Genomic DNA, 56474 nt, shown 5'->3' with positions numbered 1-56474 from the left:
AATCGTGCCGCCGAAAGTAAAAAGATTTGAAGTAATTTCTCCTAATACAATTATTGCAGGGCAGAAATTTAAAATAAAAATTGTAGCCTATAATCATCTTGATAAGGTTATGTCAAACTATAATTTATATGGCAATACAGTTATTTTAAAATCATCAGGCTCAGGAACACTTACTCCAAACAAAGTTCCGCCATCAGAATTTGTAAATGGAGTTGCAACAGTAGAGGTAATGTATGATAAAGCAGAAAAATTTGAAATCTTTGCAACATTAGAAGAGAAGGAAATTCCTTCTAAAGAAATCAAAATTAGCGAAGAGAAAAAAGTTGAAAAACCGAAGAAAAAAGTAGTTAAAAAGAAGGAAACAAAAGATAGCAAAGGTAAAAAAAAGATTGTTGCATTAAAAGGTCAAGTTTTAGAGCTTAAAAATATCTCCCTTGTTGAAACAAAGAATGGTTGTGTATTGACTTTATTTATTCCAAATATAGAGAAACAAGGAGGCTATTATCCCAGGACAAAAAAAGTAGGCAGTACTATGTCAGTTATACTGGAAGTATATCCAGTGAGAAATAAATTAGAAACACCTGTAAAGATTGACTCAGAGTTTATAAAAGAGGTCTCTGTATCTGAGGACCAAAATAAAATTTTATTAAATATAGCTCTCAAAAAACCTCTCAAATATCGTCTTTTAAAGAAGAAGGATGAACTCATCGTAGAGTTCAGGAGAGGTTAATGGGTTTTCTTGATAAACTCAAAGAAAAATTAAGCAAGACAAAACAACATATTGTTGAAAAAATAGAAGCAGTAATCCCTATAGGAGGGAAAATAGATGAATCAACCATAGAAGAGATTGAAGAAATTCTTATTTCTTCAGATGTAGGAGTTAAAGCAACAGAAGAAATAACAGGTATACTAAGAAGAAAAATCAAAGAAGGCGGCATTAAAGACGCTTCAGATGTCAAAATAGTTCTTAAGGAAGAGCTTATAAATTTGCTTAAAAACAATACTTCTTTAAATTTGAAAAATACTCCTTCAATTATTCTTGTTGTAGGTGTAAATGGAGTTGGAAAAACAACAACAATAGGAAAACTGGGTTATAAATTTGTTAATGAAGGTAAAAGTGTTGTTTTTGCAGCTGCGGACACATTTAGGGCTGCGGCTATAGAGCAGCTTGAAATTTGGGCAAAAAAAGTAGGAGCGGATATTATTAAGCATAAAAGTGGTGCTGATCCAGCAGCTATTGCTTTTGATGCATTGGAACATGCTAAAGCACAAAACAAAGACATAGTGATTATAGATACAGCAGGAAGACTACATACAAAATCCCCTCTTATGGAAGAACTGAGAAAAATTAACAGGGTACTGAAAAAATCAATTCCTGAAGCACCTCATGAGACTTTACTTATTGTAGATGCTACAACAGGGCAGAATGCTATAAGACAAGCCTCTTTGTTTAATGAAGCTATAGGACTAACTGGTGTTGTTGTTACAAAGCTTGATGGAACAGCAAAAGGTGGGGTTATTTTTGCCATAAAAAAAGAGATAGGAATTCCTATTAAGTTAATCGGAATAGGCGAAGGAATTGATGATTTAAAAGAATTTATTCCACAAGAATTTGTAGAAGCTTTGTTTGATTGAAAATTGCGGGGAGAGGATTTGAACCTCTGACCTTCGGGTTATGAGCCCGACGAGCTACCAGACTGCTCCACCCCGCGAACAATTTTAATATAACTCAAATTTCGGAGAATTGTCAAATCTATATGAAAATAGTTATTGCTTCAAGAAACAGAAAAAAAATAGAAGAGTTAAAAAGAATTTTGCAAGGACTTGAAATTACTATTCTTTCTGTTAATGATTTTCCTGAACTTGAAGAAGTTAAGGAAGATGGATTAACTTTTGATGAAAATGCTTTAAAAAAAGCAAGATATGTTTGTCAACAAACTGGATTGCCTGCTCTTTCTGATGATTCAGGTTTGGAAGTTGAGGCATTAGGAGGCAGACCAGGTGTCAGATCAGCAAGATATGCAGGAGATGAGGCAAGTGATGATGATAACATCAAAAAACTTCTTGAAGAATTAGCAGGAGTTCCTTCAGAAAAGAGAACTGCGCAATTTGTGTGTTGCATTGCGCTGGTTTTTCCGGACGGGAAAGAGTATATCTTCTGGGGATATGTTAGAGGTAAAATCTCAGAGATTCCAAGAGGAACTCAGGGTTTTGGATATGATCCTGTATTTATACCCGAAGGATTTAAAAAAACATTTGCTGAAATGTCCCCCCATGAAAAAGATAAGATAAGTCATCGTAAAGAAGCACTTGACAAATTAAGAGATTTTTTGATAAAATTTGCCCCAATTTATAAGCAAAACTTATTATAAAATTATAAAAATTAAGTTGCTTTTTAACTCATAATAGGTTAAATTATAAACCAAAAGTTTAATTCTAACCCAAAAAGGAGGCTTCAATGAGATTAGTATTCTTGGGTGCTCCAGGAGCAGGCAAAGGTACTCAGGCAAAAAGATTAGTGGAAAAATATGGTATACCTCAGATTTCTACAGGAGATCTTCTCAGGGCAGCAGTTGCAGCAGGAACTCCGCTTGGTAAAGAAGCGAAAGCTTATATGGATAGAGGAGAACTTGTTCCTGACAAAGTTGTTCTTGGAATGGTTAAAGAGAGACTTTCTCAGAATGACTGCAAAAAAGGTTTTATTCTTGATGGTTTTCCAAGAAATGTTGCACAGGCAGAAGCTCTTGATAAAATGCTTTCTGAAATGAATATGCCTTTGGATTTAGCATTGAATCTGGATGTTCCTTTTGATGATCTTATGAAGAGGCTTACAGGAAGAAGAACCTGTAAGTCCTGCGGACAGATGTATAATGTATATTATTCGCCTTCCAAAGTAGAGGGTAAATGTGATAAATGTGGTGGAGAACTTTTCCAGAGAGATGATGATAAAGAAGAAACAATTAGAAAAAGACTTGAAGTCTACAGAGCTCAGACAGAGCCTTTAATTGATTATTATTCAAAAAAAGGAATTCTTAAAAGTGTTTCGGGCACAGGTAGTATAGATGAGATATTTAACAGTATCTGTGCAATCTTAGAAAAAAAGTAAATTAAAGGAGGGAAAGGTATGCCAGATGTAAGAATTAAAACACTGCCACCGCCACATGGTGGGAAGCTTGTTGAGAGGGTTGTCCGTGACCCTGAAATGGCAAGGAAGTTAATGCAAAAATGTTCTGCAGTTTACGACATCAAGCCTACTCTTTTTAAGGGCAATCCTGTAAGAAATGTTTACAGGGAAATTATGTCAGTATGTTATGGTTTCTTCAGTCCTGTTGAAGGTTCCATGACAAAAGCTGATTTGGAGAGTGTTCTTGAAAAAAGAAGACTCACAAGTGGATGGGTATTCCCCTATCCAATTCTTTTTGACATTTCAGAGGAAGACTTTAAAAAACTTGGAGTTGGAGCAGGTGACTGGCTCTTGCTCAGACTTAAGGGTGAACCCTTTGCAATCCTTGAAATTGAAGAGGTTTATGAGATTGCTCCTGGTGAAGTAGCAGTCAGAACTTTTGGAACTCCTGAGCATAATCCTGAGGTTGTTAAAGTTCCATTTGATCAGAAACATACAGGATATAACATTTATTGCTCATTGAATCCAATTATTCTTGCTGGAAAATATACGATAATTAATGAGCCTAAAATAAGACCACCATTTGATAGGTTCTGGTATCCACCAAAGAGATCAAGAGAAGAGTTTGAGAAAAGAGGATGGACAACAGTTATTGCTCACCAGACAAGAAATGTGCCTCATACAGGGCATGAAGCATTAATGAAAAATGCTGCATACATAGGTGATATAGAGCCTTCTCATGGTATTGTTGTTAATGCAATAGTCGGTGCGAAAAGAATTGGTGATTTTCCAGATGAAGCAATTGTAGAAGGTCATGAAATGGTTCATCTTGCTGGCTACATTAAGCCAGAGCGTCATCTTGTAACCTTCACACTCTGGGATATGAGATATGGTAATCCAATAGAGTCTCTCATTCATGCAGTAATCAGACAGAACATGGGAATTTCCTTCCATATGTTTGGAAGAGACCATGCAGCATTGGGTGAGTATTATGATATTTATGCAACTCAAATTCTCTGGTCTAAGGGCATTCCAAGCTTTGGATTTGATGCTCCACCTTATGCAGTTGAAGGTGGATTCTATCTAAGACCACAGAATATTGCTGAATTCTGGTATTGTCCAAAGTGCCTTGAATTCGCATACTCTGCAAATTGTAATCATAAAGGTATTTACTCAAGATATTCAGGAAGCTTCATCAGAGGACTTATAAATGAAGGAGTAACACCACCACCACAGATTTACAGACCTGAGGTTTATAAAGTTGTTGTAAAATGGTGGCAGAAGTTTGGATATCCATTTAATAATGAGAAGTATCTTAAAGAGAGAGAGGAGAGATTAGAAGTTGATCTCCCTCATATGGAACTTCCAGCTCACTTAAAAAAATAAAGGAGGTGAATAATGGCTAAATTTTTTGGCGTAATAATTGATGAGAAAAGATTAGCAGCTATAAAGGGAACCCCCCTTGAAGAAAAAGTTGAACCAATTTTTGGTGGAGCATTAAAGCGTTTGGTTATTGAAGTTCCTGATGAACTTGGACAGAAAGTAATTGAGCAGTTTGGTAAAGCAAGATTTGATGCAAGAGGATTCATTGAAGAAACACCTGCAGCATTCAAAAGATTAGTTTTTAAGAAAATAGTTGAGTTGAAGTCTTTAGGACCTGAAGTTATGGAAAAAGCTGTTGCAGAGATTCCATCAATTAAGGATGATGTTGCAAAGGAAGACAAAGAGCTTCCAGTTCCTGATATTGACATAAGTGATGTGCTGGAATTACAAAAAAATCCAGTGCAAAAACCAGCATAATAAAAACAAAAAAAGGAGGTTAAGCTATGCCAAGTTTTGTAATTCAAGAAAAGTGTGACGGCTGCAAAGCACAGGACAAGACTGCATGTCAGTACATCTGTCCCAATGACCTTATGACCTTAGACAGGGAAAAGATGAAGGCTTTCAACCAGGAGCCAGACCAGTGCTGGGAGTGCTATAACTGTGTAAAAATTTGCCCCCAGCAGGCAATTGAGGTAAGAGGTTATGCAGATTTCTGCCCTCTCGGTGCAAGCGTTATTCCTATGAGAGGTCAGGATGCAATCATGTGGACAATTAAATTCAGAAATGGCTCTATCAAGAGATTCAAATTCCCAATCAGACTTACCCCAGAAGGTTATTGGAATGCAGACAATATCTATGCAGGACTTCCTGATCCTGATTATGGAAAGATTAAAGGACCTGGCTACTTTAACTATGAAGCCAGAAAAGAGTAAAAATAAAGTATAAGGAGGGATAACATGGAAAAAGAGACTTGCACATTTTCATACTGTCAGAGACCTGATGTTGTTGAGGTCGAAACTGATTTTCTAATCATCGGTGGTGGAATGTCTGCTTGCGGTGCTGCATATGAAGCTGCAAGATGGGCAACACCAAAAGGAATTAAGGTAACACTTGTTGACAAAGCAGCAATGGACCGTTCTGGTGCAGTTGCAATGGGTCTTAGTGCTATTAACACCTATATTGGTGAGAACAAAGTTGTTGACTATGTAAAATATGTCCGTGCAGACTTAATGGGAATTATTCGTGAAGACCTTGTTTATGACCTTGGAAGACATGTTGACAATTCTGTTCATCTTTTTGAGGAATGGGGTCTCCCAATTTGGAAAAAGGGAGATGATGGATTTTCTCTTGATGGATTCCAGGCAAGAGATGCTGGAAAACCAGCACTCAAAGATGGTGGAGTGCCATGCCGTTCTGGAAAATGGCAGATAATGATTAATGGTGAATCCTATAAAGTAATAGTTGCTGAGGCTGCAAAAGCTGCCCTTGAATTCAACAGAAAGGCAACAGGGCAGGCTCAGAATATTTATGAGAGAGTATTTATAGTAAAACTTCTCAAAGACGCAAAAGAGCCAAATAGAGTAGCAGGTGCTATTGGCTTTAGCGTAAGAGAAAATAAAATATATCTCTTCAAGGCAAAAGCAATTCTTGCAGGCTGCGGAGGCGCAGTTAATGTATTCAGACCAAGATCAAGCAGAGAAGGTCAGGGTAGAGCATGGTATCCAGTATGGAACTCTGGTTCTGGATACTATCTCGGAATGACCGTTGGTGCTGAGATGACAATGATGGAGAACAGATTTGTTCCTGCAAGATTTAAGGATGGATACGGTCCTGTTGGTGCATGGTTCCTCTTCTTTAAAGCAAAAGCAACAAATGCTCTTGGAGAGGATTATTGTGCAAAAGATATCCCTGAATTTAAAGAAGCAGTCCAGAAGTATGGTAAATGGGCAGAGGCTCTTGGAACAGCTATCAGAAACCATCTTATGATGCAGAGCATGAAACAGGGTAAAGGACCAATCCTTATGAATACCCATACTGCAATGCAGGAACTTGCAAAACAGATGGATGCCAAGAGACTCAAACACCTTGAAGCAGAAGCATGGGAAGACTTCCTTGATATGTGTATTGGTCAGGCAGGCCTGTGGGCAGCTCAAAATGTAGAACCTGATAAAGTACCATCTGAGATTATGCCAACAGAGCCTTATCTTCTTGGTTCACATGCTGGTTGCGCAGGCTTCTGGGTAAGCGGACCTGGAGACATTCCTGGAACACCAGCTGAGTGGTTCTGGGGCTACAACAGAATGAGCACAGTAAAAGGCTTGTTCATGTCTGGTGATATTGTTGGAGCATCAGGACACAAATTCTCCTCTGGTTCACATGCAGAGGGTAGAATTGCTGCAAAAGCAGCAATTGCATTTATTCTTGATAACTCAGGATATACACCAACAATAGCAGAAGATATTAATGCTCTTGCAGCAGAACTTTATCTGCCATTTGAGCTTTATGAAAAATACAAGACCTATTCCACTGATCCAAAGGTCAATCCATACTACATCAAACCTGACATGTATCAGGCAAGACTTCAGAAAATTGCTGACGAATACTTCGGTGGATGTGGAACATGGTATATGACCTCAAAAACAATGATAGAGGAAGGTCTTAGTAAACTGCAACTTCTCAAAGAAGATGCTTCAAGACTTGCAGCAGCAAATCTCCATGAACTTCTCCGTTGTTGGGAGAATGTTCACAGAACACTCTCACTTGAGGCTCATGCAAGACACATTCTCTTTAGAGAAGAATCCCGTTATCCTGGCTACTACTACAGAGGTGATTTTGATTTTGTTGATGACAATAACTGGCGTGCATTTGTCAATTCAGTTTATGATCCAGCAACAGATACATTTACTCTTAAGAAAGTTCCATACGTTCAGATATTCCCAGACTAATACAGTTGAGTTAGGGAGGGGGATTTCCCCTCCCTTTAATTTTAAACAATTGAAAACACATGATAATAAAAATTCGTAATGCAGTTAAAACTGTATTACGAATTTTTATGTTTAAGAATCAAATAAAGGAGGCTGAGTATGAGTGCTGAAACAAATCGCATCTTGGTAATTGGTGGCGGGTTCAGTGGTTTAACTGCTGGCATAGAGGCTGCCGAGACAGGTGCTGAAGTTATTATAGTTGAAAAAAATCCTTATCTCGGCGGAAGAGTTGCCCAGTTAAATAAGTATTTCCCGAAAATATGCCCACCATTATGCGGACTTGAGATTAATTTCCGTCGTATCAAAGTAAATCCTTCAGTTACATTTTATACAATGGCTGAAGTAGAATCTATTTCTGGTAACCCTGGTGACTATACTGTAAAAATTAAACTTAATCCAAGATATGTGAATGAAAACTGTACAGCATGTAATGCATGTGCAGAAGTCTGTCCTGTTGAAAAAGATAGTGATTTTAATTTTGGTTTAAACAAAACAAAGGCTATCTATCTTCCTTTTGAACAATCATTTCCTTTAAGATATGTTGTTGATAGAACAGCTTGTCCAAAAGATTGTCCTGCTCCATGTGTTGAAGCCTGCAAATATAATGCTATTGATTTAAATATGCAACCTGAAACAATAGAAGTTAAGGTTGATTCTATTGTTGTTGCTACAGGCTGGAAACCCTATGATGCTACAAAGATAGATAATCTTAATTTTGGAAAGGTTAAAAATGTAATAACAAATATGATGCTTGAAAGACTTGCATCTAAAAATGGACCTACTGGAGGACAAATTTTAAGACCTTCTGATGGAAAACCTGTTGAAAAAATAGCCTTTGTTCAGTGTGCTGGTAGTAGAGATGAAAATCATCTGCCTTTCTGTTCCTATATCTGTTGTCTTGCCTCTTTAAAACATACTCTTTATATTAAAGAGCAGAATCCTGACGCAGAGGTGAATATCTTTTATATTGACATAAGAACACCTGGTAGATATGAGAAATTTTTCAATCAGGTTAAAGAACAATCTGGGGTTAATTTGATTAAAGGTAAGGTGGCTGCAGTTGAACAGGATAAGGATTCAGATGATGTTATTGTAACTGCAGAAGATATGCTGAATGGAGAAAAGATAAGAAAGAAAGTAGATATGGTAGTTCTTGCCACAGGGATGCAGCCAGAGGGCATTGAAATAAAAGTTCCGGGGCTTAAATATGCAATAGATGGCTTTGTGGTTGATGCTGAAGGTATATACTCTGCAGGTTGTGCAAAAGCTCCAATGGATGTGGCAGGTTGTGGAAAGGATGCAACATCTGCTGCCCTCAAGGCAATTCAGACTGGAGTAAGGAGGTAATTATGGAAAAGAAAATAGGTCTATATATCTGCAAAGGCTGTGGTATAGGAGAAGCAGTTGATGTTGAAAAAATTCAAAACATAGGTAAAAATGCTTTGAGAGTTCCTGTTGTACAGGTACATGATGTTTTTTGTAGCCGTGAAGGTATTGATTTAATAAAAAAAGATATTGCTGAGCAGGGTGTAAACTCCATAGTAATTGCTGGCTGTTCTCCAAGAGTTAAAACTTATGAGTTTAGTTTCCCCGGTTGTTTTGTTGAGAGAGTTCCATTAAGAGAGCTTGCTGTATGGACAATTGAAGTTCCAGAAGAAAAACAGCTTGCCGCTGAAGATTATATCAAAATGGGAGTTATTAAAGCTCAAAAAGGAGAAATTCCAGAGCCTTATATTATTGAGACTGTTAAATCAATACTCGTTGTTGGCGGCGGAATTTCTGGGATGACAGCTGCTACAGAGGCAGCAAAAGCAGGATATGATGTTGTTCTTGTTGAGAAGGAGTCTGAACTTGGCGGATTTGCAAGAAAACTTTACAAAAGAGTGCCAACTGATGATTATACAAAAGGAGTTCTTGGTGACGTCAATCTTGAGCCGCTTATAAATGAAGTTACATCAAATCCAAAAATTAAGGTTTATACCTCCTCAAAGATTGAAAAGATTGATGGGCAACCAGGAGATTTTGATGTAACAATATCTAAAAATGGCTCCACTGAAACTATAAAAATAGGTGCAATAATTCAGGCAACTGGATGGAAGCCATACGATGCTAAGAAACTTACAAAGAAATATGGATATGGTAAATTCAAGGATGTGGTAACAAACTTTGAGTTTGAAGAACTTGCAAAGAAGAATAAAGGAGTAATTAAGAGACCCTCTGATGAAAGAGTGGTTAAAACAGTTTTATTTGTTCAGTGTGCTGGGCAGAGGGATCCTGAGCATATTCCTTACTGTTCAGGAATGTGTTGCGCAACAACTCTTAAGCAGGCAAGATATGTAACAGATGGTAATTCAGATGCTACAGCAATGGTTATTTACAAGGATATAAGAACACCTGGAAAACTTGAATATTACTATAAGGAAGCTCAGAACACTCCAGGAGTCATGCTTGCAAAAGGAGAGGTTACAGGGATAAGAGAAGAATACGACAAATTAGTGGTTACTGTAGAGGATTCTCTTCTTGGAGATAAAGCAGAAATAGAAGCAGAGATGGTTGTTCTTGCAACAGGAATGGTTCCAACAACAAAAGAGCCACAGGATTATCTCATAGGACTTGCAGAGGCAGCTGCGAAAGGAGATGAAGCAAAGGCAAAATACATTGAAACAACTAAAAAGCCAGAGTTTATTCTTAACTTGGGATATCGCCAAGGTCCTGAACTTCCTTTTTTGGAAGGAGGATTTGGCTTTGTTGATTCCAACTTTATCTGTTTCCAATATGAAACCCGCAGAACAGGTATATATGCAGTTGGACCAGTTCGTCAACCTATGAATATGACTGAGGCACAGGAAGATGCAAAGGGTGCTGCATTGAAGGCAATTCAGTGTGTGGAGCATGTCGCAAAGGGAATAGCAGTTCATCCAAGAGCTTGGGATACTTCATTCCCTGAGCCAAATCTTACAAAGTGCACAGCCTGTAAGCGTTGTACAGAAGAGTGCCCATTTGGTGCAATTGATGAGGATGAAAAAGGTGTTCCATTTTACAAGCCTAATAGATGCCGTAGATGCGGAACATGTATGGGTGCATGCCCAGAGAGAATCGTTTCCTTTAAAGACTATAGTGTTGACATGATTGGAACAATGCTAAAGAATGTTTCAGTTCCAAGCGAGGATGATAGACCTCGTATTATAGTGCTTTGTTGCGAAAATGACGCATTCCCAGCAACAGAGACAGCAGCGCTTCATAGACTTAAGCTTGATCCTGCATTAAGATTTATTCAGCTTAGATGTCTTGGTTCTATGAATCTTGTCTGGATCGCAGACGCTTTATCAAAAGGAGTTGATGGAATGCTCCTTCTTGGATGTAAGTTCGGTGAAAATTATCAATGTCATTTTGCTAAAGGAAGCGAGCTTGCAAAATACAGACTTGGTAAGGTTCAGGAAACTCTTGATAGGCTTCAGCTTGAATCAGACAGAGTGCAGATGTATGAAGTGGCAATTGATGAGTACTGGAGAATTCCATCAATAATAGATGAGTTTATGGAGAAAATCAGACAAATCGGTCCAAATCCATTTAAGGGCTTCTAAGGAGGGAAGACATGGACAAACCAGTAAAACCAGATTTGAATTTTGCAAAAGAGATTATAAAAGCAGGCGGAGAGTCATTGAAAAAATGTTATCAATGCTCTACTTGCACTGTCGTATGCCCGCTTTCACCTGACAAAGCACCTTTTCCCAGAAAAGAGATGCTTTATGCCCAATGGGGAATTAAAGAGAAGCTTTTCCAGAATCCTGATATATGGCTATGCCACCACTGTGGAGACTGTACTGCATACTGTCCCAGAGGAGCAAAACCTGGTGAAGTTTTAGGTGCTGTTAGAAAATTGATGATACAAAACTATTCGCCACCGAGCTTTCTTGCTAAATGGGTATCAGACCCAAAATATCTACTTCTTATATTTCTGATTCCGCTTTTACTTTTTCTTGGAGAGATGGCTATTCTTGGATACTTTAGTGGAACTGAGATTCCCAGGGGTGAGAATGGTGAGATTTCTTACGTAGCATTTTTGCCTGCTGTTCCATGGATAGATGTTCCATTTATGGCATTAGCAGCATTTGCAATAATCTGTTTCTACAATGGAGTTAAACGATACTGGCTTGATCTTGCATCTGTAGCAGAGGTTAAACGTAAGGATATATATGGCTGTATATATGAAACTATAAAAGACGTATTGTTGCACAAAAAATTTCAACTCTGCGGTGTAAATAAAGGTAGATATACAGCTCACATTCTTGTTCTTTATGCTTTTATCGGACTGGCGATAACAACAGGTATAGCTGCTTTCTATGAATGGGTTCTGAGATGGGAGTCTCCATATCCACAAACAAATATTGTAAAAATTATAGGCAATATTAGCGGAATAGCTCTTATTATTGGAATGTTTCTGGTTATCGTCAACAGAAGTAAAAATGCTGTAAAACAGGGTATGGGAAGCTATTTTGACTGGTTATTGATTACTATAATTGCAGGAGTAGGAGTTACAGGATTTCTTGCAGAAATTTTGAGACTTGCTGAAGCGGAAACTCTTGGATATGCATCCTACATTGCTCATCTTGTATTTGTATTTGCTCTCTTTGCATATGCTCCTCATTCAAAGATGGCTCATATGGTTTACAGAGCTACAGCAATGGTTTTTGCAAAGGCTTCTTTAAGAGAAGAAGCTATTAAACAAGGAGAAGCTGCTTAATTGATTTAAAGTAGGGGCGGGGTTATCCGCCCTTTTTATTTTTCAATGTAAATTTCTTTTTCACTTATAGGACCAAGAATTGTTATTGAGAAATTTTTCTCCTTTAAAATGGAAGCTATATTTTTCAGTTCTTTAAATGAGACTGTTTCAATTTGTTTTATTTGCTGTTCAATGCTGTAAGACTCTTCAAGATACAATTCCTGATATGCTAAATTATGCATAATAGAGCTTGGTGATTCAGAAGAAAAAAGAATTTGAGATATAACTTGAGTTTTTGCTCTATCCATTTCTTCTTTTTTTAAGTTTTCAGGAATCTGTTTTAGTATTTTAAAGATTGTTTCAATTATTTTATTTATTTTCTTACGGTCACAAGCTGTATAAATACCAAATACACCTGCATCATAATAGAATGAAGTAAAAGAATAAATATTGTAGACCCACCCTTGTTTTTCTCTTATTTCCTGAAATAGTCTTGAACTAACACTTCCGCCAATAATGCAGTTAAGTAGGGTTAAAGCATGCCTGTAAGGACTTTTAAAGGGGAAAGTATCAAATCCTATGCACAGATGAATTTCATTTAAATCCTTCTCATGCACCTTAAGACAAGAAGAGAAATTTGGATTATTAATTACTGGAGATTTATTAGAAGTTTTAGCTGTAATATTTTTTTCAAGACATTCAATTATTTTTTTTTCTTCAAAATTTCCAGCACAGCTTATTATACAGTTGTTTATTCCATAGAAATTGTTATAACAGTCAATGATATCTTTTCTGGTTATTTCTGATACTGTGGACTCTTTACCAAGAATTGGTTGTCCTAAGCCATCAGGAAATGAGTTTTCCATAAAAAGATCATGAATCAATTCATCAGGAGTATCATTTATTGTTCTGATTTCATCAAGTATAACTGAACGTTCTTTTTCTATTTCCTGTTCAGGAAATAGAGGGTTTGAATAAATGTCTCCAATTAGTTCTATAGCTTTGCATATAGATGAATCAAGGACTTTTATATATAGCGCTGTAAATTCTCTTGATGTAAAAGCATTTATATCTCCACCCATGCTGTCAATTTCAAAAGATATGTCCCGAGCATTTCTCTTTGAAGTTCCCTGAAAGAAGAGATGTTCTATAAAATGTGATAATCCATTTTTTGAAGAACTTTCATGCCTGGCTCCATGCTTTATCCATATACCAAGAACAAAAGACCTGTAATAATTCATTTTATTCATTATTACAGGGAGGTTTGAGGAAAGATAAGTTTTTTTTATCATCAGAATTATGTTTTTGTGGCAGTTCTGTTTTCTATTTCTCGGAGTGCTTCTTTTCTACTGAGACGAACTCTTCCGAGTTCATCAATTTCAATTACTTTAACAGGAATTTGTTCTCCTGTTTTTAATACCTCTGATACTTTTTGAATCCTTTTATCAGCAATTTGGGATATATGTAGTAATCCTTCAACTCCTGGCATGATTTCAACAAATGCCCCGAAGTCTACTATTCTTGTTACCTTACCCATATAGATTCTTCCGAGTTCAGCTTCTTGAGTGATTCCTTTGATAATTTCAATTGCTTTTTGTGCAGCAGATTCATTAGAAGAAGCTATCTTAACAATTCCTTCTTTGTCTTCAATATCTATTTTAACTCCTGTTTCTTCTATAATTCCTTTAATTACCTTACCACCTGTCCCAATAATATCTCTAATTTTTTCAGGTTTAACCTGTATTTTGTATATTCTTGGAGCATATAAAGAAAGCTCTTTTTTAGGTTCAGAAATAGTTTCAGCCATTTTTTTAAGTATGAATAATCTTGCCTGTTTTGCTTGTTTAAGAGCTTTTTTAAATATTTCATAACTGATTCCAGAGATTTTTACATCCATCTGGAAGGCTGTTATACCTTTTTCAGTTCCTGCTACTTTGAAATCCATGTCACCATAATGGTCTTCCATTCCGAGAATATCAGTAAGCACAACAGTTTTGTCTCCCTCTTTGATAAGCCCCATCGCAACTCCTGCAACAGGTGCTTTTATAGGAACTCCAGCGTCCATGAGAGAAAGAGTTGCTCCGCATACAGTTGCCATTGATGATGAACCATTTGATTCAAGAATATCTGATACAACTCTTATTGTATATGGGAATTCATCCTTAGAAGGAATTACATAGCTCAATGCTCTTTCTGCAAGATAACCATGCCCAATTTCTCTTCTTCCTGGTGCCCGTAAAGGTTTAACTTCTCCAACACTGAAAGGTAAAAAGTTGTAATGTAGCATAAAGGTTTTAAATATTTCTCCTTCAAGAGAATCAACTTTTTGTTCATCTTCTGATGTACCAAGAGTAGTTGCAACAAGAGCTTGAGTTTCTCCTCTTGTGAATAAAGCAGAACCATGAACTCTTGGCAAGATTCCAATCATGCATGTAATAGGTCTTATTTCATCGGACTTTCTGCCGTCCGCTCTTATCCCTTTTTTTACAATTGACTCACGCATAAATTTTTTGATTACTTTATCAAAAGCATTAGTGATTTCTAATGATATATCTTTGTCAAAATTACCATATAATTTCTGCCGAAACTCTTCTGTATTTAAGTTCTGCAGACATTCATTAAGGAGTTCATCAAGGGCTTGTTGCCTTTCAACTTTTTTGGGAAGAAACAAGGCATTTTCAATTTTTCCTCCAATGATATTTAAGATTGCTTTTTGAATCTCTTCATCTCCATTAAGTGAAATAATTTCTCTTTTTGGTTTGCCTGATAATTGTTGAAGTTTTTTTTGCAGGGCTATTATTTTTTTTATATGAGTATGAGCAAATTTCAAGGCTTCTACAAGAGTCTCTTCAGAGCATTCTGCAGCTCCTCCTTCAACCATGGTTACTGCTTCTTCTGTACCTGCAACTACTAAATTAAGGATGCTTTTTTCAGCTTCGTCATTGTCAGGATTTAAAATGAATTCTTCTTCAACCATTCCAACTCTTACAGCTGCAACAGGTCCATTAAATGGAATATCAGATATGGTTAAAGCAGATGAAATCCCGATTATACTTAAAATATCAGCAATATTTTCATCTCCATAGGAAAGAACAGATGCTATTCCTTGAGTTTCATAGTTGAATCCGTCAGGGAAAAGAGGTCTTACAGGTCTGTCAATTAAACGGGAAACCAGAATCTCTCTATCAGTTGGTTTACCCTCTCTTTTAAAAAAACCTCCAGGTATTTTACCTGCTGAGTAAGCTTTTTCCTGATAATCAATTGTCAGCGGAACAAAATCTAATCCTTCTTTAGGTGTTTTTTCTGCAACCACAGTGCATAATACATATGTGTCTCCATATTTTGCTAAAACAGAGCCATTTGTTTGCTTTGCAAAAATGCCTGTTTGTAAAACAAGTTTTTTCCCTTTAATTTCAAGTTCTACTTCCACATTCTACCTCTTTTCCAGATTTATTTTCTGATACTAAGTCTTTCAATGAGTTTGCCATATCGTTCCTTATCAATTTTTTTAAGATAATTTAAAAGCTTTCTTCTTTGAGCGACTAATTTAATGAGTCCTCTTCTTGAATGATGATCTTTTTTGTGAGTTTTAAAATGTTCGGTTAAATAATTAATTCTTTCAGTCATCAAAGCAATCTGTACTTCAGGAGAGCCTGTATCAGAAGAATGCATTTTAAAACTTTCAATAATCTCTTTTTTTCTTTCAGGAGATATTCCCATTATTTTCACCACCTTTCTTAACAGGATTGATTTTAAAAATTAACATAAAATTAAGAATTTAGTAAAGTTTTAAGCCTCATTACTGACTGAAATTAGGCAGAAAAAGCCTTTCAATTCTTCAATGAGTTTTAATCTATTTTGATGACAACTTAGAATAATAACCTGATTTGAATTTGCAATCTCCTGTATTAAATATTTCATGCCTTTAAAAAATCTTTCATCATCTGAATGTGCAAATGGTTCATCCAGTATAAAAGGAATTTTCATGCCTTTGCTCAGGATGTCAGCAAGAATTAGTCTTACAGTAAGGTATATTTGTTCTGTTATACCGCCGCTGAGCTTGTTTTCAATTTCTTTTTCAGGTAAGGGATATTCAATTTCTGGAACTTTTATATTAAAAGAGAGGTCTTTGCCAAAAGAGATATGTACTGTTTTGTCTGTTATATTACTTAAAAGTTTTGAAGCTTTTTCATTTAATTTTTGAGACCAAAGTTCATGATGTTTTTTTGTAATGTTTTCCAGTACTTCAAAAGACTTTTGCAAAGCTTCTTTAAATTTTTCCAGAATTTCCAAGTTTTTTACAGCAACTTGTATATGGTCAGTTATTTTTTCTATTTCTTTTCTATGCTGTATAATTTTGTCATAATCTGCTTGTAATTTATGGATTTTATCGTTTATTTGTTCTTTAAGGTTGAGAAGTTTTTCTTTTTTTTGTTCATAGTCTTCAATATTTAAATTATTAAATTCTTTATTTCTGGAAATAATTTTTGATTCATAGAAATCTATTTCCTTTTCTGAAAGGAGAAGTTTTTTTAGCTCTTCAATTTTTCTGGAATTTTCAATAAATTCTTTAATTTCATTTTTATGTGTACTCACTTTTTTAAAAAGACTGAAGAATTCATTTTTGCTATTTATAGGAGCAGTAAAATTAGAAATTATGTAGTCTATTTTTTTAGAAATCTCGTCATGTTTTAAGTTTAAAGTTTTTATATCATGGTTTAATTTTTTATTTTCACTATTAAGTTTAAGTTGATAAAAAAAGGCAAAAAGGCAAAAAATAACTCCAATATAGAATATGTTATCTATAAAAATTCCTCCCAGAATACTGGAAATAACTGTCAGAATATTTATCAAAGATAGTTTTTTCAATAATTTTTTTATTTTCTTTTTTTTCTCTTCTTTTAACATTAAATCTTCCTGTAAGGACTGTATTTCATTTTCATAAAGAATTATAAATCGTTGTTCCTCAGGCTTTAGATTTTCAAAATTTTTGTAAAACTCAACCATGCCTTCAAATTCTTTTAATTCATCATTTCTTTTTTCAAGAATTTGGATTTCTCTCAAGTAAAAATTATTTTGTTGAATTTTCCATGTAGCATAATCACTGTCAAGTTTTATAATTTCATGATTTATATTTTCAAATTCGGAAAGTGATTCAATATAATTTTTAATAATTTCAGTTTGTTCCTCTACTAAATTTTGTAGATATGCTTTTTTCTCTTCATATTCAGTAAGTTTTTCTTTCCATATTTTTATTGCTGTATCCAACTTCCCTTTTGTATTAAAAGGAAATATCGCACCGCTGTGAATGTTATCATAAAGTGCTTCTTTTATTTTCGTTAAAGCTGAAGATGCTGATGTATCCTGAAAACCTGTATCAATAGCCTGTTCTAAAAAAGAAGTGACCGAATAGAGTTCTTTGGTATTTATTCCTGCTTTTTGAGCTAAATAAGAACTGTTAATAAAAATTTCTTTTGGAATGTTAAAAATAATTTCTCCAGGTAATTTTTTGATTATTCTTCCTTTAGTTTTAGTTTCATGTTTTATAGGATTCCCATTTTTAAATATCTGGTATCCCCTATAATTTCTTGTAATCTGAAAAAATTCATTGTCTGATTCAATTTCCAATGTAATTTTTCCATTGTTTAAAGGTATTAAAGGCTGTTTTGATGGATAAAGAGCTTCCAGTATAGATTTTGCGAGAACGGATTTACCAGCCTCATTTTTGTCAATTATCAGACTGCAAGAATGTTCAAAAATGAATTCTTTGTTTTTATAAGGTCCTATATTTTCTATTAATATTCTTTTAATTTTCATCATAAAATCTTGGTATTATCTGTTTACCAGCAAAAGCATCAAGCCCATAAATTAAAGCATCTTCAAGAATTTGTTTTTCTCTATTGTCTGCATTCTCAATAAGTTTGAGCATTTCATTAATAAATGCCCCAACGGTTGTTTCTGGTGAAGTTTCTTTTAATTTTTCAATATCAAATTTTGTAAACTCAGAAGTATCAAACAGAATCTTATATTCAGAAAAAAGCTCTTTTAAATGAATTATGCTCAAATCACCCATACCTTTGAGCTTTAAAATAAAAAGTGTATCGTCAGGATTACTGCTCTCAGAGATTTCCGAAGATATTATGTTTTTAATTTTTTCAATACCTTGAGATGTTGAAATCTCAATTTTTTTTATAGAAAAATCACTTAATTCAACGAATTCTATTTCAATAGTCGCTTTGCTGTCCTTTTTTGAAACTTCAACAATCAACCCACCTCTTTTACCATATTCAGATATTGAAGCTGGTACCATACTGCCTGGGTAGGCTGATTTTATTATTGAACCATCAGAAATTTCTGAATAATTATGATAATGTCCAAGAGCAACATAATCAAAATTAGATTTTAGGATGTCATTATCTTCAAAGGGATGCCAGATTTCTTTGCCTTGAGGAGAAAATTTAATTCTTGATGCATGAATAACTGCTATATTAATTTTAAATGGATTAATATTGAGAATTTTATCAAAAGCCTGGGTTTCTCTATTTAAACATGGTTTGCCATAAATTTTTACATCGCCAAATGAAAAAAGAGAGAATTCTGGTTTTTTAAAAATTTTTACATTTTCTTTCCATGCTTTAAGTTTTAGTATGTTAAGAAATCTTTCATCATAAGCACAGTTAAAACCTAAAAAATCATGATTTCCAGGTGAAATAATTACAGGTCTTGGATAAATTAATTCAAAAATCTCATTTAAGAACTCTATGTCTTCCCTGTAAATTTTATCATTTTCAAAAAAATCTCCTGCAATTATCATAGCATCAAGATTGTTGTCTCTAATAATATTAATTGTCTTTAATAGTGCTTTTTTGCAGTATTTAAGCCTATCTATACCTTTGATTTTTAAACCTAAATGAAGGTCTGAGATATGTAAAAATTTAAATTTCATTATTTTATTATAAAAAAATACTTGACATTATACGAAAAATTTGGTATTGTTTACATCAAATCCTTAATTTATCAATAAAAAAAGGAGGTATTAGGTATGACAAAGGCAGAATTGGTAAGCAAGATTGCAAGCAAAGCAGAGCTTACAAAGGCAGAGGCAGCAAAGGCACTGGATGCCACAATTGAAGCTGTTAAGGAAGCTCTCAAGAAAGGTGACAAGGTTACGCTTGTAGGGTTTGGGAGTTTTTATGTTTCAAAGAGAAAGGCGAGAAAGGGAAGAAATCCAAGAACTGGACAGGAAATTAAAATCCCTGCAACAAAAGTTCCCAAGTTTACAGCAGGAAAATCTTTAAAAGAAGCAGTAAAGTAATTTTTGAAAATTTATTTTAGGGGGAGTTTTCTCCCCCTAAATATTTTTAAAAGTGCAAGATTTACCTGAATTTCTTTTAAAACTGATTTTTAAGGACAAAACTCCCACAAAACAACAATTAAAAAATCTAATTTTAAAGGCTTCTGATCTTTTTACTTTTTTAGATTCTAAAAGACCTGAAGATTATATGAAAAATCAAGATTTTCTCAGAGGTTATCTCGCATATTTTGTGCCTGTTAATTTGGCAAAAATATATAGCCTTTTAAAGGAGCTTTTCAGACATCCCTTAATTTCCTCAAATAAAGACCTCAAAATAGTTGATATAGGCTGTGGTCCTTCTCCTGCAATTTTGCCAGTTTTTAAGCTCTTTGAAGAAGGAATAATTTCCTTAAGCTATGTTAGATATATAGGAGTTGAATTAGAAGAAAGGGCTATACAGTTTGGAAGAGAAATTATTGAAAGATTTAAACCTAAAAATTTGTCTATTAATTACGAATTTTTAAAAGCTGATGCAGCAGATGTAAAAACATATATTGAATTGAAAGAATTAAGACCTGACATAATGATTTTTTCAAATTCTTTGGGAGAAATATTTGATAACAAAGGACTTAGACAGGAAGATTTTATAAAATTTATAAAATATTTTACTTATCATAACGAAAGATTTAGTTTAATTATTATAGAGCCAGGAACAAAAAAATCAGCCTCAAGGCTTCACGGGCTAAGAGATAGTTTGATTAGAGAACTACACCTTTATCCATACAGTCCCTGTATTAATAACTTTCCATGTCCAGCACTTAAGGCTAACAATTGGTGCTACGAAGAAAGAAAATGGATTCCACCTGAATATCTATCTTTTTTAAGTGCAATAGGATTACAAATCAATTATCTTAAGTTCAGTTATGTGATATTAAGAAAGGATGGATTGAATATAAAAGATACTTTTCCTGAGGATGATATAGTTATAAAAAACACTTCTCACCTTCTTAAAGAAAAAGGCAAAAGCAGACTGTGGGGATGTTGGGATGGAAAACTTATTGATATTGAAAAACTAAAAAGAGATTATATTGAAGAAGATAAATGGCTCAAAATTAAAAAAGGCTGTTATTTTTCTTTTGATAATTTTATTACTCTTTCAGAAAAAAAAGTTCGTATTCCTATTTCTGGCTTAGTCAAAATTCTTTATTGTCCTGAAATTGTGTCTTTTATTTCTTTATAAATAAAACGCTCAATTGGTTCTGATTTATAAAATTTTTATTGTTTTAAATTTTTAATCAATTCCTCCACCTCAATTGCAGGCATTGTCATTAGTTGAACAGTGCCTCTTGAACCGAGTTGTACAGACATTTTCATCACTGTAATATTATCTGGAGCCTCTACGATATTTACAAAATCATATGGACCAAGAACAGCGTATTGTTGAATAATTTTAACTCCCATTTTTTCAATTTCTTTGTTGACTTCAAGAATTCTTTCAGGCTTTTCTTTTAATGTTTCTCTCCCTTCATCTGTAAGTGTACTTAAAATAACATAGTAAGGCATACAACACCTCCTGTAGTTTTTTCAATTATACCAATTTTTTTGTAAATTTTTTATAATTAAATTATGGATTACATAGTAGTATTGATAACCGCACCTAATGAAGATGAGGCGGTAAAAATATCAAAAATTCTTGTTGAAGAAAAACTTGCAGCTTGTGTAAATATTCTAAAAGATATTCGTTCAATTTATTTTTGGCAAGGTAAAATTGAAGATGAACAAGAAGTGTTGATGATTGTAAAAACAAAGTCAGAGCTTTTTGAAGAACTTGAAAAAAAGGTAAAATCACTTCATTCATATACTGTGCCAGAAATTATCGGAATAAAAATAAAAAAAGGTTCTGAAAGCTATTTAAATTGGATTAGCGAAGTTACAAAATGAAAGAAGAGGCTTACACTTCTTTAATTTGCAAAAAATTCTGTAATTACTATAAGCCCAATAAAGAAACAGAGTTGTGCGGAGGATATTTTTATCTCCGAAAATATATAACATCTCGTGAGTTATATGGAATAATTAAAATATTTCATTTAAATAATGAAAAATTGGCAAACCACGGTTTGTCCTTTATATGTGATAAATGCGATTTTAGAGAAGATGGATGTGATTTTTTTATAAATAAAAGCGAGGTTCCGTGTGGAGGATATTTAATAATCAGCAGACTATTTGATTATCTAAATATCTAAACGCAGGAGGTTGTTATGTCAAGAAGACTTGTTGACAGAGAACTAAGAAAAAGAAGACTTCGCAGAGAAAAATTAAGAAAGCTCAGAGAAAAATTCAAAGTTGCAAAGAATGAGGAAGAAAAGAAACAAATTTTTGAAAAAGTGTCAAAAATTGCTCCATCTGTAAAAATTGAAGAATTTATCGCATCTGTTAAGTAGTTTTTCTTACTTTTACTGTATTAGCATGTGCGTGCAGCCCTTCAAGGGTTGCAAGCACTTCAACATAAGGAGCAAGCTTATTGAACCCGTTTTCTCCCACTTTAATTAAAGAACTTTTCTTTACAAAATCATAAACACCAAGAGGTGAGAAAAATCTTGCAGTTCCTGAAGTAGGTAGTGTGTGATTTGGACCAGCTACATAGTCTCCTATTGGCTCTGGTGTAAATTGCCCTAAAAATATTGCTCCTGCATTTTTAAGAAGCGGCAGAAGCTTTTCAGGATTTTCAGTCATAACTTCAAGATGTTCTGGTGCTATTGTATTTGCAATATTGCAGGCTTCTTGTAAGGATTTTACAATAATTATCGCGCCGAAATTTTTGAGTGATTCTTTTGCTATGGATGCTTTAGGAAGTTTTTTAAGTTGTCTTGTAATCTCTTTTTTTACTGAGTTAACTAATTGTTCAGAATTTGTTACAAGAATGCTACATGCCATTTCATCATGCTCAGCCTGACTAAGCATGTCAGCAGCAACGAAAGCAGGATTTGCTGAATTATCAGCGATAATGAGAATTTCACTCGGACCTGCTATCATATCTATATCAACTTCTCCAAAGACAAGCTTTTTTGCTGTTGCCACATAGATATTACCAGGTCCTACAATTTTATCAACTTTTTTTATTGTTTCTGTTCCATAAGCCATAGCTGCGATTGCTTGAGCACCACCTATTCTGTAAACCTCTTTTATTCCAAGAATACTTAAAGCAGCGCAGACTATTGGATTAAGTTCTCCATTTGGAGTTGGAACGCATACTGCTATTTCTTTTACTCCTGCGACTTGAGCAGGAATAATGTTCATAAGCACTGTTGAAGGGTAGGATGCCTTTCCTCCAGGAACATAAGCCCCAACTCTCTCTAATGGTCTTATTATTTGTCCAAGAATAATATCTCCTTCCTGATACTGCCATGATTTTTCAAGCTGTTTTTCATGAAATTTACGGATTCTTTCCTCTGCAAAAATGAGAGCATTAAAGACGTCTTTTGATATATCTTTAGCTTTTTTTTCTATCTCTTTTTTACCGATCTTAAGAGGAAGGCTATGCTTATCAAATAGTTTTGTATATCTGGCTAATGCTTTATCTCCACTTTTTTTTATGTCATTTAAAATTTTTCTTACACTATCTTCAATTTTAGGTTCAGAAAATGACCTTTTTTGCAATTTTTTGACAAATTTTTCAAATATTTTTTTGTCTTTTATAATTTGCATAAGAGATTATACAAGGATTTGCTAAAAAATTACTACTGATATATAATAAACCTTCATGAGTGGAGTGATTAAAGCACTCGGACTTGTTTTCGGAGACATTGGTACAAGCCCTATTTATACTCTAACAGTTGCTTTCTTAATACTTGAGCCAACTTATGAAAATGTTTTAGGCGTTCTATCTCTCATATTTTGGACCCTTATCATACTTCCTACAATACAATATAACTTCCTTGCCATGAATCTAAGTATAAGGGGTGAGGGTGGCACAATAGTTCTCTCTGAGATATTTAAATCTCTTTCAAAATCAAATAAAACAAAAGCCTTTGTTACCTTTTTAGCTCTTATTGGAGTTTCTTTTTTAATAGGCGATGGGGTTATAACACCTGCGATAAGCATCTTAAGTGCTGTTGAAGGAACTGCTTTTATTCCAGGACTTGAAGGAATTTCGCAGGCTTCCATGGTGTTCATTGCAATTATAATTGCCTTTACTTTATTTCTCTTTCAGAAAAAAGGGACGGAAAAGGTCTCTTCAGCTTTTGGTCCAATTATGTGTATCTGGTTTTTATCTATTTTAGTCATAGGAATTCATTCAGTCTTTTTAAATCCTCAGGTTTTAAAGGCAATAAACCCCTATTATGCAGTAGAGTTTCTCATGCACAACGGATGGAAAGGCTATCTTGTGCTTGGAGAGATTATTCTCTGTGCAACAGGCGCTGAGGCAATGTACGCTGATATGGGACATCTCGGTGCAAAACCAATAAGAAAGGCATGGGCAATGGTATTTTTTGCTCTTTTTATAAACTATTTTGGGCAGGGTGCTTTTCTTTTAAAAAATCCGCAGGTTAAAAATATACTCTTTGAGATGGCTTTTAATTTTTCATCTTTTCTTTATGTGCCATTTTTAATTTTAAGTCTCTTAGCTACAGTTATCGCGTCCCAAGCAATGATAAGTGGAATGTTTTCAGTTGTCTATCAGGCTATAACAACAAGAATAATGCCAATGTTAAAAATTGACTACACTTCAAAGGAGCTTAAGTCCCAGATATATATTGGAAGTGTCAACTGGTTTTTACTTTTAGCGGTTATTTTAATAATGATTGATTTTGGTAGCTCTTCAAATCTTGCAGCAGCTTACGGACTCGCGGTTACAGGAAATATGTGCATAACAGGATTGCTTCTGGTTTCAATCTTTTTTCTAAAAAGAAATTATTATGCTATGCTGGCAAGTATTTTCATAATTTTTGTTGACTTTGTTTATTTCAGTTCCTGTTTATATAAAATTCCACATGGTGGATACTGGTCAATTATTCTTGCATTATTTCCTTTTTTAACGATGTTTATTTATATGCGAGGGCAGAAAAGACTTTACAGATTTATGATGTTTATGCCTTTAGATGATTTTATTCTTAAGTTTGAGAGAGTTTATGAAACAAATCCAAAGATACCAGGCACAGCGATTTTTTTCATCAGAGATAAAAATAAAATCTCTCCCTATATAGTTGAAACAATGTTTTATCATGGAATAATTTATGAAGATAATATATTTTTATCAATTGTAATAAGACCCGATCCTTTCGGAGTAACAGGATACTTTAAAGAAAATCTCTGTAAAGGCGTTAGAGTTTTTGAGATTCAGATGGGATATATGGAAGTTGTAAATATTGAAGAGATATTGAGAGAAAACGGGATAGATGAGAGAGCGATATTTTATGGGCTTGAAGAGATTATTGCAAGAGGTCATTGGAAGATTTTTGCTTTTTTAAAGAGAGTAACTCCTACATTTATAAGCTTTTTTAGACTCCCTTCACGAAAGCTTCATGGAGTTTTAACAAGAGTTGAAATGTAGAAATGTATGCAAAATGAACAAATTGAAGTAAGGCGATATGAAGTTTTATACTTGAAAATATGATAAGAAATCTTATTATTCTTATAGCTCTATTTATAGCTCTCTTTAGACTTGGCTCTGTAACACTTTTTGATGTTGATGAAGCAGTATTTGCAGAAGCAACTAAGGAGATGTTACAAAGTGGTAATTGGATAACGCCAACTTATAATGATGAACCACGATATGATAAGCCAATACTTTTTTACTGGTTAATGTCGCTCTCTTATAAAATCTTTGGAATAAACGAATTTTCAGCCAGATTTCCCTCTGCTTTGGCTGGATTTATTCTTTGTTTAAGCATTTTTATATTCTTAAATATTTTAAACCGAAAGCGTGAAGCCATCTATGTAGTTTTATGTTTTGCCTTTTCACTTTATTATTTAGTTTACACTCATGCAGCAGTTACAGATATGGCTCTTGCATTGTTTATTAGTTTATCTCTTTTTTCTTTTTATTTGGCAATATACAAGAACCAGAAATATATCTACGGCTTTTATATTTTTTCTGCTCTTGCTTTCCTAACCAAGGGATTAATTGGAATAGTTTTTCCTTTTTCAATTGCTGGAATTTACATTATTTTTATGGAAGGAATAAATGGTATAAAGCGAATTTTTAATTTTAAGGCTTTTATAGTTTTTCTTTTAATCTCCCTTCCGTGGTATGTTACCCAAATAGCAATAAATGGACAGGATTTTATTCAGCAGTTTTTTATAAAACATCATTTTATGAGATATACAGGAGTTATTTCAGGGCATAAAGGACCATTTTATTATTTTATCCCTGTTTTGATAATAGGACTTTTCCCTTGGATATCCTTTTTATCTCAGGGATTGAGAAATATTAGAAAGGATAATTTGAGGTTTTTTTCATTAATCTGGTTTTCATTTATCCTCATATTTTTCTCTTTTTCAACAACAAAGCTTCCAAACTATATTTTACCTGCTATCCCGGCAGTCTCAATTTTAATCTCTTCTGGAATGGCTGAGTTTAGAGAAAAACCCTCCTCTGTTCCGTTGATTATCATCGGATTTTTATCTATTTTGTTTGCTGCTGCATTTTTAATCGGAGTCAATAAGATAAGACTATATCTACCCGATTTTGATATTACATGGTTGTATGTAATTACTATTGTAATGCTTTTATTTGCAGTGGTTAGCTTTTATGGCATTTTAAAAAGAAAAAACATATTTTTATCTATGGCTTGTTTGACATTTGTATTTCTTATGATAATCTCTTTAAAAATAATCCCCTATGTAAATAAAACTCTACAAGAAAGTCTTTACAGATGCAGCCTTTATGTAAAAGAAAATTTAAAAGATAGAATAGTTTTTACATATAAAATCAACAAACCAAGCATTGTTTTCTATTCAGATAGAAAAATTCCCAAGATTGATAGCGAAGAAGAGTTACTTAATAGGATTCAAAAAAATGATAAAATAATGATTATTACCTCTGTTAAAGATTTAAGTTTTTTAAAAGACAGAGGCTTAAAGATTTTGTGGGAGGGAGAAGGGTATGCAGTTCTTGAAAAACTATAAAAAGATTTTTTTTGTTATTTTTTTAATCTTATTGTTTATCTTATTCTTTGATAAAAAAATTATGTTTTTTATAAAAGATTTTCAATCAACTTACCCAGCTATTCATTCTTTCTTTGAGATTTTAGATGCAGGAATGAAATTCTTCTATTATGGCATATTTGTGGCTACAGTGATTTTTACAATTTATGGTTTAATTACTAAAAAGGATTTTGGTAAATCTCTTGCAGTAGGGATGGTTCTTACAGGTATATTTATCCAGATTAAGCATATTTTTGGCAGGGCAAGACCTTCAGCCTCAGTTGATGGTTTCTTTAACGGACCTTCTTTTGGCTATACTTACTCTTCTTTTCCCTCAGGGCATACTACTTTTGCATTTATGGTTGCAACGGTCTTATCAAATTACTATCCAAGATGGAGTATCATTTTTTATATTCTGGCAGGTTGGGTTGGATTTGAAAGAGTTGAGGACTTTGCTCATTTCCCCTCTGATGTGATAGCAGGAACTGTTTTAGGAATAATTATAGGTAAGCTGGTATTACTTAAATTTTATTCAAAGCAAAAGCAAGGTAATGTTTAACTTTGTTTCTTATGTTCAATTTTTAAAGTTTCGTCCATATCTTTATTTGAATTTGACTCTGAGTCTGATACTGCTTTTTTGAATCCTCTTATAGCTTCTCCCAGTCCTTTACCAATTTCAGGTAGCTTTGATGAACCAAAAAGAACAATTATAATTATTGAAAAAAGAAATAAATCTTGATAACTAAGCATCTTATGCCCCCTTTAGATTTAAATCTAATTAACAATATACAACACTAATATTTAAGTTTTCAATATTTTTTGATATTGAACTTAAAAATTAAAAATACTGTGCTATTTCACAATCACCACAGGACATGTAGCGTATGTAGCAACTCTACGGGATACTGAACCAAGCAACCATCTTTCAATCTTTGACATACCTCTTTGCCCCATTATTATCATATCAAAGCCATTTTCTGAGGCGTATCTTACAATCTGGTCAGCTGGATGTCCTACTGCAATATCAGTTTTTACTTCTACTGAATGTGCTTTTGCTATTGGCAATATTTTTTCAAACTCTCTTTTGTAGTATTCAGTGGCGCTATCAATAACTGCTTTAGTTTCTACTATCTCGCCATGTTCTGGCGGCTGTGCTACAGAAAGAAGAAGGATTTCTTTATCCTTTGAAGCAAACTCATCTACGAGGCTTAAAGCAAAATTAAAAGCTTTCACAGATTCCTCAGAGCCGTCAAAGGCAACTAAAATTTTTTTAAGCATATTTAGCCCTCCTTTTTTGTCTTAGGTAAAAGATATTTTGGTAGATAAAAGGCATTTGCTATAATTGTTGGAATAACAGCACTACCAATTACTGCTGCAATTAAAAGTGAATACTGATTCTGGTCAATTATTCCGTGGGTTAAGCCAAAGAGTGCTGAGATTGAGCCAAAGGTAAGACCTGTTGACATAAGAAGAGTTGTATACATTCCTTCTTTATGTCTGAATTTAAATAGTTTAGTCACAGGATAAACTCCAGCAATTTTAGTAATCATTTTTCCACTTAATAATACCAAAAGAGCTATAGGTGCAGCAATAATTGAAGGAATTGAAACAAAATATCCAGCCCTTAAGAAATAAATTGGAGTTAAAAAACCTATTGTAAGAGTTCTAAGCCTTCTTATAAGTTGGCTATCCTTACCAACAGTTCCAGCTAAAACCATACCGATAATATAGGCTGGAAGCACTGCTTCACTACCAGACCACAGTGCAAGAGCACCGATACCAAAGAGAATAAATAGTAGGTACTTTGTTTCAAACTCTGAAGGTTTATTTCCGAATTTTTTAAATATTTTCGGAGTAATAAAGGGAACTAAAATAGCAACTACTATCATCACAGCCATAAAAATAAGAGAATTAGTGGTAAATGGAGAGAAAATTAGTCCCAGTGCTATTACTGTTCCAAGATCATTGACAAAACAAGCTGCAAGAATGACTTTTCCAAATTCTGTTTTATTAAGTCCAAGTTCAAGCATAACTGCATAAACTACTGCTACAGAAGTTGTAGAAAGAGCCACTCCTGTAAGCCAGCTTGCTTTTGCACTCCAGCCAAGAATATAGTGAGCAACTGCTGTGCATCCAAGAAAAGGAGCAATAAAGGCGATTAAACCAATTCCCATTGTCTCTTTCCAGCGAGACTTTAATACATCGGGCTCAAGCTCTGCTCCAGCTAAAAATGTAAGCATTATAGCTCCAACAGAGGCAATAAATTTAATCCAGAGGTCATTTTCTCCAATTGATATTCTTGTTCCAGCAATAGCAAGACTTGCAATTGCTCCAACTGCTATTTCAGTTAAAGCTGTGGCTAAACGGAGCTTTGTTGCAATGATTGTAGAAATCAAAGCAAGTAAAAACCAAAAAGATGCTTGAAGAAGGATCTCCAACATAATACGCCTCCTTTTCAGGGTATAACTCTACCTTTAAGGTAGGAGTTATCAGCCCCTGAAAATCAGAGGCACTTACAGGCGAACTCCATCGCCTTTTTTAAAATAAAAAATTTTGAGTTAATCTGTCAATGATAATTAAATTTTTATGATATTCTTAGCTTTTTCTAAGAATTCTCTGGCTAAAACTATTGCTTCTTTTGAATCTTCGCGATCAAAAGGAATTTCTGGATAGTAATCAGCCTCCTCTCTCATTTTTCTAAGTCTTCCAATTACTTTCCCTATTTTTGTGTCAAAATCACCAGTTTTTATATAGTATAATCCAAACATTCTTTCAACCCCTTCATGGGTCTTTGGATCAACACATTTAATAAGTAGAAGTGCTTTTGCGGCATGATAAACTGTATAGTAAGCTGACACAATACTCTTATAGTAAAACTCTTTTTCTTGTAAAATATTAGCTGCTTTTAATTCTTCTTCAGCTCTTTTGAGCTCATCCTTAGCTCTTATTAAAGCCTCTTTCTTACTTATTCTCTCAACCATAGTGTAATCCCGTCTTTTTTTATTTCTCTGAATAAACTTCTCTCTTTAAGTTCTTTCTCATTTATAAATAAAGCAGATGCTAAAACATTATACTTAAGCTCAAGTTCAGAAATGAAATCAAAAATTTCATATTTTTCTTGCTTATTAAGGGGTTTTTCTGTGATGAAAAGAAGGTCAATGTCTGATTCTTCAGTAAAATCACCTCTTGCCTTTGAACCGTAAAGAATGATTTTTTTTATTAGGGGATATGATACCCTTATTTTTTCAATAAGTTCATTTAAAAACCTTTCTTCAAAATAGTGTAAATGTCTAAGTTTGTTATTTCTTTTTAGCACCTTCATATCAAATTATAGCATAAAAGAAAAATGTAAATTTTCAAATATATTTTGATGTAACAATAGTCACTAAAATTTTACTTGACATTTTATTTATAATATGTAACAATAGTTACATTAAAATGGGAGGTGAATATATGGAGACTTTTTACATTGTAGGGATGATTATTGCTGGATTGTTTTTTGGATGGACCATTGGTTCCCATTATACTGGTGCAGTGATGGGAACAGCTTATGGAGCAAAAATATTTGATATCAGAACTGCCACACTAATAATGGCAGTATGTGCTTTGTTGGGCGCCACGCTTCAGAGCCATGAGGTTATTAAAACTGTTGGTGCAGGAATTATTCCTATTGAGTATCTTACGCCTTTCAGAGCAATGATCATGATGCTTAATGCAGCGCTCGTTACTGCTGTTAACACATGGCTTAAGCTGCCTATATCAACAGCTCAATTAGCCTGTTTTTCAATTGTTGGAGTTGGTCTTGCAATAGATGCTCCAGTCGCATGGGAAAAAACAATGCTTCCTCTTGCTATTACATGGGTTGGAACTCCACTGGTTGGATGTCTCTTAGGTTTTATTTTTACTAAAACAGTGGGAGCAGTTAAGAAAGCAGAAAAAATAAAAAGAGCTGTTCTTATACTTGCTTGCTGTTATGCCTCTTTTACATTGGGAGCTAACAACAGCGGATTGGCTGTAAGTGTCCTTTATGGAAGCGGAACTGTGAAATCTCTTTTATTAGCTGGTTTCATAGGAGGAGTTGTTGTTGCAATAGGTGCTTTAACTTGGGGTAGACCCTTACTTGAAAAAGTAGGGCTTCATATTGTTCAGCTTGAGATAAACAGTGCCATAGGAGCACAGTTTGGACAGGCAACAACAGCTTATATTGCAGCGCTACTTGGTTATCCTACATCAATGAATCAGGCAATTGTGGGAGCAATTGGTGGTGCAGGGCTTGCAAGAGGAGTAAAATACATTCAGCTTAAAGTTGTAAAGGAGATTGTAATAAACTGGTTTGTCTCTCTGATTGTTTCAGGATTCACTGCATATTTTCTATACAAAATTTTTTCATGGCTATTAGGAGCCAAATAAAATAGGAGGGATTAAAATGTTTTCCAAAATTCTTTATCCTACAAAGTTTGATGAGTTTTCCTTTCCAATTTTAAAAAGCCTCACATGTTTAAAATCAGCAGGATTGAAAGAGATTGTATTGCTTTATGTTATAGATGAAGAGGCTATTTATTATGCAAAGGAATCAGGATTGCCTGTTGATATTGAGCAGATTAAACAGTCTGCAAATGAAAAAATGAAAGAATATTTAGATTATCTTAAATCAAACGAATTGTCAGTAAAGACAAAAATAACTTCAGGTAAGGTTGTAAACGAGATTGTCAACGAAGCAGCCCTTGAAAATGTTTCCCTTATCGTAACAGGAAGACATAAAAGACATATGATTGATGAGTTATTTATTGGCTCCACCACAGATGGAGTTGTTAAGAAGTCTTCTTTGCCTGTTTTAGTGGTAAAATATCATACAATTAGGATGATTGAAGGTAAGCTCACAGAGCAATTCTGCCCAAATCTTTTCAGAAAAATCCTCTATACCACTGACTGGTCAGAGCATTCAGAACGTGCAAAAAAATACATACCCCTTTTATATAATGCAGGAGCAAGGGAAGCAGTAATTGTTCATGTGATGGAAGATGGAAGCAAGGAAGAAAATGAGAAAAAATTAAATGCTTTAAAACAGGAACTTGAAAAAATCGGTTTTAAGGTGACCTCTCATTTAATTCATGGTAAACCATACAGAGAGATTATTAATTTTGCCTCTCAAGAAGATGCTTCTCTTATTTTGATGGGCTGTCATGGCAAGGGATTTATAAAAGGGATTCTTATAGGTAGTGTTTCCCAGAGGGTTCTGGAATACAGTGATCGTTCTGTGCTCATTGTAAAATAGGAATGAGATTCCTCGTCGCTAAAGCTCCTCGGAATGACAAGAAAAGGAATGATAGATGGAGGTAATTGGAAAATATCAGAACTTGTAGTTTATTGATTCTCAATAAATTACAATTTTTTGACAGAGTCTATAATTGATATAGGAGGAAAGAATTGAAACCAGCTACCATATTTATTGTTTTACTTGGTTTTGTAAGCCTTTTTTCTGATATGACCTATGAGGCTGCAAGAAGTATCACAGGTCCATATCTTGAAGTCTTGGGTGCTTCTGCTGCCTTAGTAGGTCTAATCGCAGGTCTTGGAGAGTTTTTAGGATATGCTTTGAGACTCATCTCAGGCTGGATTGCTGACAAGACAGGTAAATACTGGAGCATAACAATCATCGGCTATATCATAAATCTTTTAAGCGTTCCTGCATTGGCTCTGGTAGGACAATGGCAACTTGCAGCACTTCTAATTATGGCTGAAAGAATTGGTAAGGCAATACGAAATCCTTCCAGGGATGCCATGCTAAGCCACGCAACAGTAGAGATTGGTCGTGGATGGGGATTTGGACTTCATGAGGCAATGGATCAGCTTGGTGCAATGATTGGTCCATTGATAGTTGCAGGAGTTTTCTATTTTCATGGAGGATACAGAGAAGCTTTCGGAGTATTACTTATTCCAGCCGCAATTGCTCTTTCAATCCTTCTTTTTGCTCGGATTCTTTATCCTTCACCAAGAGATTTAGAGATAAGCAGGCTTCAGATTGAAACAAAGGGATTAAGCAAGATTTACTGGATTTATCTCATTGCTGTTGCTTTAAATGGTGCTGGATACGCTGATTTCCCCTTGATTGCTTATCATTTTAAAAAAGTGGCAACGGTTTCTGAGCAGTGGATACCAGTTTTTTATGCAGTGGCAATGGGAATTGATGCATTGGCAGCTCTGCTTTTTGGCTATCTTTTTGACAGAAAAGGGCTATCAGTTCTTATTATTTCTGTAGCTCTTTCAGCGGGATTCGCACCTCTTTGTTTTCTCGGAGGATTTTACTCTGCTTTGATAGGGATGACTCTTTGGGGAATAGGCATGGGTGCTCAGGAGTCTATAATGAGAGCAGCGGTTGCTCTCTTAGTTCCAAGAGAAAAAAGAGGTATTGGATATGGAGTTTTCAATACAGGATATGGTTTATTCTGGTTTTTAGGTAGTGTTATCTTGGGAGTATTATATGATTTTTCAATCTCAGCTTTGATAGTTTTCTCGGTGATTTTACAGCTTGCAGCAATACCCTTTCTACTGAGGGTAAGAAAAATGTTACACTAAAAATTAAATGAAATGGCTTTTTATATCATACACTGTGCCCTCAAATCCTTCACGAGCAAGGGTTTTTATATGGAGAGAATTGAAAAAACTTGGTGCAATAAACTATCAGACTGTCTGGGTTTTGCCATATTCAAAGGAAATCATAGAGAAGGTTCAAAATCTTGAAAAAACTATAGAAAACTATGGTGGACAGGTTCTTTTAGCAGAGGGTAAGGTATTGAACAAGGAAGATGAAGAAAAAATTCTCAATGCCTTTGTTGAAGCAAGAAATAAAGAGTATCAGGAAGTAATTGAAAAATGCGAGGATTTTTTTAAAGAGATATCCTTTGAGATAGAACGGCAGAATTTTATATTTGCAGAAGTTGAAGAAAACGAAGAGGAGCTTGAAAAACTTAAAGCTTGGTTAAAAAAAGTAGAAAAAAGAGATTTTGTAAATGCCCCCCTTAAAAAGGAAGCTATTGAGAAAATTAAGAAATGTACAAGAGTTTTTGAGGAATTTTCAAAGAGAGTATATAAAGAAGCACAGAAAGAATAAAGAAATTATGGAGGATTAAATATGAAAACATGGTTTGTATATGTTTTTGGCCGGTGGATTGTTCTTTCTGGAATTGCCGGTGCACTGCTTCAGTTTGTGCTGAGCGATTACTTAAAAATTCACACCATACCCGCATTTTTACTTAATCAGTTTTTACTTGCCAATGTATTCTGGTTTGTAGACAAAGCAATATTTAAGTCACACTTCAAGATTCCTGCTTTTTATCCCCTTTGGGAGATAAGGGAAAATGTTAGATGCGCTGATTGCGGAACTGTTTGTGAGGGATATAGAGTTGTTAAAACCAAAAACTATGATAGACTTCATGACCCAGAACCAGAGTTTAGGTGTAAAACCTGTAGAGAGAAAAAATTAGAAGAACTAAGAAAAAGAGGAATAGAGGTATAAAATAAAAAAGGTGGAGGAATGTTCCCCCACCTTATAAAATGAAAGAAGATTACTGTTTCTTTTCAGCTGGTTTTGCTTCTTTCTTTTCAGCTTTCTTTTCTTCTTTCTTTACTTCCTTTTTCTCAGCTTTAGCTGCAACTTTCTTTACGCTCTTTGCTGTTGCTTTGCCATCTTTCTCGGTGTATTTTACTACAACCTTATCTCCAGCCTTTACATCCTTAATCTGCTCATCTGTTACTGCAACTGTGAGTTCCTGCTTTTTGCTTTTTACTGTGATGGTTTTGCCAACTGTGTCAACAGCTGTAACCTCACCAGTAATCTGTTTTACTTTTTCTTTCTTAGCAGGTTTCTCAGCTTTCTTTGCTGGCTCGGCTGGTTTTGCTGGCTCAGCCTTCTTTGCAGGTTCAGCTGGTTTTGCAGCAGGCTGCTGAGCAAATGCTGCTGTTACTGTGAGAGCAAATACCAAAGCCATTACTATTGCTAAAATTTTCTTCATCCTTTTTGTTCACCTCCTTTCTCTTATGTTTTTTACAAGGGATTTCAGTTTTTAGCTCTAAATAAAGAAGCAAATTACATGCCATTGTAAAAAGATTGTATTTTCAATGTTACTTTAAAATGTAAGCTCAAGATTTTTCGTCATTTCACGAAATTTTTCGTCATTTCACGAATGTTATCAGAAAGTCCAAATTTTTTAAGTCTGTACCAAAATGTATCATAACTCATGCCAAGTAACCTGGCAGCTTTTGCAATAACAAAATTTGATTTAATTAAAGCCTTTTTTATTAATTCTTTTTCAATTTCTTCATAGTTTATACCTTCGTCAGGAATGTTTATATCAAATAGACTTTTAGGTGTTACTCCTCTTAGTTCATCCTGAATGTCATTAAATGTTATTTTATCTTTTTCGCATATTATTATTGCTCTTTCAATAACACTTTCAAGTTCTCTGATGTTTCCTGGCCAGGAATAGTTTAAAAGAGCTTCCAATGCTTTGTCTTCAATTCCTGTAACTCTTTTGCCAAATTCCTTAGAGTATTTTTCTATAAAAAAATGCACAAGCTCTGGAATGTCTTCTTTTCTTTCTCTTAAGGGAGGTATTTCAACTGTTATAACTTTTAATCTATAATAGAGGTCTTCTCTAAATTTATTTTTTTCTACCTGTTCTGAAAGATTTTTATTTGTTGCCGCGATAATTCTTACATCAACTTTATTTGTATCTTTACAACCGATTCTTCGAACTTCTTTGTCCTGAAGCACTCTTAGCAGTTTGGACTGTGTTGATAGCGGAATTTCCGCAATTTCATCGAGAAAAAGAGTTCCTCTGTTTGCAGATTCTATAAGCCCTATTTTCCTCGTATTTGCTCCTGTGAAAGCGCCAGGTTCATATCCAAAAAGTTCACTTTCAATTAAAGTTTCTGGTATCGCTGCGCAATTTATAGCTATGAACGGTTTATCTTTTCTCGGTGAATTGTAATGAATTGCCCTTGCTATAAGCTCTTTTCCTGTTCCACTTTCTCCATATATAAGTACAGTTGCATTAGTTGGAGTTGCCTTTTTAACTATATCAAGAACTTGAAGCATTTTTCTGGATTTTCCAATAATGCCCTCTATTTTAAATTTTTCATATAGCTCCTTCCTCAGCATTAGATTTTCCTTAATTAGATTCATTCTTTCTTCTGCTTTCCTTATGGTAACAAGAAGGACTTCTTTATCAAGAGGTTTTGTTAGATAATCAAAAGCTCCTTGTTTGATAGCATTTACTGCAGAAGATATAGTTCCAAAAGCAGTAATAACAATAACAGCGGGTCTAAAAGGTTCTTCAGGTAGGCTGTTAAGAATTTCAATTCCATTCTGACTTCCCAGTTTTAAGTCAGTAAGAATTATTTCTGGAAAAATCTCATTAATGATTTTTGATGCCTCTTCTAAGGAAGAAGCACTGTAAACATTATAGCCTTCCTCAGAAAGTATGGTTAACAAAATCTCTCTTTGTAATGGTTCATCGTCTATTATTAGTAGTGTTGTCATTGTTGCAATTTTAAACTGGTATATAGATTTTTACTTCACTGCCATGCCCTGTTTTACTTGAAAATTCTATTCTTCCACCATGTTCCTCTATAACTTTCTTTGCTAAAGAGAGTCCCAGTCCAAGCCCTTCTTTTTTAGTAGAAAAGAATGGTTCAAAAATTTTATCTATAAATTCCTCTGATACTCCAGAACCTGTATCGGATATTTTTATTAAAAGATCATCATCCACAAGTTCTGTTTTAATGAACAGATTTTTTATATCAGAGTCTTTCATTGCATGTAAAGCATTAGTAATTATATTTAGAAAACAACTTTTTATCAAATCTACATCAAGATTAAGAGTAAAATCAATTGTGTAATCTTTGTAAATATTAACTCCTTGTTTTTCTGCTGTGGCTTCAATGATTGAAACAACATCATCTATTATTTCTATAATACTTGCAAATCTTCTATTAAGTTTTAGCGGTCTGGTATATTCAAGATATTCTGTAATAAGATTATTTACCCTGTAAATTTCCTGTTTCATGCTTTCAAGTAGTTTTGTATAATTGTTAGTATTCTGTTCTTCTTTCTTTAGTTTTTCTATAAGGTGATCAATGCTTAAATTTATAAAATTAAGTGGATTTCTGATTTCATGTGCGATTGTTCTGCTAAGTTGGCCGATTGCGGAAAGATGTTCTGCTTCTCTAAGCCTTTCCTGCAGAATCTGATTTTCCTGAAGTTTCTGAATCATGAAGTTAAAACTTTCTGCTATTTTACCTATTTCATCTTTTCTATTGATATTTAGTCTATGATGAAAATCTCCCTGAGCAACCTTTATTGCAGCTTCAGTTAAAGTATCAATTGGCTTAGTATATCTTAAAGAAATAAGATAAGTTACGATTATGCCTATGGAAAATATAATTAAGGTTGTTAGCATTCTTTTAAGTGCATTGGTTTTTAAAATTTTTGAAAAATCATCTTTATTAATTCTGAGGTGAATATATCCATATTGCACATTACCTGCTATTACAGGAACTATTACATTGTAAACATTTTCCTCTTCAAATACCGGTTCACCGAGTTCTGCCTTGATGATTAATTCTTTTTTTCTGTGTGTTATTGGTTTACCTATGTTTTGGGGATTAGTGCTTGCAATAATTTCCTGTGTATTGCTAATTATAGAAACTTCTTTTATTCCCTTTGTATTAAGCTTTTTTAAGTAATCTGTAAGTTTATTTGCCCCTCCACGAGTGACCTCTTCAACTCCTATTTGAATAGCTTTTGTAAGGTCTGCAGTTTGACTTTCTATTTCTTTTAATAGTTTTTTTTCAGTCTGAGTATAAAATGCATAAAGTGTGGACATTAAAGTAAAATTAAGCAAAAGCAAAAGCACTATCAGCTTCCACTTCAGAGAGAGCCTATCAAGGATATTCATAATCATGTATAATGTATTATAGTATGCTTTCAGAAAGAATATCATCTGTTGTTAAAAAAATAACTTATGCTGCTTTAAGAACAGGAAGGAATCCAGAGGAGATTAAACTCATTGCTGTAACAAAATCTCAACCCATTGATAAAATAAAAGAGGCATCTCAGCTTGGTTTAAGGATTTTTGGAGAAAATAGAGTTCAGGAAGCAAAAATTAAAATAGAGGCTTTAAAGGAGTTTATAGCTCAGTGGAAGATGAGCATTGAATGGCATATGATAGGGCATTTACAAAGTAATAAGGTAAAGGAGGCTGTTAGACTTTTTGAAATAATTCATTCAATGGATTCAGAAAAACTTGCGATACTAATAAATAAAGAAGCAGAAAAAGTTGGTAAAATTCAAAGAGTTTTAATTCAAGTAAAACTTTCACAAGAAGAGTCTAAATATGGAGTGAACATTGATAAGATAGAAGAATTGATGGAATTTTGCACAAATCTTCCAAATCTTAAAGTAGAAGGACTTATGACTATTCCACCGTATTTTGAAAATCCTGAAGATTCAAGACCATATTTTAAAAACCTCAGACAAATAAAAGAGATTTTATCTCAAAAAGGCTACTGTCTCAAAGAACTATCAATGGGAATGTCAAATGATTTTGAAGTAGCAATTGAAGAAGGTGCAACAATGGTAAGAATAGGTACTGCCCTTTTTGGGCAGAGACCAATTGACAGGAGGATATAAAATGATAGGTTTTATTGGAGGAGGTAATATGGCAGAGGCCCTTATTAGAGGGCTTGTTAAAGAAGGGAAAAAAAATATTATTGTATCCGAGCCAATTGATGAAAGAAGAAGATATCTTGAGAACTGTTATGGAGTAAAAACAACACCTTCAAACACTGACGTGGTTAATTTATCCGAAATTATTGTATTGGCAGTAAAGCCTCAAAATATAAAAGAGGTTCTTGAAGAAATTAAAGATGCTGTTTCCGAAAAACATACTGTGGTTTCAATAGTGGCAGGAATTCCTCTTGAATTTATTCAAAAATATCTTAAAACAGATAAATTAATCAGGGCAATGCCTAATCTTGCAGCTATAGTAGGAGAGGCAATGACTGTTTTAGCTTTGTGTGAATGTCTTGAGATGAAAATTATAGCTCCAGTTAGAGATATATTTATGAGCGTTGGGAAGGTAATAACTCTTCCAGAACATTATATGAATCTTGTTACTGCTCTATCAGGCAGTGGACCAGGATTTTTATGTTATATAGTTGAACAGCTTATAGATGTGGCAACAGAGCTTGGTTTTGCTGAAGATATAGCAAAGGAACTCATAGTCCAAACATTTATTGGGACAGCAAAGCTTCTTGATAGCGGACTGCCTCCTGATAAAATTAGGCAAAAAGTAACATCACCGGGAGGTACAACAGAAGCAGGTCTTAAGGTTTTATCAGATGGTGCTCTGAGGGGAATATTTTTTAAAACACTACAAGAAGCAACTAAAAGAGCTCAACAACTTAGTGTTGTGTAATGTTGAAATCTAATAAATTAGGAGGCTAAATGTTTATAATTGGGAATTTTTTAATTGCGATAGCAAATATTTTGGATATAATCTTAACAATTTACTCCTTTATTGTGATTATCGCAGCAGTAATTAGCTGGGTAAATCCTGACCCCTACAATCCGATTGTTAGATTTTTATATAGAGTTACAGAACCCCTGCTTCGTCCAATAAGAAAATTATTGCCTTTCAGATTGCCCGTAGATATTTCACCATTAATCCTTTTACTTATAATATATTTTTTACAGAAATTTTTGATTACAAGCCTCGTTGAGCTTGGCTATAGAATTAAAGGAGGAATACTATGAGAATTACACCACTGGATATTCAGCAAAAGCAGTTCAAAGTTAAATTAAGAGGTTTTGACATGGAGGAAGTATACTCTTTCCTTGAACTTGTAAGGGAAGAGTTGGAGGAACTTTTAAAGGAAAATTCTATGTTAAAAGAAAAGGTTGCAATTCTTGAGAATCAATTAGAGGAATATAGAAAAATTGAGCAATCAATTAGAGATACATTAATGACTGCACAGAAACTTGTTGAAGATTATCAAACAAATGCCAGAAAAGAAGCTGAACTAATAATAAAAGAAGCAGAATTAAAAGCAGAAAATATCATCAAGGAAGCACAGGAAAAAGTTGTAAAAATTCATGAAGATATCGTTGATTTAAAGGGTATTAGGAGACATTTTAAAGAAGAAATAAGGAGACTTATAGAAGGACATATGAGAATGCTTGAATTTGATAAAGAAAGAGAAGGGGAAGAAGGTGAAGTATAGTTTACTAAGAGGGATGCAGGATATCTTTTCTGAACAGATATATCTGTGGCAACACATTGAAGAACATGCCCGAAAGATACTTGAGAATTACAACTTTCAAGAAATTCGTACACCTATTGTAGAAAATGCTGAATTATTTTTAAGAAGTATTGGTGAGGATACCGATATAGTTGAAAAAGAGATGTATGTTTTTCAGGATAAAAAAGGAAGAAAGGTTGCTTTAAGACCTGAAGGAACTGCTTCTGTAGTAAGAGCTTATATTCAACACAATTTTTTTAATAATCCGCCTCCTCAAAAATTCTACTATATCGGACCAATGTTCAGATATGAGAGACCCCAAAAAGGGAGATTCAGACAGTTTCATCAGATTGGTGTAGAGTGCTTTGGAGTAAGTTCTTCTTGGATAGATGCTGAATTAATTTATATGCTTAAACTATTTTTAGAAAAATTGAATATTAATAATTTAACCTATGAGATAAATTCTCTGGGATGTAAGAGATGCAGACCTCAATATAGAAAAGTTCTTTTTAGTTTTTTAGCTGACAAAGTAAACCAACTATGCATTGATTGTAAAAGAAGATTTGAGAAGAATCCTTTAAGAGTACTGGACTGTAAAGTGCCTTCTTGTAAAGAATCTTTAAAAAACACGCCTTTGATTGTTGATTTTTTATGTCAAGATTGTAAAGAGCATTTTCTTAGTTTACAGAAAGAACTTGATGAAATGAATATATCCTATGCTGTTAATCCAAAAATTGTAAGAGGACTTGACTATTACACAAGAACAGTTTTTGAGGTGACAACCACAATGCTCGGTGCTCAGAATGCGGTAGCAGCAGGAGGAAGATATGATGACCTCGTTGAGTTATTTGGAGGTCCAACAACTCCTGCGGCAGGGTTTGCAATTGGCATGGAAAGATTGATAGAGATATGTTCAAATTCATTATTAATAAAGCCTAAAAAACCTTTTGTATATGTTGCATATATTGGTAGTAGTGTTGAAAAAGAAGCAAAAAAAGTTGTGAATTTTTTAAGAAATAATAATATACCTACAGAAACTGCTTATGAGAAACTCTCGTTAAAAAGTCAGTTAAGGAAAGCTGATAGAGTTGGAGCAAATATAGTTATAATTATTGGCGAGGATGAAATCAAAAAATCAGTTTATATATGGAAGAATATGAAGGATGGTTCACAGGGAGAAGCTTCTTTAAATGAACTATTAGAATTAATCAGGAGGAAATATGACACTGAGTAATGTGGAGAAAATTTTTGGAAACTTTAAAGATAAAAAAATTCTTGTTATTGGTGATATTATTCTTGATAGATATATTTTTGGAAAGGTAATGAGAATCTCACCAGAAGCACCTGTTCCTGTTGTAGAGGTTTATGAAGAGCAATACAGACTTGGTGGAGCAGCAAATGTAGCAAATAACATAATTGCTCTGGGAGGCAAAGTATATCTTTGTGGGATAATAGGTAAGGGTTCTGCTGGTAGAATTGTAAGGGATTTGCTTACGGAAAGAGGAATACAGCAGGATTTCATTTTTGATGATATAAGAAGAACAACAGTGAAAACAAGAATAATCGGAGGAAATCAGCAAATTGTAAGATTTGATATAGAGGACCGTAAAAGACTTGAAGGAAAAGCAAAGGAAACTTTTATTTCTATGATAAAAAATGGATTAAATAATTTTGATGCAGTAATTGTATCTGATTATAAAAAAGGTGTTGTTTCTGAAGAATTATTTCGTATTTTAGTAAACCATAAAAAGAAAAACGGCAGTTTTGTTGCAGTTGATCCTAAAGTGGGTCATTTCAGACTTTATAAGCAGGTTTCCCTTATAACTCCGAATATTGTTGAAGCCTCTCATGGAGCAGAAGTTGAGATTAAAGATGAAAAAACGCTTATAAAAGCAGGTTTTAATCTTTTAAAGAAGCTTGCCTGTGATTCTGTTTTAATAACAAGAGGTGAAGAAGGCATGAGTCTTTTTGAAAAACAGAATTCTGATGTAAATGTTACTCATCTGCCTACTGTTGCTAAAAAAGTATTTGATGTAACAGGCGCGGGAGATACAGTAATTGCGACTATAACACTTGCTTATGTAGCTGGTGCATCCTTAGTTGATGCTGCAAAAATAGCTAATGTAGCAGCAGGCATAGTGGTTGGTAAAATTGGAACTGCCGCAGCTACAAAGGAAGAGATAATGGAAGTGTTGAAAGCACATCCCTATGCATAAAGCTTTAGCTTTGTATTCTGGTGGACTTGATAGTCTTCTCTCTGTCCTTATTGTAAAGGAACAAAAAGTTGATGTGATCGCTTTAAAATTTTTAACTGGATTTGTAAGTCCTTTAAAAGAAGATGATTTCAATTATGCCAAACAATTTGATTTTGAAATAAGAGAAATAGATATTAGTGAGAAATTTATTGAGATTCTAAAAAAGCCTAAACATGGATATGGAAAAAATCTAAATCCGTGCATTGACTGCAAAATTCTTATGCTCAAAGAGGCAAAAGAGTTGATGTCAGCCTACAAAGCATCTTTCATAATCACAGGAGAGGTTATATCTCAAAGGCCAATGAGTCAGAAAAAAGAGTTACTCACAGTTATTGAAAAAGAATCATCTTTGCAAGACATGATTTTAAGACCATTGTCTGCAAAACTTTTCCCTCCTACTAAGTCTGAAATAGAAGGAGTCATTAACAGAAATTTGTTATATGACATCAGTGGAAGAACGAGAAAACCTCAAATAGCCTTAGCAAAAAAGTATGGCATAGAAAAAATTCCTCAGCCAGCAGGTGGATGCCTTCTAACAGACCCTTCTTTTTGTAAAAAAGTTAAAGACCTTATGGCTCACAATGAACTTACATTAAAAAATGTTGAATTGCTCAAAGTGGGAAGGCATTTCAGAATTTCTGAAAAATGTAAGGCAATTGTAGGCAGGGATGAGAAAGAAAACAAACTCATACTAAGCAAATACAAAGGGCTTTTCCTTTATCCTTCTGACTTGAAAGGTCCTGTTGTTTTATTATCTGGAGATTATTCAGAAAAGGAGATTGATATAACAGCATCAATATGTGTTTACTATTCAAAAAGAAAAAATGCCGAAATAGTAATTAAGTCAGAAACGGATGAACAGAGGAAAATTTATGATGCAATCCTTGAAGAAGAGGTTGTAAAATACAGAGTATAATATTATTTTGGAGGCAGATATGAGGAAGATTATAATTGTTATGATAGTGTTACTACTTTTTAGTTGCGGAGGTAAAAAACAGGTTAAACAGCCATCTCCTGAATACTCTTATACAACACAAGCATTTAAAGTTGTTGATGAAATAAGGCAGTCTTATCAAAATAAAGATAACTCTGGGATAAGAAAAAACTGTTCAGAGTCCGCATACAGAGAGATAATTGCGTCAATAAGACCCTTTGATAAGGCAGAAGTTGAATTCACTCCTGTGCTTGCTGAGATGGAAAAAGACGGTTATAGACTGTATGTTTCATGGAATGGAAAGTGGAGTTATCTTGGAAATGAAACAGAAGAGAGAGGACTTGCAATTTTTTTAATAAAGGGAAATCCTCCACGTGTTGAAAAAATCGTTAGAGGTAATCCTTTCAGATACCCTGATTAACCAAATCTTCCTGTGATATAGTCTTCTGTAAGTTTGTTTGAGGGAACTGTGAATATTTTATCTGTTTTATCATACTCAATAAGTTCTCCGAGCATCATAAAACCTGTCCAGTCTGATATTCTTGCTGCCTGCTGCATATTATGAGTGACAATTATAATTGTTACCTTATCTTTTAATGAAACAATTAACTCTTCAATTTTTGCTGTTGATATGGGATCAAGAGCAGATGTAGGTTCGTCAAATAATATAATTTCAGGTTCAACTGCTAATGCTCGTGCAATGCAAAGTCGCTGCTGTTGTCCACCACTTAGTCCAAATGCGTTTGTATTTAGTTTATCCTTTACTTCATCCCAAAGAGCAGCATTGTTTAAGGCTTTTTCAACTCTTTGTTTTAACTCTGTTTTGTTTCTTATACCTTTAAGCTTTAATCCATAGGCAATGTTTTCAAATATTGACATTGGAAAAGGGGTAGGTTTCTGAAATACCATTCCAATTTTGCTTCTCAGTTCAATGAGGTCTGTATCTTTTGATAGTATATTCTGTCCCTGAAAAATTATCTCACCCTCATATCTATTCCCTGCATATAGGTCATGCATTCTATTAAAACATCTTAAAAGCGTGGTTTTTCCGCATCCACTTGGCCCAATTAGTGCTGTAACTTTGTATTTATAAACAGTCATATTTATATTTTTAAGAATGTGAATGTTACCGGTATAGTAAAAATTAAGATTTCTTACTTCAATTTCAGGATTCAATCTCTATACCTCCTTTTTATAAGAATTCTTCCAATGATTGTTGCAAAAAGAATAAAGACAGTTATCATTAAGGATGCACCCCATGCCTGAGTATGCCAGTCTTCATATGGTCCCATGGCATATTGAAATATGGTTACTGTAAGGGATGCTATAGGTGCATTCATGTTTGTAGAGAAGAATGTATTGTTAAATGATGTAAATAACAATGGAGCGGCTTCTCCAGTTACTCTTGCAATAGCAAGAATAATTCCTGTAAGAATACCTGTGGCAGCACCTCTGTAGACAACCTGAATAATTACCTTGTAATAAGGTGCTCCAAGTGCAAAAGCAGCTTCTCTTAATGTCCAGGGGATGAGAGAAAGCATATTTTCTGTCGTTCTTAACACTGTAGGAATCATAATGATACCGAGAGATATAGCACCTGCCCATCCACTGAAGTGTCCGAGAGGTTTAACAATTATTGCGTAGACAAAAGCACCAACAATTATTGCAGGAACACTAACCATAATATCTGCAAGAGTGCTTATGATTTTTGATATTTGATATTTTCTTCCATACTCAGCAAGAAATGTCCCGCCGAGAACACCAACTGGAACTCCAATCAAAGTAGCAAATACTGTAATGAGTAGATGCCCTACAAAGGCATTTCTTAATCCTCCGCCTTCTTCTCCTGGCGGAGCAGGATCATTTAAAAATAAAGAAGGATTTATGGATGTAATCCCATGTCTTAAAACGTCAATAATTATAAAAAAAAGCCAGAATATACCCCATAAGGCAGTCAGAAAGCATATAAAAAGTGCGATAGCGCTGGTTATTTTTCTCTTTTTTAATATCATTTTCTCTCAGCCTTCAATAGGAATACCTTCGCAAGTGCAAGAATAGTAAAACTCATTATAAAAAGTAAGAAAGCAAGATAATAAAGAGAACTAAGATATATATCTTTATCAGCTTCAGTAAACTCATTCGCAAGTTTTACTGTAACAGTCGCTGCAGCATCAAAGAGTGATGTAGGAATTTGATTTAAATTGCCAAGAACAAAGGCAACTGCCATTGTTTCGCCAAGAGATCTCCCCAATGAAAGTCCTACACCACCGAGAACACCAAGTTTTGAATATGGCAAAACAATATTTTTTACAACTTCCCACTTTGTTGCTCCAATTGCATAGGCAGATTCTTTAAGTACAGAAGGAGTTAAATTAAAAGAATCTCTTGCTATTGAAGCTGTGAAGGGAATTATCATTATGCTTAGAATAATACTTGCTGTAAAAAGATCAACTCCAAGAGGAGTTCCCTCAAAAAGCTTGCCTAAAAGTGGTAATTTGCCAACTGTTGATTGTAAGAAAGGTTCTATGTATCGGCTCATTATGGGAGCAAGGGTAAAAAGACCCCACATTCCATAAATTATGCTTGGAATAGCAGCAAGTAGTTCTATAGCAGTTCCTATAATCCCTTTTAAAAAGGAAGGAGCAATTTCTGTTATAAAAATTGCAATTCCTGTGGCAATAGGGACTGCTAAAAGCAAAGCAAAAAAGGAAGTTATCAATGTTCCTATTAACGCAGGAGCAGCACCAAATGTTTCTTGAACCGGATCCCATTCAGTTGAAAAAATGAATCCTTCAAACCCGAATTTATTCATTGCAGGGAGGGATTCTTTGAATAACACTACAAAAATTCCAAATGAAATAGCGATTATACTGAAAGCAGTAAAGGCAGTAATAGATAAAAATACTATATCCGTTAATTTACCCTTTTGTTTTTTCATTATTTCATATTATACCTTATGTTAATTGCAATATTAAATCTAACTCCGAAAGTTTCTTGAGTTTATTATGTATGAATAAAAAGCTGCTGCTTTTGTTGGAATTCTTCTGTATGTTTTAAAGTCAACCCTGTAAAGTCCAAATCTTGCATCAAGTCCATGAAGCCATTCATAGTTGTCTATCAATGACCAATAAAAGTATCCCCTTACATCTATTCCTTCTGAGATAGCGTTTTCAATAACATCCACGTGAGCTTTGATAAATTTCATTTTTTTATTGTCATCCTTTGTAGCTATACCATTTTCTGTTATAATTAGCGGAACATTTAATTTAGAAGCGTATTTGAGAACCTTCTTTAATCCCTTTGGATATATCTCCCATCCCATATCAGTAAGCCCATGTCCATCTATATCTCTGTGTCTGAATTCAATAAAAAGCTTCCTTAGAGGATTAAATCGCATATGAACTCTTGTATAATAGTTAATTCCAAAAAAATCAAGCTTTCCCTTTATAGGAACCTCAATTTCCATTGTTTTTCTAAAAGGAATAGGAAGACTGATTTTTCCATCCATAAAGCCTTCAATGATGGAGTGATTATAAAATCTTTTTGCTATTTTTGCCAGAAGTCTGTCAAAAGGATTACATTTTATCCACGGTGCAAATACAGCCATGTTATGGGCTATGCTTACCATGCTATTTTTGTTTTTTAAATGAAGTAGGTCATAAATTTGTCTATGGCATATAAATATGTTTTTCATTGCTTTCAAGGCTAAATTTAAATTCTGATATCCTGGTGGAATGCATCCTTCAATATATCCACCGAGTATTAATAAATAAGGCTCATTGAAAGTGAGCCAGTAGTCAACATTGTTAATATTTTCAATCAGTCTTTCAACATATTCCATAAATTTATCTATGGATTTTTTCTTGTGCCAGGGATATTTTGTTATAAACCATACGGGGTGTGTAAAATGATGTATTGTAATCATAGGTTTTATATTGTTTTCATTTAAAAGATTTATAATTTTTTGATAATGTCTTACAACTTCTTTATTCCAGTAATCCTCAGAGGGTTGAATTCTGCTCCACTCAATTGAAAATCTATAGGAATTGACCCCAAGATTTTTTATTAGCCTTATATCTTCTCTGTAAAGTTCATAGTGATTTGTAATCTTAGGATTAAGACTAAAAATACTGTCCCAGGTAGACCAGTCTGCATAAGGAGAGCCTTCAAGCTGAAATGCAGAAGTAGCTACACCCCAGAGAAAATCTTTATTCCTCATTTTTGAATGGGATTGATATGTAAACTGTTGTTCCTTTTCCATATTTGCTCTCTATTGAAATATTACCGTTGAGTATACTTATTAATTTCTTTGTTATGTAAAGCCCAAGTCCTGAGCTTTCATATAGTTTTTCATAAAAAGATTCTGTTGAGCAATAAGGATTAAATATCTTTTTTTGTTTTTCCTTAGGAATTCCTTTCCCTGTATCCTTAATTTTGACTAAAACATTATTATTCAATTTTTGCAACGCAAATAAAATGTAACCCTCTTGGGTGAATTTTGCAGAGTTTGATGCAATATTTAAAAGAATTTGTTTTATTTTAACAGGGTCAGAGCGTATTATAAATTTATCAGAGTGTAAGGCTGTTTTTACTTTTATAGGCTTATTTTCTATAAGAATTTTTGTTATTTCTACAATTTCATTAAGAATTTCTTCAAGATTAAATTCTTCAATTATTAACTCTTCCTTGCCTGATTGAAGTTTACCAAGTTGAATGGTATTTGAGATGTAATTTTTGAGAAAAAAATGCCTGTGAAATAATTAAAGAGGTATATTTTCTAATTTTTTCTACATCTGGTTTATCAAGACTTAATTCAATTAGTTTAGCAGTATTGGCTATAGCACTAAGAGGCGATTTTAACTCATGGAAAAAAATTGATAAATAGGGGATTTGTGCTTTATTCATTTCTTCTGTCCTTGAATATAACAGAAGTTTTACTCACTCTTGAAAGTCTTTTAGCTTCAGCTTTAACTTCAGAAGCAATTGAGGCAAGATGAGCAAAAGAGGTTATATTTCTTGTTTCTGTACTCACAATTGCGCATGTAAGCGAAAGAAGATTGAAAGCCTCTTGCTCATCTTTTCTATTTTTTGAGACATAATATCCTTTTATGAAATCCCCTTCATGAAAATATGGCAAAAGCTCTTCAAACTCTTTAATCACTCTTTTACATACTAATTCAGAAACTTCATTATTACAGATGATTATAAAATCATCGCCTCCAATATGTCCTATAAAGATTTCAGGAAAGTCTTTTTTTATTTTATTAAGTATATTACCAATACTTGAAATTACTTTATCTCCCTTTTCAAATCCATAGTAGTCGTTATAAGGCTTGAAATGATTTATGTCTATGTAGCACACATTAAAAGGACATTTGCATCTAATTTTTCTTTCTATCTCTCTTTGAATAGCCCAGTTTCCAGGCAATCCAGTAAGGGGATTTGCATCCCTCGCTATTATCAGTGATCTTTGGGTTATTGTTTCAAGTAAAACATTTATGGGAACAATTCCATAATACTCGTTATTTCTGCTAACAATTATATCGTCATATAGATTTCTTAATTCTCTTTTCTGAACTATCATAGAAGCATCTTCAAGTGTCATATGATAATCAATAACAAGATTGGGTTTTTCCATAACTTCAAAGATGGATTTCTGGGCATTTAAATGGATGCCATAGCCGAATCTCCCAAGCACTGTATGTTCCAAAAACCTGTTTCTATGAATCTGTCCAATTACAATATTATTATCTAACACAGGAATCAGGCTCAGTTCTTCATCTTTCATAAATTTAAAGAAAGCATCCATGATTTTAGATGTTTTATATAGTGGTTCTACTCTAATTGCAATATCTCCTATTGATAAATCCAAAATTGATGGTTCTATATCGCATTTAAATGATTTCAAATCATGTGGTAACATAATTGTATTGAATTTTTTCTTGAGGCTTTCCAAGATAAAATCCTTGAAGAAGGTCTACTCCAGCATTAACAGTTTCTTTGAGTTGAATGGCTGTTTCAATTCCTTCAGCCACAACCATTATATTCAATCTGTGACATACTGACACAGTAAATTCTATAAAGGACTTTGAAAAATGATTTTCTTCCATAGTATTTATAAAATGTCTGTCTATTTTTACAATATCTGGTTCAAGAATGCTTAGAAGTTTAGGTCCTCCAAAACCTGCTCCAAAATCATCTATAGCGATCTTGTAACCTCTCTTTTTATAGTATGAGACAGATTTAATAAATACTTCATAATTTTCTATTGCTGACTGTTCAGTTATCTCAAGTACTATCTTGTCTTTTGGAAAGCCAAACTCTTCAGAAAATCTATCTGTTATACCAATCTCATGTTGAGGATAAAAAAGAGTTTCAGGGCAGATATTAATAAATAAATAACTATTAATATTCTGTTCTGAGGCTTTTTTAATTGCATTTCTTCTACATATCATATCAAGTATAAATATTGAGCCATTTTTCTTTGCCTCAAGAAAGAGATCTTTTATATTCAAACTCATGGATATATGTCTTGTTAAAGATTCATAGCCAAAAATTTTTCCACTTTTTGAAGAAAATATGGGTTGAAAATGAACTGTAAGCTTTGAGTATAATAGACCTAATTTACTTTGGTTAAGATTATTCTCTGTTTGTAGCACTGTTCATCCTCCAATTTAAATTTTCTTAATAAAAAGTATTGCATAACTTTGTTACAAGAAAATTAAGGAACTGTTAAAGCATTGTTAAATTTTAGGTAAAAATTTAACAGAAATTTAAAAAACTTTTAACTTTCCTGTAACCTTGCAGAGCTATCATTAAATTAAAAATATGCTTTTATGTGACTTTCACATACATACCAAATACTCAGATGGTTCACTGGAACTTAGAAAGGTAGTTGATCTCTTCGGACAAGCGGGCTTTGATGTTATAGCCATAACAGACCATGTGGTAAATGGAGATAGTATGATTGGAAAATTTGCATATAGATTCAGATTTACAATTACTGAAAAAAATTTCAATGAATATATGGAAAATGTAAGATATGAATCAGAAAGAGCATGGAATAAATATGAGATGCTTGTTATCCCGGGAGTTGAGATAAGTAAAAATTATCTTTCTTCTGACAAATCATCCCATATTTTAATAATTGATATAAAAGATTTTATACCTGCTTGTGAATCTTATGAAGCAATATTTCTTGAGGCAAAAAAACAAAATGCAGTTGTGGTTGCCTGTCATCCACATCATATTAAGGGAGAGATACGCAATACGCTTTATCTCTGGAATAACAGAAACAAATACGGAAAATATATTGATGCTTGGGAAATTGCAAATAGAGATGATGTCTTCAATGTAGTAAGTCTTAAGAAATATCCATACATAGCAAACAGCGATTTTCATAAAGCAAGACATTTGTATTCATGGAAAACTCTGCTTAATTGCGAGAAAAATGTAGTTTCAGTAAAAAAATGTATAAAACACAATAAAGGTGTGGCAATAACACTTTTTAGGGGGTAAAAAAATGATTCTATGGATAGTTTTATTTTTAGTTTTTATGAGTTTAGCAGTTTACGCTTTGCAAGTTATAGCATTAAGAAGAAAGCTCAGGGAAGAATATGCATTTATTAATTTCCCTCCCATTTCAATAATTAAGCCACTTAAAGGTCTTGATGATAATCTATTTGACAATCTTGAAAGCTTCTGCAAACAGGACTATCCTGAATATGAAGTAATTCTTTCACTTCAAGACTACAATGACCCTGCTTATAGAGTTGCTGAAAAAATAAGAAATAAATATCCTGAGCTTGTAAAAGTTATTCTGAATAATTCATATAGTGCTTTAAATCCAAAAGTAAAAAATATGATTTCCGCTTACAAGGAATCAAAACATGATTATTTTCTCATAAGTGACAGTAATGTCTATGTTGAACCTGACTATTTAAAGAGGACTGTTTCTGCTATGACGCATGATACAGGACTTGTTACCAATCTTATTATGGGAGCGGGAGGGAAAACCTTAGGAGCTAAACTTGAAAACCTTCAGCTAAACTCTTTCGTAATTATAAGTGTCTGTTTTCTTGATAAATTTCTTAAGATGCCCTGTAGCATAGGCAAGTCAATGCTTATGAGAAAGAGCGATTTTGAAGAAATAGGTGGATTTAATGCAGTAAAGGATGTTTTGGCAGAGGATTATATGATTGGAAAATTGATGCACGAAAAGGGTAAGAAAGTTGCGCTTTGTAGCTATATTATTAAAAATATTAATGAATACTGGTCACTTAGAAGATTTTTAAATAGACATACCAGATGGGCAAAGATAAGATGGAAAATAGCTGGTTCAAAATATTTTATTGAGCCTCTTAGTAATCCTGTTTTTATATCTTCAATAATGCTTATTTTAGATGGCTTTTCAAAAAATTCTATAACAATATTTATTGCTGTGGTGACAATCAAAATTGCCTTTGATCTTTATATAAATAGATTAATGAAGTCTTCTACTGGACTTTCAGGGATTTTAATTCCATTGAAAGATTTTATAACAGGACTTATATGGTTTACTCCTTTGATAAGTTGCAAACTTAACTGGAGAGGAAACACTTATAAAATTGGCAAGGAAACGAAAATTATACCCTACGAGAGCAATTTTTTATTAAAACTTATCTTTAATAAACTCAGAACAGCAATAACAAATTAAAGGGGGTGCAATAATGGAAAGAAGAGATTTCTTGAAAGTCTCTTTAGCAAGTTTTATAGCTCTTATGGCTTCATCAGAAGAAATTTTTGCAAAAGTTACTGATTCAACCAATTCTGGTGCAAAAGGTGTAATATTCGTAGTTGGAGATGGCTGGCCATTGGGAGTGATGAAAGCTATGAATGAATTTATGGAGATGAAGTTTAAAGAAAAAAGCAACCTCTCAACTCTTATTAAAAATCCTAAGACAAGAATTTTACTTCAGAATACTTCTTCTTTATCTTCAGTTGTTACTGATTCTGCTCCTGCATCTGTTGCTTGGGCAACAGGTTCAAAGACGGTTAATAGAAGCTTGTCAGTTTTACCCGATGGAAGAAATTTAAAAACTATATTTGAGCTTGCGAAGGAAAAAGGGCTTTCCTGTGGATTTGTAACCACAACAAGAGTAACTCATGCCACGCCTGCTGCATGGTATAGTCATAATTCTAATAGAGACGATGAGGATAGTATCGCTATTGATTTACTAAATGCGGATTTAGAAGTAGCAATGGGTGGTGGTGATAGATTCTTTAATAGAGATAAAAGAAAGGACAAGAAAGATCTCTATGGGATGTTTTCTTCAAAGGGGTATAGAGTAGTTAAATCTAAGGAAGAATTGATTAGCAGCATTTCCGATGAACGTCCTATTCTTGGCGTTTTCAGTTCATCTCACATAAGTTACTTTGTTGATAGAGTAAATGATGAAAAACTGAACAAAAAAGAGCCATCTTTACCTGAGATGACCGCAGTGGCACTCCAAAAATTATCCAGAAATAAAAAAGGATTTGTTCTTCAGATTGAGGCTGGAAGAATTGACCATGCCTGTCATGCAAATGATGCTTATGCTGCTATGATGGACTGTTATGAACTGGATAAAACTATCGGAGTAGTTGTGGATTTTATTAACAAAAATCCTGATGTTTTATTGATAGTTACCTCAGATCATGGTAACTCAGGTTATGGAATAAACGGCACAGGTCCTGAATACAATGATGCCACAGAGGCTTTGATGAATTATAAAAACAGGGCTTCTTTTGAATATATGATTAAGACGATGAAAAATCAGGATCTGAAAGCTGTGAAAGAAATTTTTGAGAACTATACTCAACAAAAAATCGCTTCAGAGGAAGCAGAAGAAATTTATAAAAAATTAAATGAAAAAAGAATGGTAGTTATCAATGACATATGGTATGAGCCAGAATATACAATGGGGAGAATTCTGGCAAAAAGTATATATGAGTATGAAAACGAGAAACTCATAAAACCAGCTAAAAAAAGAAGAGGTAATGTGGGTTTTACTTCAACAAATCATACTGCCGAAGACCAGCTTGTTATTGTTTACGGAGAAAAATTTTACGAAGGAGAGTTAAAAAACCTTATAGATAATACTGAACTTTACAATTTAATGTGTAATTATTTAGCATTCAATTACTTAAATCCAAAAATGGACAGACAAGATGCTATAGCCTATGTTAAGGCTATAAGTTATATGGAATGGGAAAGACATCTTAGACTTCACATATCATAGGTTTAGTAGAGTAAATATATGAAAATAGCTATTCTTAGTGATATTCATCGTAACATTGAAGCATTAAAAGTTGCTCATGAAACAGCCATTAATGAAGGCGTTGAAAGGATTTATCATCTTGGTGATTTAAGAGATTATGCGCCTTTTGTAAATGAAGTAGTTAATTTTCTGATTGAACATGAGATTCCAGGTTTTCAGCCATACTTTGGCAAAAATTTCTATTAGGAAAATAAAGGAGGCTTAAAAATGAAAAGAGGTAAGATTCTTTTAATTGATGACAATGAAGTTGATTTACATTTAACAAAAATTCTTCTTGAGAAAGTCGGTTATACTGTATTAGAAAATCAAGGTTGGCTTGGTGTTACAAAGGGTATTAAATTTTTAAATCCTGATTTAGTGCTTCTTGATGTAAACATGCCTGCATTATCAGGTGATAGTTTATATGATTTGATAAGTACCTATATCAAAGCACAAAAAATTCCAGTTTTATTTTACTCTTCTATTGATGAGACGCATCTTAAAAAACTTAAAATTATGAAGGGTGTTACAGATTACATTATTAAAGGTGATATTTTTCAGCTTTACAAAAAGATATCGCTTTATATCAAAAAGAAACAACAGTTTAACTGAAAAGCGGTTAGCAGCCCCACCCCTCCTACAGAAAGCCCTGGGCTTTAAATAATGCTCAGGGCTTAATAATTTGAATTATAGCTTTCTTAGCTGTTAAACTTTAAAATGCTTTTGCAAAATATACCTGCCATAGCAGTTGTGCTCAAAGACAAGGATGTTTTGTCTATTCCTAAGGAAGAGTTAAAAGGTGCTGATCTTATTGAACTCAGGGTTGATATGTTTGAAAAGACAGAAAACATTAGCGATATTTTTGAGACAGCAAAAAGAAAATATAACCTACCTCTGCTTTGTACAATAAGATTACCAGAGGAAGGAGGCAAAAGAGAAATAAAGAATAGAGTTGAAATATATCAGGCAGTTATACCCTTTTGCAATTTTTTTGATATTGAGATTTTTTCCAATGAAGCTCCTTTTTTAAGACAATTGAGTATTAAAAACAATATAACTTTAATCGGCTCTTATCACAATTTTATAAATACTCCATCTATTGAGCAGCTGGAAGAAGTTTTTGATAGAGGCAAAACCATGGGAATGGACATCATAAAAATAGCTACTATGGTAAATGAAAAGAAAGACATAGAAACTTTGTTATATTTTACTCTTAGACATAAACTGGATAGAATAATTGTTCTGGGGATGGGGCAGAAAGGAATCCCATCAAGAATAATAAATCCTGTCTTTGGCTCAATGATAACATATGCAAGTCTTAATGAAATTTCTGCTCCAGGGCAGATTCATTTAAAAGATATGGTTCATATTTTTAAAGTTATGGGATTAAGAGGGTAACCTGAAGCGAAACTCCGCTTCAGGTTGAAAATTCTTTATTTTATATAAGATTTCCAGTATGTTCTTATTTTATCTTTTAAATTCTTGGGCAAGGGGACATAATCAAGTTTTTTTGCAGTGTTGTCACCATTTTGAAATGCCCAGTCAAAGAATTTTATGACGGATTTATTAACATCATTTTTTTCTCTTGCAAGTAGAATATAAGTTGCACCTGTAATAGGCCAAGCTTTTTTGCCTGGTGCATTTGTCATCCATGCATAGAAATGATTTTTTGCATCAAGGTGAGCAGAAGCTGCTGCTTCTGCAAAACTTTCAAAGTCTGGAGCAACAATCTGTCCAGCAGAATTTTTAAGTATAGCAACAGAGAGTTTATTTTGTTTTGCATAGACAAACTCAACATATCCAATTGAATAAGGAGTTCTTTTTACATAGTTAGCTACTCCTTCATTACCCTTACCACCAAGTCCTGTTTTCCAGCTTACTGAAGTTCCGTATCCAACATTATTTGCCCATTTTTTACATGCACTGCTAAGATAATGAGTAAATATAGCAGTTGTTCCAGAACCGTCGGAGCGATGAACAACTGTGATGGGCTTTGCTGGTAGATTTAGTTTGGGATTAAGTGCTTTAATTTTAGGGTCATTCCATTGCTTGATTTCACCAAGAAATATTTCGCACATTGTAGTTCCATCAAGAACCAATGCATTAGAAGAGACTCCTGGAATATTTACAATTGGTACAACTCCACCTATTACCGCAGGGAACTGAAGAAGTTTTGATTTTTCAATTTCCTCAGGTTTCAATGCCATATCAGATGCACCAAAATGAACAGTTCTTTCAGTAATCTGTCTTATTCCACCACCTGAACCAATTGATTGATAGTTAACCTTAATTCCTGTGGCTTTATTGTAAGCGGCAGCCCAACTTGAATAAAGAGGATAGGGGAAGGTTGCACCTGCGCCATTAATCATTTCAGCAGAAGAAGAGATAGAGAAGCTTAATAAAATAAACAATAAAACCAATAAAGCCAATTTTGTTTTAATCATGAAATCCTCCTCAAATATTGATATTTTTTTATTTTATCACATAGCTGTAGCTTTCTTTTGCCCTTTTAAAAATGAATTCATAGGTATTTTTTAGTCAATAAGGACACAGTTAAGGTTTTATTTATGCCGCTTATACTATTGCTTAAAAATTATATTGATTTTTAAAAAAAGTTTATTATATTATTTATTTAATTAATAAAATTATATAAAATTTTATATGGAGGGAAATATGGCTACATTGCTCAATTTGATAGCATTGTTGTCCCCATTTGTATTGGTAATAGGTATTGGTATGAAGTTTTTTAAGATCTCAAGAATGCCATTAAATATCAGATGGGAGATATATCCTCTTCCATCTGCAAAAAGGGAAAGATGTCAAGGTTCCTATATGGAAGAAGTTGACTGGATAAAAAAGAAGCATGAAAAAGGTTTATTTGGTGAGTTTATTGAACCTTTTAAAGAAATATTTTTTCTTCATAGAGTAAAAAAATTCAATCTTTATGGAATATGGACTTGGTCAATTGCTCTTCATTGGGGTGTCTGGTTGTTGTTTTTGTGGAACATTCTGATTTTAATAGCCTTTGTGTCTAATAGTGTGAATCTGTCAAAAATTATTTTTTTACCTTATTTATCATGCTTTCTTGGTATTGTGGGGACTGTCGGACTTA

63 protein-coding genes, 1 tRNA gene and 1 riboswitch (2 of these 65 only partly in view) are annotated in these 56474 nt (G+C 33.7%); of the genes, 39 read left to right on the top strand and 25 right to left on the bottom strand.

The genetic code is table 11. The features are described from left to right. Together FLY87_RS01775 and ftsY are read left to right on the top strand one after the other, a co-directional pair. Positions 1-730 carry the 3' end of a hypothetical protein gene (locus FLY87_RS01775; protein WP_012545003.1) on the top strand. 1019 nt of this gene lie to the left of the window's left edge, so the window shows 730 of its 1749 coding nt (coding positions 1020-1749); the start codon falls outside the window, past its left edge; its stop codon occupies positions 728-730. After that, entirely contained in the window at positions 730-1635 is a 906-nt protein-coding gene (gene ftsY / locus FLY87_RS01770; RefSeq protein WP_012546073.1) for a signal recognition particle-docking protein FtsY, read from the top strand. The genes FLY87_RS01775 and ftsY overlap by 1 nt, the downstream gene beginning before the upstream one ends. Before the next feature lie 3 nt (positions 1636-1638). Here ftsY and FLY87_RS01765 read toward each other — a convergent pair. After that, positions 1639-1712 (bottom strand) — tRNA-Met (locus FLY87_RS01765). 45 nt (positions 1713-1757) lie between these two features. On the opposite strand from FLY87_RS01765, the gene FLY87_RS01760 reads away from it, so the two are divergent. The 9 genes from FLY87_RS01760 to qmoC all read left to right on the top strand — a co-directional run bounded on the left by FLY87_RS01760 (position 1758) and on the right by qmoC (position 12175). Further along, positions 1758-2372 carry an XTP/dITP diphosphatase gene (locus FLY87_RS01760; RefSeq protein WP_012545768.1) on the top strand — a complete coding sequence of 205 codons (615 nt, stop codon included), beginning with the start codon at positions 1758-1760 and terminating at the stop codon, positions 2370-2372. Positions 2373-2458: 86 nt separating this feature from the next. Then, positions 2459-3106 (top strand): adenylate kinase, encoded by a 648-nt coding sequence (locus FLY87_RS01755; RefSeq protein ID WP_012546790.1) that lies wholly within the window; start codon positions 2459-2461, stop codon positions 3104-3106. Positions 3107-3124: 18 nt separating this feature from the next. Next, positions 3125-4510 (top strand): sulfate adenylyltransferase, encoded by a 1386-nt coding sequence (gene sat, locus FLY87_RS01750; protein ID WP_012545431.1) that lies wholly within the window; start codon positions 3125-3127, stop codon positions 4508-4510. 12 nt (positions 4511-4522) lie between these two features. Continuing rightward, entirely contained in the window at positions 4523-4924 is a 402-nt protein-coding gene (locus tag FLY87_RS01745; RefSeq protein WP_012546578.1) for a hypothetical protein, read from the top strand. A 26-nt stretch (positions 4925-4950) separates the two neighbouring features. Then, positions 4951-5379 carry an adenylyl-sulfate reductase subunit beta gene (gene aprB / locus FLY87_RS01740; RefSeq protein ID WP_012546160.1) on the top strand — a complete coding sequence of 143 codons (429 nt, stop codon included), beginning with the start codon at positions 4951-4953 and terminating at the stop codon, positions 5377-5379. Positions 5380-5403: 24 nt separating this feature from the next. Beyond that, entirely contained in the window at positions 5404-7392 is a 1989-nt protein-coding gene (gene aprA / locus FLY87_RS01735) for an adenylyl-sulfate reductase subunit alpha (protein ID WP_141266168.1), read from the top strand. Between the two features lie 138 nt (positions 7393-7530). Beyond that, positions 7531-8778, top strand: coding sequence for a CoB--CoM heterodisulfide reductase iron-sulfur subunit A family protein (locus tag FLY87_RS01730; RefSeq protein WP_012546111.1), 1248 nt, complete (start codon positions 7531-7533; stop codon positions 8776-8778). Between the two features lie 2 nt (positions 8779-8780). Further along, positions 8781-11015, top strand: coding sequence for an FAD-dependent oxidoreductase (locus FLY87_RS01725; protein ID WP_028842325.1), 2235 nt, complete (start codon positions 8781-8783; stop codon positions 11013-11015). A gap of 11 nt (positions 11016-11026) precedes the next feature. After that, positions 11027-12175, top strand: coding sequence for a quinone-interacting membrane-bound oxidoreductase complex subunit QmoC (qmoC, locus tag FLY87_RS01720; RefSeq protein WP_141266167.1), 1149 nt, complete (start codon positions 11027-11029; stop codon positions 12173-12175). A gap of 35 nt (positions 12176-12210) precedes the next feature. Here the strand turns inward: qmoC and FLY87_RS01715 are convergent, their stop codons facing one another. From FLY87_RS01715 to FLY87_RS01695, 5 genes are all read right to left on the bottom strand, one after another. Beyond that, complete coding sequence (locus FLY87_RS01715) at positions 12211-13395, bottom strand: pitrilysin family protein (protein WP_169720698.1); 1185 nt, start codon at positions 13393-13395, stop codon at positions 12211-12213. A 56-nt stretch (positions 13396-13451) separates the two neighbouring features. Then, a complete protein-coding gene (gene pnp / locus FLY87_RS01710) occupies positions 13452-15584 on the bottom strand; it encodes a polyribonucleotide nucleotidyltransferase (protein ID WP_012545734.1) in 2133 nt (710 codons plus the stop codon). 20 nt (positions 15585-15604) lie between these two features. Then, the gene (rpsO, locus tag FLY87_RS01705; RefSeq protein ID WP_012546801.1) at positions 15605-15874 is read right to left on the bottom strand and encodes a 30S ribosomal protein S15; all 270 of its coding nucleotides are present in this window, start codon (positions 15872-15874) and stop codon (positions 15605-15607) included. Between the two features lie 69 nt (positions 15875-15943). Next, positions 15944-17971 (bottom strand): ATP-binding protein, encoded by a 2028-nt coding sequence (locus FLY87_RS01700; protein ID WP_012546036.1) that lies wholly within the window; start codon positions 17969-17971, stop codon positions 15944-15946. Next, positions 17961-19100 (bottom strand): DNA repair exonuclease, encoded by a 1140-nt coding sequence (locus FLY87_RS01695; RefSeq protein ID WP_012545188.1) that lies wholly within the window; start codon positions 19098-19100, stop codon positions 17961-17963. Before FLY87_RS01695 ends, FLY87_RS01700 begins: the two co-directional genes overlap by 11 nt. A 96-nt stretch (positions 19101-19196) precedes the next feature. On the opposite strand from FLY87_RS01695, the gene FLY87_RS01690 reads away from it, so the two are divergent. Both FLY87_RS01690 and FLY87_RS01685 read left to right on the top strand, forming a co-directional pair. Further along, the gene (locus FLY87_RS01690) at positions 19197-19469 is read left to right on the top strand and encodes an HU family DNA-binding protein (protein ID WP_012546355.1); all 273 of its coding nucleotides are present in this window, start codon (positions 19197-19199) and stop codon (positions 19467-19469) included. A gap of 187 nt (positions 19470-19656) precedes the next feature. Further along, positions 19657-20688, top strand: a complete 1032-nt coding sequence (locus FLY87_RS01685) for a small ribosomal subunit Rsm22 family protein (RefSeq protein ID WP_164924870.1) — start codon at positions 19657-19659, stop codon at positions 20686-20688. Between the two features lie 35 nt (positions 20689-20723). Here the strand turns inward: FLY87_RS01685 and FLY87_RS01680 are convergent, their stop codons facing one another. Continuing rightward, complete coding sequence (locus FLY87_RS01680) at positions 20724-21011, bottom strand: GYD domain-containing protein (protein WP_012546546.1); 288 nt, start codon at positions 21009-21011, stop codon at positions 20724-20726. A 63-nt stretch (positions 21012-21074) separates the two neighbouring features. Between FLY87_RS01680 and cutA the strand changes: the two genes are divergently transcribed. Genes cutA through FLY87_RS01665 form a run of 3 tightly spaced genes read left to right on the top strand, consistent with a single transcriptional unit; the run spans position 21075 to position 21889 of the window. Further along, positions 21075-21389, top strand: coding sequence for a divalent-cation tolerance protein CutA (cutA, locus tag FLY87_RS01675; protein ID WP_012545706.1), 315 nt, complete (start codon positions 21075-21077; stop codon positions 21387-21389). After that, on the top strand, positions 21386-21691 hold the full coding sequence (locus FLY87_RS01670) for a hypothetical protein (RefSeq protein WP_012545893.1): 306 nt from the start codon (positions 21386-21388) through the stop codon (positions 21689-21691). The genes cutA and FLY87_RS01670 overlap by 4 nt, the downstream gene beginning before the upstream one ends. Before the next feature lie 15 nt (positions 21692-21706). Beyond that, entirely contained in the window at positions 21707-21889 is a 183-nt protein-coding gene (locus tag FLY87_RS01665) for a DUF6800 family protein (RefSeq protein WP_012544915.1), read from the top strand. On the opposite strand, the gene hisD is transcribed toward FLY87_RS01665, so the two are convergent. Then, positions 21882-23153, bottom strand: coding sequence for a histidinol dehydrogenase (gene hisD, locus FLY87_RS01660; protein ID WP_012546313.1), 1272 nt, complete (start codon positions 23151-23153; stop codon positions 21882-21884). The two genes, FLY87_RS01665 and hisD, sit on opposite strands and share 8 nt — an antisense overlap. Positions 23154-23208: 55 nt before the next feature. Between hisD and FLY87_RS01655 the strand changes: the two genes are divergently transcribed. From FLY87_RS01655 to FLY87_RS01645, 3 genes are read left to right on the top strand one after another with little or no spacing between them, the layout of a single operon-like run. After that, positions 23209-24999, top strand: coding sequence for a KUP/HAK/KT family potassium transporter (locus FLY87_RS01655; protein WP_012545274.1), 1791 nt, complete (start codon positions 23209-23211; stop codon positions 24997-24999). A 59-nt stretch (positions 25000-25058) separates the two neighbouring features. After that, a complete protein-coding gene (locus FLY87_RS01650; RefSeq protein WP_141266166.1) occupies positions 25059-26576 on the top strand; it encodes a glycosyltransferase family 39 protein in 1518 nt (505 codons plus the stop codon). After that, the gene (locus FLY87_RS01645) at positions 26554-27153 is read left to right on the top strand and encodes a phosphatase PAP2 family protein (RefSeq protein ID WP_141266165.1); all 600 of its coding nucleotides are present in this window, start codon (positions 26554-26556) and stop codon (positions 27151-27153) included. Before FLY87_RS01650 ends, FLY87_RS01645 begins: the two co-directional genes overlap by 23 nt. Here FLY87_RS01645 and tatA read toward each other — a convergent pair. The 5 genes from tatA to FLY87_RS01620 all read right to left on the bottom strand — a co-directional run bounded on the left by tatA (position 27150) and on the right by FLY87_RS01620 (position 29916). Continuing rightward, the gene (tatA, locus tag FLY87_RS01640) at positions 27150-27344 is read right to left on the bottom strand and encodes a twin-arginine translocase TatA/TatE family subunit (protein ID WP_012546776.1); all 195 of its coding nucleotides are present in this window, start codon (positions 27342-27344) and stop codon (positions 27150-27152) included. The two genes, FLY87_RS01645 and tatA, sit on opposite strands and share 4 nt — an antisense overlap. 102 nt (positions 27345-27446) lie before the next feature. Next, positions 27447-27872 carry a universal stress protein gene (locus FLY87_RS01635; protein ID WP_012544986.1) on the bottom strand — a complete coding sequence of 142 codons (426 nt, stop codon included), beginning with the start codon at positions 27870-27872 and terminating at the stop codon, positions 27447-27449. A 2-nt stretch (positions 27873-27874) separates the two neighbouring features. Continuing rightward, the gene (locus tag FLY87_RS01630) at positions 27875-29035 is read right to left on the bottom strand and encodes a cation:proton antiporter (protein ID WP_028842317.1); all 1161 of its coding nucleotides are present in this window, start codon (positions 29033-29035) and stop codon (positions 27875-27877) included. Between the two features lie 32 nt (positions 29036-29067). Beyond that, positions 29068-29137: riboswitch (Fluoride riboswitch) on the bottom strand. Positions 29138-29170: 33 nt separating this feature from the next. Further along, positions 29171-29575, bottom strand: coding sequence for a HEPN domain-containing protein (locus tag FLY87_RS01625; RefSeq protein WP_141266164.1), 405 nt, complete (start codon positions 29573-29575; stop codon positions 29171-29173). After that, positions 29560-29916 carry a nucleotidyltransferase domain-containing protein gene (locus FLY87_RS01620; RefSeq protein ID WP_141266163.1) on the bottom strand — a complete coding sequence of 119 codons (357 nt, stop codon included), beginning with the start codon at positions 29914-29916 and terminating at the stop codon, positions 29560-29562. The genes FLY87_RS01625 and FLY87_RS01620 overlap by 16 nt, the downstream gene beginning before the upstream one ends. 131 nt (positions 29917-30047) lie before the next feature. Between FLY87_RS01620 and FLY87_RS01615 the strand changes: the two genes are divergently transcribed. From FLY87_RS01615 to FLY87_RS01595, 5 genes are all read left to right on the top strand, one after another. Continuing rightward, positions 30048-31004 (top strand): inorganic phosphate transporter, encoded by a 957-nt coding sequence (locus FLY87_RS01615; RefSeq protein WP_012546725.1) that lies wholly within the window; start codon positions 30048-30050, stop codon positions 31002-31004. A 16-nt stretch (positions 31005-31020) separates the two neighbouring features. Then, positions 31021-31869, top strand: a complete 849-nt coding sequence (locus tag FLY87_RS01610) for a universal stress protein (RefSeq protein WP_141266162.1) — start codon at positions 31021-31023, stop codon at positions 31867-31869. A gap of 152 nt (positions 31870-32021) precedes the next feature. Next, positions 32022-33170: an MFS transporter gene (locus tag FLY87_RS01605; RefSeq protein WP_141266161.1), complete on the top strand. Its 1149-nt coding sequence runs from the start codon at positions 32022-32024 to the stop codon at positions 33168-33170. Positions 33171-33177: 7 nt separating this feature from the next. Beyond that, a complete protein-coding gene (locus FLY87_RS01600; RefSeq protein WP_012545718.1) occupies positions 33178-33705 on the top strand; it encodes a Chromate resistance protein ChrB in 528 nt (175 codons plus the stop codon). Positions 33706-33726: 21 nt separating this feature from the next. Further along, entirely contained in the window at positions 33727-34110 is a 384-nt protein-coding gene (locus FLY87_RS01595; RefSeq protein ID WP_028842316.1) for a hypothetical protein, read from the top strand. Between the two features lie 49 nt (positions 34111-34159). Here FLY87_RS01595 and FLY87_RS01590 read toward each other — a convergent pair whose 3' ends face one another. From FLY87_RS01590 to FLY87_RS01580, 3 genes are all read right to left on the bottom strand, one after another. Continuing rightward, positions 34160-34606 (bottom strand): hypothetical protein, encoded by a 447-nt coding sequence (locus FLY87_RS01590; RefSeq protein WP_012544938.1) that lies wholly within the window; start codon positions 34604-34606, stop codon positions 34160-34162. A gap of 140 nt (positions 34607-34746) precedes the next feature. After that, positions 34747-36135 carry a sigma-54 dependent transcriptional regulator gene (locus FLY87_RS01585; protein WP_141266160.1) on the bottom strand — a complete coding sequence of 463 codons (1389 nt, stop codon included), beginning with the start codon at positions 36133-36135 and terminating at the stop codon, positions 34747-34749. Between the two features lie 10 nt (positions 36136-36145). Then, positions 36146-37510, bottom strand: coding sequence for a HAMP domain-containing sensor histidine kinase (locus FLY87_RS01580; RefSeq protein ID WP_255446952.1), 1365 nt, complete (start codon positions 37508-37510; stop codon positions 36146-36148). 65 nt (positions 37511-37575) lie between these two features. Here FLY87_RS01580 and FLY87_RS01575 point away from each other — a divergent pair, with 65 nt between their 5' ends. From FLY87_RS01575 to FLY87_RS01540, 8 genes are read left to right on the top strand one after another with little or no spacing between them, the layout of a single operon-like run. Continuing rightward, positions 37576-38286: a YggS family pyridoxal phosphate-dependent enzyme gene (locus FLY87_RS01575; protein ID WP_012546351.1), complete on the top strand. Its 711-nt coding sequence runs from the start codon at positions 37576-37578 to the stop codon at positions 38284-38286. Position 38287: 1 nt separating this feature from the next. Continuing rightward, on the top strand, positions 38288-39073 hold the full coding sequence (gene proC / locus FLY87_RS01570; RefSeq protein ID WP_141266158.1) for a pyrroline-5-carboxylate reductase: 786 nt from the start codon (positions 38288-38290) through the stop codon (positions 39071-39073). 29 nt (positions 39074-39102) lie between these two features. Then, on the top strand, positions 39103-39411 hold the full coding sequence (locus FLY87_RS01565; protein ID WP_012545961.1) for a YggT family protein: 309 nt from the start codon (positions 39103-39105) through the stop codon (positions 39409-39411). Further along, the gene (locus FLY87_RS01560) at positions 39408-39878 is read left to right on the top strand and encodes a DivIVA domain-containing protein (protein ID WP_012545060.1); all 471 of its coding nucleotides are present in this window, start codon (positions 39408-39410) and stop codon (positions 39876-39878) included. Before FLY87_RS01565 ends, FLY87_RS01560 begins: the two co-directional genes overlap by 4 nt. Beyond that, entirely contained in the window at positions 39868-41130 is a 1263-nt protein-coding gene (gene hisS / locus FLY87_RS01555) for a histidine--tRNA ligase (RefSeq protein WP_012545147.1), read from the top strand. Before FLY87_RS01560 ends, hisS begins: the two co-directional genes overlap by 11 nt. Continuing rightward, positions 41117-42112: a D-glycero-beta-D-manno-heptose-7-phosphate kinase gene (gene rfaE1, locus FLY87_RS01550; RefSeq protein WP_012546729.1), complete on the top strand. Its 996-nt coding sequence runs from the start codon at positions 41117-41119 to the stop codon at positions 42110-42112. Before hisS ends, rfaE1 begins: the two co-directional genes overlap by 14 nt. Further along, on the top strand, positions 42105-43067 hold the full coding sequence (locus FLY87_RS01545; RefSeq protein ID WP_028842311.1) for a DUF814 domain-containing protein: 963 nt from the start codon (positions 42105-42107) through the stop codon (positions 43065-43067). Before rfaE1 ends, FLY87_RS01545 begins: the two co-directional genes overlap by 8 nt. 19 nt (positions 43068-43086) lie before the next feature. After that, entirely contained in the window at positions 43087-43506 is a 420-nt protein-coding gene (locus FLY87_RS01540; protein ID WP_012546448.1) for a lipoprotein, read from the top strand. Here FLY87_RS01540 and pstB read toward each other — a convergent pair. The 8 genes from pstB to FLY87_RS01500 form a co-directional block, all read right to left on the bottom strand. Then, positions 43503-44261: a phosphate ABC transporter ATP-binding protein PstB gene (pstB, locus tag FLY87_RS01535; protein WP_012546432.1), complete on the bottom strand. Its 759-nt coding sequence runs from the start codon at positions 44259-44261 to the stop codon at positions 43503-43505. The genes FLY87_RS01540 and pstB overlap by 4 nt on opposite strands. Further along, positions 44258-45097, bottom strand: coding sequence for a phosphate ABC transporter permease PstA (gene pstA / locus FLY87_RS01530; protein WP_028842310.1), 840 nt, complete (start codon positions 45095-45097; stop codon positions 44258-44260). The genes pstB and pstA overlap by 4 nt, the downstream gene beginning before the upstream one ends. Next, positions 45094-46023 (bottom strand): phosphate ABC transporter permease subunit PstC, encoded by a 930-nt coding sequence (gene pstC, locus FLY87_RS01525; RefSeq protein ID WP_012545177.1) that lies wholly within the window; start codon positions 46021-46023, stop codon positions 45094-45096. Before pstC ends, pstA begins: the two co-directional genes overlap by 4 nt. Before the next feature lie 39 nt (positions 46024-46062). Continuing rightward, positions 46063-47346, bottom strand: a complete 1284-nt coding sequence (locus FLY87_RS01520; protein WP_164924869.1) for a glycoside hydrolase family 1 protein — start codon at positions 47344-47346, stop codon at positions 46063-46065. After that, the gene (locus tag FLY87_RS10300; RefSeq protein WP_242341333.1) at positions 47294-47602 is read right to left on the bottom strand and encodes an ATP-binding protein; all 309 of its coding nucleotides are present in this window, start codon (positions 47600-47602) and stop codon (positions 47294-47296) included. The genes FLY87_RS01520 and FLY87_RS10300 overlap by 53 nt, the downstream gene beginning before the upstream one ends. Before the next feature lie 184 nt (positions 47603-47786). Continuing rightward, a complete protein-coding gene (locus FLY87_RS01510) occupies positions 47787-47990 on the bottom strand; it encodes a histidine kinase (protein WP_012546085.1) in 204 nt (67 codons plus the stop codon). Beyond that, on the bottom strand, positions 47983-49041 hold the full coding sequence (locus tag FLY87_RS01505) for a GGDEF domain-containing protein (RefSeq protein ID WP_051345828.1): 1059 nt from the start codon (positions 49039-49041) through the stop codon (positions 47983-47985). Before FLY87_RS01505 ends, FLY87_RS01510 begins: the two co-directional genes overlap by 8 nt. Beyond that, positions 48995-49744 carry an EAL domain-containing protein gene (locus FLY87_RS01500; protein WP_012545502.1) on the bottom strand — a complete coding sequence of 250 codons (750 nt, stop codon included), beginning with the start codon at positions 49742-49744 and terminating at the stop codon, positions 48995-48997. Before FLY87_RS01500 ends, FLY87_RS01505 begins: the two co-directional genes overlap by 47 nt. A gap of 169 nt (positions 49745-49913) precedes the next feature. Between FLY87_RS01500 and FLY87_RS01495 the strand changes: the two genes are divergently transcribed. The 6 genes from FLY87_RS01495 to aroD all read left to right on the top strand — a co-directional run bounded on the left by FLY87_RS01495 (position 49914) and on the right by aroD (position 54760). Further along, positions 49914-50603, top strand: a complete 690-nt coding sequence (locus FLY87_RS01495) for a PHP domain-containing protein (protein ID WP_012546642.1) — start codon at positions 49914-49916, stop codon at positions 50601-50603. Positions 50604-50607: 4 nt separating this feature from the next. After that, a complete protein-coding gene (locus FLY87_RS01490; RefSeq protein ID WP_012545796.1) occupies positions 50608-51780 on the top strand; it encodes a ceramide glucosyltransferase in 1173 nt (390 codons plus the stop codon). Positions 51781-51793: 13 nt separating this feature from the next. After that, entirely contained in the window at positions 51794-53344 is a 1551-nt protein-coding gene (locus FLY87_RS01485) for an alkaline phosphatase (RefSeq protein ID WP_012545801.1), read from the top strand. Between the two features lie 18 nt (positions 53345-53362). After that, positions 53363-53569 carry a metallophosphoesterase gene (locus FLY87_RS01480; protein WP_012545045.1) on the top strand — a complete coding sequence of 69 codons (207 nt, stop codon included), beginning with the start codon at positions 53363-53365 and terminating at the stop codon, positions 53567-53569. Positions 53570-53590: 21 nt separating this feature from the next. Next, positions 53591-53974 carry a PleD family two-component system response regulator gene (locus FLY87_RS01475; RefSeq protein ID WP_012546202.1) on the top strand — a complete coding sequence of 128 codons (384 nt, stop codon included), beginning with the start codon at positions 53591-53593 and terminating at the stop codon, positions 53972-53974. Positions 53975-54079: 105 nt separating this feature from the next. Further along, positions 54080-54760: a type I 3-dehydroquinate dehydratase gene (gene aroD / locus FLY87_RS01470; protein ID WP_141266157.1), complete on the top strand. Its 681-nt coding sequence runs from the start codon at positions 54080-54082 to the stop codon at positions 54758-54760. A gap of 35 nt (positions 54761-54795) precedes the next feature. On the opposite strand, the gene pstS is transcribed toward aroD, so the two are convergent. Then, the gene (gene pstS, locus FLY87_RS01465; protein WP_141266156.1) at positions 54796-55806 is read right to left on the bottom strand and encodes a phosphate ABC transporter substrate-binding protein PstS; all 1011 of its coding nucleotides are present in this window, start codon (positions 55804-55806) and stop codon (positions 54796-54798) included. Positions 55807-56098: 292 nt separating this feature from the next. Between pstS and FLY87_RS01460 the strand changes: the two genes are divergently transcribed. Further along, positions 56099-56474: the 5' portion of a respiratory nitrate reductase subunit gamma gene (locus tag FLY87_RS01460; protein ID WP_181405956.1), read on the top strand. Its footprint extends 446 nt past the window's final position; only the first 376 of its 822 coding nucleotides appear in the window; it begins with the start codon at positions 56099-56101; its stop codon lies off the right edge, out of view.

The organism is Thermodesulfovibrio sp. Kuro-1 (assembly GCF_006538445.1).
In the GTDB taxonomy this organism is placed as follows: Bacteria; Nitrospirota; Thermodesulfovibrionia; order Thermodesulfovibrionales; family Thermodesulfovibrionaceae; genus Thermodesulfovibrio; species Thermodesulfovibrio yellowstonii.
This window is presented reverse-complemented; position numbering and strand designations above follow the sequence as displayed.

Bases quoted from the DNA above. Each gene is read 5' to 3' on its own strand.
- FLY87_RS01715 (WP_169720698.1), bottom strand. From the start codon at position 13,395: ATGAATTATTACAGGTCTTTTGTTCTTGGTATATGGATAAAGCATGGA.
- FLY87_RS01725 (WP_028842325.1), top strand. From the start codon at position 8,781: ATGGAAAAGAAAATAGGTCTATATATCTGCAAAGGCTGTGGTATAGGA.
- FLY87_RS01585 (WP_141266160.1), bottom strand. From the start codon at position 36,135: ATGACAACACTACTAATAATAGACGATGAACCATTACAAAGAGAGATT.
- FLY87_RS01650 (WP_141266166.1), top strand. From the start codon at position 25,059: ATGATAAGAAATCTTATTATTCTTATAGCTCTATTTATAGCTCTCTTT.
- rpsO (WP_012546801.1), bottom strand. From the start codon at position 15,874: ATGGGAATATCTCCTGAAAGAAAAAAAGAGATTATTGAAAGTTTTAAA.
- FLY87_RS01645 (WP_141266165.1), top strand. From the start codon at position 26,554: ATGCAGTTCTTGAAAAACTATAAAAAGATTTTTTTTGTTATTTTTTTA.
- pstA (WP_028842310.1), bottom strand. From the start codon at position 45,097: ATGATATTAAAAAAGAGAAAAATAACCAGCGCTATCGCACTTTTTATA.
- FLY87_RS01595 (WP_028842316.1), top strand. From the start codon at position 33,727: ATGAAAACATGGTTTGTATATGTTTTTGGCCGGTGGATTGTTCTTTCT.
- aroD (WP_141266157.1), top strand. From the start codon at position 54,080: ATGCTTTTGCAAAATATACCTGCCATAGCAGTTGTGCTCAAAGACAAG.
- FLY87_RS01620 (WP_141266163.1), bottom strand. From the start codon at position 29,916: ATGAAGGTGCTAAAAAGAAATAACAAACTTAGACATTTACACTATTTT.
- FLY87_RS01560 (WP_012545060.1), top strand. From the start codon at position 39,408: ATGAGAATTACACCACTGGATATTCAGCAAAAGCAGTTCAAAGTTAAA.
- cutA (WP_012545706.1), top strand. From the start codon at position 21,075: ATGGATTACATAGTAGTATTGATAACCGCACCTAATGAAGATGAGGCG.
- aprA (WP_141266168.1), top strand. From the start codon at position 5,404: ATGGAAAAAGAGACTTGCACATTTTCATACTGTCAGAGACCTGATGTT.
- FLY87_RS01730 (WP_012546111.1), top strand. From the start codon at position 7,531: ATGAGTGCTGAAACAAATCGCATCTTGGTAATTGGTGGCGGGTTCAGT.
- FLY87_RS01575 (WP_012546351.1), top strand. From the start codon at position 37,576: ATGCTTTCAGAAAGAATATCATCTGTTGTTAAAAAAATAACTTATGCT.
- FLY87_RS01635 (WP_012544986.1), bottom strand. From the start codon at position 27,872: ATGCTTAAAAAAATTTTAGTTGCCTTTGACGGCTCTGAGGAATCTGTG.
- FLY87_RS01615 (WP_012546725.1), top strand. From the start codon at position 30,048: ATGGAGACTTTTTACATTGTAGGGATGATTATTGCTGGATTGTTTTTT.
- FLY87_RS01600 (WP_012545718.1), top strand. From the start codon at position 33,178: ATGAAATGGCTTTTTATATCATACACTGTGCCCTCAAATCCTTCACGA.
- FLY87_RS01655 (WP_012545274.1), top strand. From the start codon at position 23,209: ATGAGTGGAGTGATTAAAGCACTCGGACTTGTTTTCGGAGACATTGGT.
- qmoC (WP_141266167.1), top strand. From the start codon at position 11,027: ATGGACAAACCAGTAAAACCAGATTTGAATTTTGCAAAAGAGATTATA.
- rfaE1 (WP_012546729.1), top strand. From the start codon at position 41,117: ATGACACTGAGTAATGTGGAGAAAATTTTTGGAAACTTTAAAGATAAA.
- FLY87_RS01540 (WP_012546448.1), top strand. From the start codon at position 43,087: ATGAGGAAGATTATAATTGTTATGATAGTGTTACTACTTTTTAGTTGC.
- aprB (WP_012546160.1), top strand. From the start codon at position 4,951: ATGCCAAGTTTTGTAATTCAAGAAAAGTGTGACGGCTGCAAAGCACAG.
- FLY87_RS01745 (WP_012546578.1), top strand. From the start codon at position 4,523: ATGGCTAAATTTTTTGGCGTAATAATTGATGAGAAAAGATTAGCAGCT.
- FLY87_RS01610 (WP_141266162.1), top strand. From the start codon at position 31,021: ATGTTTTCCAAAATTCTTTATCCTACAAAGTTTGATGAGTTTTCCTTT.
- tatA (WP_012546776.1), bottom strand. From the start codon at position 27,344: ATGCTTAGTTATCAAGATTTATTTCTTTTTTCAATAATTATAATTGTT.
- FLY87_RS01590 (WP_012544938.1), bottom strand. From the start codon at position 34,606: ATGAAGAAAATTTTAGCAATAGTAATGGCTTTGGTATTTGCTCTCACA.
- FLY87_RS01510 (WP_012546085.1), bottom strand. From the start codon at position 47,990: ATGAATAAAGCACAAATCCCCTATTTATCAATTTTTTTCCATGAGTTA.
- FLY87_RS01495 (WP_012546642.1), top strand. From the start codon at position 49,914: ATGCTTTTATGTGACTTTCACATACATACCAAATACTCAGATGGTTCA.
- FLY87_RS01695 (WP_012545188.1), bottom strand. From the start codon at position 19,100: ATGAAATTTAAATTTTTACATATCTCAGACCTTCATTTAGGTTTAAAA.
- FLY87_RS01485 (WP_012545801.1), top strand. From the start codon at position 51,794: ATGGAAAGAAGAGATTTCTTGAAAGTCTCTTTAGCAAGTTTTATAGCT.
- FLY87_RS01670 (WP_012545893.1), top strand. From the start codon at position 21,386: ATGAAAGAAGAGGCTTACACTTCTTTAATTTGCAAAAAATTCTGTAAT.
- FLY87_RS01760 (WP_012545768.1), top strand. From the start codon at position 1,758: ATGAAAATAGTTATTGCTTCAAGAAACAGAAAAAAAATAGAAGAGTTA.
- FLY87_RS01475 (WP_012546202.1), top strand. From the start codon at position 53,591: ATGAAAAGAGGTAAGATTCTTTTAATTGATGACAATGAAGTTGATTTA.
- FLY87_RS01680 (WP_012546546.1), bottom strand. From the start codon at position 21,011: ATGCCTTACTATGTTATTTTAAGTACACTTACAGATGAAGGGAGAGAA.
- FLY87_RS01480 (WP_012545045.1), top strand. From the start codon at position 53,363: ATGAAAATAGCTATTCTTAGTGATATTCATCGTAACATTGAAGCATTA.
- hisD (WP_012546313.1), bottom strand. From the start codon at position 23,153: ATGCAAATTATAAAAGACAAAAAAATATTTGAAAAATTTGTCAAAAAA.
- pstC (WP_012545177.1), bottom strand. From the start codon at position 46,023: ATGAAAAAACAAAAGGGTAAATTAACGGATATAGTATTTTTATCTATT.
- sat (WP_012545431.1), top strand. From the start codon at position 3,125: ATGCCAGATGTAAGAATTAAAACACTGCCACCGCCACATGGTGGGAAG.
- FLY87_RS01755 (WP_012546790.1), top strand. From the start codon at position 2,459: ATGAGATTAGTATTCTTGGGTGCTCCAGGAGCAGGCAAAGGTACTCAG.
- FLY87_RS01490 (WP_012545796.1), top strand. From the start codon at position 50,608: ATGATTCTATGGATAGTTTTATTTTTAGTTTTTATGAGTTTAGCAGTT.
- pstS (WP_141266156.1), bottom strand. From the start codon at position 55,806: ATGATTAAAACAAAATTGGCTTTATTGGTTTTATTGTTTATTTTATTA.
- FLY87_RS01690 (WP_012546355.1), top strand. From the start codon at position 19,197: ATGACAAAGGCAGAATTGGTAAGCAAGATTGCAAGCAAAGCAGAGCTT.
- FLY87_RS01545 (WP_028842311.1), top strand. From the start codon at position 42,105: ATGCATAAAGCTTTAGCTTTGTATTCTGGTGGACTTGATAGTCTTCTC.
- FLY87_RS01625 (WP_141266164.1), bottom strand. From the start codon at position 29,575: ATGGTTGAGAGAATAAGTAAGAAAGAGGCTTTAATAAGAGCTAAGGAT.
- ftsY (WP_012546073.1), top strand. From the start codon at position 730: ATGGGTTTTCTTGATAAACTCAAAGAAAAATTAAGCAAGACAAAACAA.
- FLY87_RS01565 (WP_012545961.1), top strand. From the start codon at position 39,103: ATGTTTATAATTGGGAATTTTTTAATTGCGATAGCAAATATTTTGGAT.
- FLY87_RS01700 (WP_012546036.1), bottom strand. From the start codon at position 17,971: ATGAAAATTAAAAGAATATTAATAGAAAATATAGGACCTTATAAAAAC.
- proC (WP_141266158.1), top strand. From the start codon at position 38,288: ATGATAGGTTTTATTGGAGGAGGTAATATGGCAGAGGCCCTTATTAGA.
- FLY87_RS01685 (WP_164924870.1), top strand. From the start codon at position 19,657: ATGAAAAATCAAGATTTTCTCAGAGGTTATCTCGCATATTTTGTGCCT.
- FLY87_RS01630 (WP_028842317.1), bottom strand. From the start codon at position 29,035: ATGTTGGAGATCCTTCTTCAAGCATCTTTTTGGTTTTTACTTGCTTTG.
- FLY87_RS01520 (WP_164924869.1), bottom strand. From the start codon at position 47,346: ATGGAAAAGGAACAACAGTTTACATATCAATCCCATTCAAAAATGAGG.
- FLY87_RS01665 (WP_012544915.1), top strand. From the start codon at position 21,707: ATGTCAAGAAGACTTGTTGACAGAGAACTAAGAAAAAGAAGACTTCGC.